The organism is Arthrobacter sp. FW306-06-A (assembly GCF_021870055.1).
Taxonomy (GTDB): Bacteria; Actinomycetota; Actinomycetes; order Actinomycetales; family Micrococcaceae; genus Arthrobacter.
This window is the reverse complement of record NZ_CP084552.1, coordinates 2,562,942-2,619,953: the sequence shown is the minus strand read 5'-3', so window position 1 is coordinate 2,619,953 and position 57,012 is coordinate 2,562,942. Positions and strand designations below refer to the sequence as shown.

General features: G+C 66.4%; 50 protein-coding genes, 5 tRNA genes and 1 riboswitch (2 of these 56 running past the window's edge). Of the genes, 41 read left to right on the top strand and 14 right to left on the bottom strand.

The genetic code is table 11. The annotated features are described in order from the left end of the window. Positions 1–378: the 3' portion of a polyprenol phosphomannose-dependent alpha 1,6 mannosyltransferase MptB gene (gene mptB, locus LFT49_RS12085; protein WP_237428333.1), read on the top strand. 1,179 nt of this gene lie to the left of the window's left edge; the window shows 378 of its 1,557 coding nt (coding positions 1,180–1,557); its start codon lies beyond the left edge, outside the window; it ends in the stop codon at positions 376–378. A gap of 10 nt (positions 379–388) precedes the next feature. Here mptB and LFT49_RS12080 read toward each other — a convergent pair whose 3' ends face one another. Beyond that, a complete protein-coding gene (locus LFT49_RS12080) occupies positions 389–1,093 on the bottom strand; it encodes a DNA alkylation repair protein (RefSeq protein WP_237428332.1) in 705 nt (234 codons plus the stop codon). A gap of 79 nt (positions 1,094–1,172) precedes the next feature. On the opposite strand from LFT49_RS12080, the gene LFT49_RS12075 reads away from it, so the two are divergent. Beyond that, positions 1,173–2,075 carry an aldose 1-epimerase family protein gene (locus tag LFT49_RS12075; RefSeq protein ID WP_237428331.1) on the top strand — a complete coding sequence of 301 codons (903 nt, stop codon included), beginning with the start codon at positions 1,173–1,175 and terminating at the stop codon, positions 2,073–2,075. Here LFT49_RS12075 and LFT49_RS12070 read toward each other — a convergent pair. Both LFT49_RS12070 and LFT49_RS12065 read right to left on the bottom strand, forming a co-directional pair. Next, positions 2,072–2,842 carry an alpha/beta hydrolase gene (locus LFT49_RS12070; RefSeq protein WP_237428330.1) on the bottom strand — a complete coding sequence of 257 codons (771 nt, stop codon included), beginning with the start codon at positions 2,840–2,842 and terminating at the stop codon, positions 2,072–2,074. The genes LFT49_RS12075 and LFT49_RS12070 overlap by 4 nt on opposite strands. Next, positions 2,839–3,918, bottom strand: a complete 1,080-nt coding sequence (locus LFT49_RS12065) for a LacI family DNA-binding transcriptional regulator (protein WP_237428329.1) — start codon at positions 3,916–3,918, stop codon at positions 2,839–2,841. The genes LFT49_RS12070 and LFT49_RS12065 overlap by 4 nt, the downstream gene beginning before the upstream one ends. A gap of 168 nt (positions 3,919–4,086) precedes the next feature. Here LFT49_RS12065 and LFT49_RS12060 point away from each other — a divergent pair, with 168 nt between their 5' ends. Genes LFT49_RS12060 through LFT49_RS12050 form a run of 3 tightly spaced genes read left to right on the top strand, consistent with a single transcriptional unit; the run spans position 4,087 to position 7,306 of the window. After that, the gene (locus tag LFT49_RS12060; RefSeq protein WP_237428328.1) at positions 4,087–5,256 is read left to right on the top strand and encodes a Gfo/Idh/MocA family protein; all 1,170 of its coding nucleotides are present in this window, start codon (positions 4,087–4,089) and stop codon (positions 5,254–5,256) included. Next, positions 5,256–6,470, top strand: coding sequence for a dihydrodipicolinate synthase family protein (locus LFT49_RS12055; RefSeq protein WP_237428327.1), 1,215 nt, complete (start codon positions 5,256–5,258; stop codon positions 6,468–6,470). Before LFT49_RS12060 ends, LFT49_RS12055 begins: the two co-directional genes overlap by 1 nt. Next, the gene (locus tag LFT49_RS12050) at positions 6,467–7,306 is read left to right on the top strand and encodes a sugar phosphate isomerase/epimerase family protein (protein WP_237428326.1); all 840 of its coding nucleotides are present in this window, start codon (positions 6,467–6,469) and stop codon (positions 7,304–7,306) included. Before LFT49_RS12055 ends, LFT49_RS12050 begins: the two co-directional genes overlap by 4 nt. A gap of 138 nt (positions 7,307–7,444) precedes the next feature. On the opposite strand, the gene xylB is transcribed toward LFT49_RS12050, so the two are convergent. Then, on the bottom strand, positions 7,445–8,869 hold the full coding sequence (xylB, locus tag LFT49_RS12045) for a xylulokinase (RefSeq protein WP_236798617.1): 1,425 nt from the start codon (positions 8,867–8,869) through the stop codon (positions 7,445–7,447). A 116-nt stretch (positions 8,870–8,985) separates the two neighbouring features. Continuing rightward, positions 8,986–10,173 (bottom strand): xylose isomerase, encoded by a 1,188-nt coding sequence (gene xylA / locus LFT49_RS12040; RefSeq protein ID WP_236798616.1) that lies wholly within the window; start codon positions 10,171–10,173, stop codon positions 8,986–8,988. 147 nt (positions 10,174–10,320) lie between these two features. On the opposite strand from xylA, the gene LFT49_RS12035 reads away from it, so the two are divergent. After that, positions 10,321–11,547, top strand: a complete 1,227-nt coding sequence (locus tag LFT49_RS12035; protein ID WP_236798615.1) for an ROK family protein — start codon at positions 10,321–10,323, stop codon at positions 11,545–11,547. A 49-nt stretch (positions 11,548–11,596) separates the two neighbouring features. Here LFT49_RS12035 and LFT49_RS12030 read toward each other — a convergent pair. Beyond that, a tRNA-Arg gene (locus LFT49_RS12030) sits at positions 11,597–11,669 on the bottom strand. Between the two features lie 207 nt (positions 11,670–11,876). Between LFT49_RS12030 and LFT49_RS12025 the strand changes: the two genes are divergently transcribed. The 3 genes from LFT49_RS12025 to ettA all read left to right on the top strand — a co-directional run bounded on the left by LFT49_RS12025 (position 11,877) and on the right by ettA (position 14,970). Next, positions 11,877–12,431 (top strand): single-stranded DNA-binding protein, encoded by a 555-nt coding sequence (locus tag LFT49_RS12025; protein WP_237428325.1) that lies wholly within the window; start codon positions 11,877–11,879, stop codon positions 12,429–12,431. A 207-nt stretch (positions 12,432–12,638) separates the two neighbouring features. Next, positions 12,639–13,226: a DUF6993 domain-containing protein gene (locus tag LFT49_RS12020; protein ID WP_236798613.1), complete on the top strand. Its 588-nt coding sequence runs from the start codon at positions 12,639–12,641 to the stop codon at positions 13,224–13,226. A 61-nt stretch (positions 13,227–13,287) separates the two neighbouring features. After that, a complete protein-coding gene (ettA, locus tag LFT49_RS12015) occupies positions 13,288–14,970 on the top strand; it encodes an energy-dependent translational throttle protein EttA (protein WP_236798612.1) in 1,683 nt (560 codons plus the stop codon). Positions 14,971–15,059: 89 nt separating this feature from the next. Here the strand turns inward: ettA and LFT49_RS12010 are convergent, their stop codons facing one another. Next, the gene (locus tag LFT49_RS12010; RefSeq protein WP_237428324.1) at positions 15,060–15,980 is read right to left on the bottom strand and encodes an acyl-CoA thioesterase; all 921 of its coding nucleotides are present in this window, start codon (positions 15,978–15,980) and stop codon (positions 15,060–15,062) included. Positions 15,981–16,044: 64 nt separating this feature from the next. On the opposite strand from LFT49_RS12010, the gene LFT49_RS12005 reads away from it, so the two are divergent. Beyond that, complete coding sequence (locus LFT49_RS12005) at positions 16,045–16,707, top strand: hypothetical protein (protein ID WP_237428323.1); 663 nt, start codon at positions 16,045–16,047, stop codon at positions 16,705–16,707. A 44-nt stretch (positions 16,708–16,751) separates the two neighbouring features. Here the strand turns inward: LFT49_RS12005 and LFT49_RS12000 are convergent, their stop codons facing one another. Together LFT49_RS12000 and LFT49_RS11995 are read right to left on the bottom strand one after the other, a co-directional pair. Beyond that, positions 16,752–17,219 (bottom strand): globin, encoded by a 468-nt coding sequence (locus tag LFT49_RS12000; RefSeq protein ID WP_272912514.1) that lies wholly within the window; start codon positions 17,217–17,219, stop codon positions 16,752–16,754. Between the two features lies 1 nt (position 17,220). Further along, positions 17,221–17,904, bottom strand: coding sequence for a mechanosensitive ion channel family protein (locus LFT49_RS11995; RefSeq protein ID WP_237428321.1), 684 nt, complete (start codon positions 17,902–17,904; stop codon positions 17,221–17,223). A gap of 66 nt (positions 17,905–17,970) precedes the next feature. Between LFT49_RS11995 and LFT49_RS11990 the strand changes: the two genes are divergently transcribed. Further along, positions 17,971–18,969 carry an epimerase gene (locus LFT49_RS11990; protein ID WP_237428320.1) on the top strand — a complete coding sequence of 333 codons (999 nt, stop codon included), beginning with the start codon at positions 17,971–17,973 and terminating at the stop codon, positions 18,967–18,969. On the opposite strand, the gene LFT49_RS11985 is transcribed toward LFT49_RS11990, so the two are convergent. Beyond that, the gene (locus tag LFT49_RS11985; RefSeq protein ID WP_236798607.1) at positions 18,966–19,439 is read right to left on the bottom strand and encodes an OsmC family protein; all 474 of its coding nucleotides are present in this window, start codon (positions 19,437–19,439) and stop codon (positions 18,966–18,968) included. The two genes, LFT49_RS11990 and LFT49_RS11985, sit on opposite strands and share 4 nt — an antisense overlap. Next, complete coding sequence (gene pepN / locus LFT49_RS11980; protein ID WP_237428319.1) at positions 19,436–22,009, bottom strand: aminopeptidase N; 2,574 nt, start codon at positions 22,007–22,009, stop codon at positions 19,436–19,438. The genes LFT49_RS11985 and pepN overlap by 4 nt, the downstream gene beginning before the upstream one ends. Before the next feature lie 173 nt (positions 22,010–22,182). Between pepN and LFT49_RS11975 the strand changes: the two genes are divergently transcribed. From LFT49_RS11975 to LFT49_RS11965, 3 genes are all read left to right on the top strand, one after another. Then, positions 22,183–23,202, top strand: coding sequence for a hypothetical protein (locus LFT49_RS11975; RefSeq protein WP_237428318.1), 1,020 nt, complete (start codon positions 22,183–22,185; stop codon positions 23,200–23,202). Between the two features lie 86 nt (positions 23,203–23,288). Then, positions 23,289–23,783: a ribose-5-phosphate isomerase gene (locus tag LFT49_RS11970; RefSeq protein ID WP_236798604.1), complete on the top strand. Its 495-nt coding sequence runs from the start codon at positions 23,289–23,291 to the stop codon at positions 23,781–23,783. Next, positions 23,783–24,742 (top strand): Fpg/Nei family DNA glycosylase, encoded by a 960-nt coding sequence (locus tag LFT49_RS11965; protein ID WP_237428317.1) that lies wholly within the window; start codon positions 23,783–23,785, stop codon positions 24,740–24,742. The genes LFT49_RS11970 and LFT49_RS11965 overlap by 1 nt, the downstream gene beginning before the upstream one ends. 155 nt (positions 24,743–24,897) lie before the next feature. Here the strand turns inward: LFT49_RS11965 and LFT49_RS11960 are convergent. Beyond that, positions 24,898–24,971: transfer RNA gene (locus LFT49_RS11960), tRNA-Gly, on the bottom strand. A gap of 131 nt (positions 24,972–25,102) precedes the next feature. On the opposite strand from LFT49_RS11960, the gene LFT49_RS11955 reads away from it, so the two are divergent. The 6 genes from LFT49_RS11955 to LFT49_RS11930 all read left to right on the top strand — a co-directional run bounded on the left by LFT49_RS11955 (position 25,103) and on the right by LFT49_RS11930 (position 30,294). Continuing rightward, positions 25,103–25,177, top strand: a tRNA-Pro gene (locus tag LFT49_RS11955). A 79-nt stretch (positions 25,178–25,256) separates the two neighbouring features. Further along, a complete protein-coding gene (tig, locus tag LFT49_RS11950) occupies positions 25,257–26,657 on the top strand; it encodes a trigger factor (RefSeq protein WP_236819797.1) in 1,401 nt (466 codons plus the stop codon). A 233-nt stretch (positions 26,658–26,890) separates the two neighbouring features. Next, positions 26,891–27,514, top strand: coding sequence for an ATP-dependent Clp protease proteolytic subunit (locus LFT49_RS11945; protein ID WP_272910838.1), 624 nt, complete (start codon positions 26,891–26,893; stop codon positions 27,512–27,514). 37 nt (positions 27,515–27,551) lie between these two features. Beyond that, entirely contained in the window at positions 27,552–28,211 is a 660-nt protein-coding gene (locus LFT49_RS11940) for an ATP-dependent Clp protease proteolytic subunit (protein WP_138606612.1), read from the top strand. A gap of 173 nt (positions 28,212–28,384) precedes the next feature. Further along, positions 28,385–29,665 carry an ATP-dependent Clp protease ATP-binding subunit ClpX gene (clpX, locus tag LFT49_RS11935; RefSeq protein WP_236819783.1) on the top strand — a complete coding sequence of 427 codons (1,281 nt, stop codon included), beginning with the start codon at positions 28,385–28,387 and terminating at the stop codon, positions 29,663–29,665. 14 nt (positions 29,666–29,679) lie between these two features. Next, positions 29,680–30,294 (top strand): mycothiol-dependent nitroreductase Rv2466c family protein, encoded by a 615-nt coding sequence (locus LFT49_RS11930; protein WP_236798599.1) that lies wholly within the window; start codon positions 29,680–29,682, stop codon positions 30,292–30,294. A gap of 374 nt (positions 30,295–30,668) precedes the next feature. On the opposite strand, the gene valS is transcribed toward LFT49_RS11930, so the two are convergent. After that, entirely contained in the window at positions 30,669–33,290 is a 2,622-nt protein-coding gene (gene valS / locus LFT49_RS11925; protein ID WP_237428316.1) for a valine--tRNA ligase, read from the bottom strand. 72 nt (positions 33,291–33,362) lie between these two features. On the opposite strand from valS, the gene LFT49_RS11920 reads away from it, so the two are divergent. The 6 genes from LFT49_RS11920 to ndk all read left to right on the top strand — a co-directional run bounded on the left by LFT49_RS11920 (position 33,363) and on the right by ndk (position 40,501). Continuing rightward, positions 33,363–33,743, top strand: coding sequence for a DUF488 domain-containing protein (locus LFT49_RS11920; protein ID WP_442863707.1), 381 nt, complete (start codon positions 33,363–33,365; stop codon positions 33,741–33,743). Between the two features lie 18 nt (positions 33,744–33,761). Beyond that, positions 33,762–34,520: an SDR family oxidoreductase gene (locus LFT49_RS11915; RefSeq protein ID WP_236798596.1), complete on the top strand. Its 759-nt coding sequence runs from the start codon at positions 33,762–33,764 to the stop codon at positions 34,518–34,520. A gap of 366 nt (positions 34,521–34,886) precedes the next feature. Beyond that, a complete protein-coding gene (gene ileS / locus LFT49_RS11910; protein ID WP_237428314.1) occupies positions 34,887–38,204 on the top strand; it encodes an isoleucine--tRNA ligase in 3,318 nt (1,105 codons plus the stop codon). Between the two features lie 3 nt (positions 38,205–38,207). Beyond that, positions 38,208–39,566: a bifunctional folylpolyglutamate synthase/dihydrofolate synthase gene (locus LFT49_RS11905; protein WP_237428313.1), complete on the top strand. Its 1,359-nt coding sequence runs from the start codon at positions 38,208–38,210 to the stop codon at positions 39,564–39,566. A 2-nt stretch (positions 39,567–39,568) separates the two neighbouring features. Then, positions 39,569–40,033 (top strand): DUF4233 domain-containing protein, encoded by a 465-nt coding sequence (locus tag LFT49_RS11900; RefSeq protein ID WP_236802875.1) that lies wholly within the window; start codon positions 39,569–39,571, stop codon positions 40,031–40,033. Positions 40,034–40,084: 51 nt separating this feature from the next. Continuing rightward, complete coding sequence (gene ndk, locus LFT49_RS11895; protein ID WP_141941779.1) at positions 40,085–40,501, top strand: nucleoside-diphosphate kinase; 417 nt, start codon at positions 40,085–40,087, stop codon at positions 40,499–40,501. A 105-nt stretch (positions 40,502–40,606) separates the two neighbouring features. Here ndk and LFT49_RS11890 read toward each other — a convergent pair whose 3' ends face one another. After that, positions 40,607–41,275, bottom strand: coding sequence for a vitamin K epoxide reductase family protein (locus LFT49_RS11890; protein WP_236819756.1), 669 nt, complete (start codon positions 41,273–41,275; stop codon positions 40,607–40,609). A gap of 438 nt (positions 41,276–41,713) precedes the next feature. Here LFT49_RS11890 and LFT49_RS11885 point away from each other — a divergent pair, with 438 nt between their 5' ends. The 15 genes from LFT49_RS11885 to mctP all read left to right on the top strand — a co-directional run. Beyond that, positions 41,714–45,190 (top strand): Rne/Rng family ribonuclease, encoded by a 3,477-nt coding sequence (locus tag LFT49_RS11885; RefSeq protein WP_237428312.1) that lies wholly within the window; start codon positions 41,714–41,716, stop codon positions 45,188–45,190. A gap of 175 nt (positions 45,191–45,365) precedes the next feature. Further along, positions 45,366–45,463: riboswitch (TPP riboswitch) on the top strand. A gap of 7 nt (positions 45,464–45,470) precedes the next feature. Beyond that, positions 45,471–46,991, top strand: a complete 1,521-nt coding sequence (thiD, locus tag LFT49_RS11880; protein WP_237428311.1) for a bifunctional hydroxymethylpyrimidine kinase/phosphomethylpyrimidine kinase — start codon at positions 45,471–45,473, stop codon at positions 46,989–46,991. Positions 46,992–47,327: 336 nt separating this feature from the next. Further along, a complete protein-coding gene (gene rplU, locus LFT49_RS11875) occupies positions 47,328–47,636 on the top strand; it encodes a 50S ribosomal protein L21 (RefSeq protein WP_141946370.1) in 309 nt (102 codons plus the stop codon). Between the two features lie 63 nt (positions 47,637–47,699). Continuing rightward, the gene (gene rpmA, locus LFT49_RS11870; protein ID WP_009372867.1) at positions 47,700–47,963 is read left to right on the top strand and encodes a 50S ribosomal protein L27; all 264 of its coding nucleotides are present in this window, start codon (positions 47,700–47,702) and stop codon (positions 47,961–47,963) included. A gap of 116 nt (positions 47,964–48,079) precedes the next feature. Further along, complete coding sequence (gene obgE / locus LFT49_RS11865; protein WP_236798591.1) at positions 48,080–49,669, top strand: GTPase ObgE; 1,590 nt, start codon at positions 48,080–48,082, stop codon at positions 49,667–49,669. Further along, positions 49,659–50,810: a glutamate 5-kinase gene (proB, locus tag LFT49_RS11860; protein ID WP_237428310.1), complete on the top strand. Its 1,152-nt coding sequence runs from the start codon at positions 49,659–49,661 to the stop codon at positions 50,808–50,810. The genes obgE and proB overlap by 11 nt, the downstream gene beginning before the upstream one ends. A 26-nt stretch (positions 50,811–50,836) precedes the next feature. Then, positions 50,837–52,201 carry a glutamate-5-semialdehyde dehydrogenase gene (locus LFT49_RS11855; protein ID WP_236819741.1) on the top strand — a complete coding sequence of 455 codons (1,365 nt, stop codon included), beginning with the start codon at positions 50,837–50,839 and terminating at the stop codon, positions 52,199–52,201. Between the two features lie 78 nt (positions 52,202–52,279). After that, positions 52,280–52,519: a hypothetical protein gene (locus tag LFT49_RS11850; protein ID WP_236819738.1), complete on the top strand. Its 240-nt coding sequence runs from the start codon at positions 52,280–52,282 to the stop codon at positions 52,517–52,519. 55 nt (positions 52,520–52,574) lie between these two features. Next, complete coding sequence (nadD, locus tag LFT49_RS11845; protein ID WP_235009459.1) at positions 52,575–53,189, top strand: nicotinate-nucleotide adenylyltransferase; 615 nt, start codon at positions 52,575–52,577, stop codon at positions 53,187–53,189. A 7-nt stretch (positions 53,190–53,196) separates the two neighbouring features. Next, a complete protein-coding gene (locus LFT49_RS11840) occupies positions 53,197–54,465 on the top strand; it encodes a hypothetical protein (protein WP_237428309.1) in 1,269 nt (422 codons plus the stop codon). 39 nt (positions 54,466–54,504) lie between these two features. Further along, entirely contained in the window at positions 54,505–54,906 is a 402-nt protein-coding gene (rsfS, locus tag LFT49_RS11835) for a ribosome silencing factor (RefSeq protein ID WP_142133637.1), read from the top strand. A 116-nt stretch (positions 54,907–55,022) separates the two neighbouring features. Next, positions 55,023–55,095, top strand: a tRNA-Ala gene (locus tag LFT49_RS11830). A 185-nt stretch (positions 55,096–55,280) separates the two neighbouring features. Next, a tRNA-Ala gene (locus LFT49_RS11825) sits at positions 55,281–55,353 on the top strand. Positions 55,354–55,551: 198 nt separating this feature from the next. Then, positions 55,552–55,917 (top strand): DUF3311 domain-containing protein, encoded by a 366-nt coding sequence (locus tag LFT49_RS11820; protein WP_237428308.1) that lies wholly within the window; start codon positions 55,552–55,554, stop codon positions 55,915–55,917. Further along, positions 55,914–57,012: the 5' portion of a monocarboxylate uptake permease MctP gene (mctP, locus tag LFT49_RS11815; RefSeq protein ID WP_236798585.1), read on the top strand. It continues 578 nt past the right edge of the window; the window shows 1,099 of its 1,677 coding nt (coding positions 1–1,099); the start codon lies at positions 55,914–55,916; the stop codon falls past the right edge of the window. Before LFT49_RS11820 ends, mctP begins: the two co-directional genes overlap by 4 nt.

Here is a 57,012-nt window from a genome sequence, read left to right as displayed (position 1 = left end):
TTCAAGGGGGATTACGACCGGCTGATGCGCCGCCTGACGCTTTCCCTTGCCGCCGTGGTCCTGCTGGCCCCCATCATCCAGTCCTGGTACGTCGTGTGGCTGATTCCGCTCTTTGCCGTGACGGGCATCCGCAACGACTGGCAGGTCAAGGCACTGTACTTTGTGGTGTCGTTCTTCATGATCTACGCCATTTCCGATCAGCTGGATGTCTTCCCGTACCTCCAGACCCAGGATCTGGGCTTCGCGCTGGCCCTGGCCCGCGTGGCTGCGGCGCTCACAGCCCTCCTGTTTGCGCTGTACCTGATCTTCTGGGACCCCGGCACCCGCCGGCTGTTCCGCAAGACGCGCGGGCCCGTCGTCGAACGCCCGGTGATCTAGCAGCCTCCGCTTACTGCTGTACGCCGGCCGTCAGCCGGCGCAGGGCTTCCTTCCGTGACAGCGGGCTCATTTCCGCGCTGTGCCGGATGACGAATCCCTCCACCCACTCCGGCGCCGTCTTGGCGTACTCGCGCAGCGCCCAGCCGATCGCCTTCCGGATGAAGAACTCCCGGTCTGAGAGGTTCGGCTCAATGACGGCGGCGAGCAGCTCTGGATCGGTGGCCTCTTTGGCCCTCAACTGTGAGGTGATGGCGGCCCTGCGGATCCACAGGTCCGGATCCCGGCTCCATTGGGTGAGCACCCTGGACATCTCGGCGGGGTGGGCCAGCAGCAGGGTGCAGATCCGGCCGGACACTCCGTCGGCGAAATCCCACCAGGCGCCTGTGCGGATGATTTCCTCGTAGACCGGCAGCATGGCCAGGTCCCCGGCCAGCATTCGGTGTGCCGTCAGGTCAATAGCGGCGTAGCGCTCCTCCCTGAAGGTGGAGCTGCGCCACAGCTCCAGGACTGTGGTGCGCAGCTGCCCGGCAGAGGCCGGTGGAAACTCCCGGGCAGCCCGTGCGGCGATGCGCCTCACGTCGGGAACCCGCACACCCAAACAGGGGAGTGAGGACTTCATGTACGCTTGGGCGCCTGCCGCCCGTTCCGGATCGGCGAGCTCCCGGAGCCCACCCCTGACGGCGGCAACGAGGTCCTGGTCAGCGGCCGTTTCCATGTGCGCCACTTTAGCCAGTATTGGCGGCCAGCGTACGGTACGCTGGTGAGCGCTAACACGTAGGAAGCAGAGGGAACCCATGCCCGGAACCGAAGTCCACCTGGCCCACGGAGCCTACTCCGCCGTCGTCACCGTCCGAGGAGGAGCGCTTCGCGAACTGCGCCATGGGGACAGGGACCTGGTGGTGGGCTTCGGGCCGGAAGGCGCCGTACCCGATTACAGGGGCGTCATCTGCGCGCCTTGGCCCAACCGGCTGGCGGACGGCACCTACACCTACGCCGGAAAGTCATATGCTGCGGCGGTCAACGAACCGGAACGCGGTTCCGCCCTTCACGGCCTGGCGATCCACCAGGCCTGGGAGGTTAAGGAATCGGCCGGCGACCGGGCCGTCCTGGGCTGCCACATCCCGTCCGGTCCCGATTACCCCGGCGACCTTGAGCTCACCGTCACGTACTCCCTGTCGGACGGAGGGCTCCGCGGCATGGTGCATGCGGTAAACACCGGGTCCGCTGCGGCGCCGTACGGCGTATGCCCCCACCCCTATCTGGTGGCCGGGCCCTCCCCGCTGGATGACTGGTCGCTGGAGCTTCCTGCCAGCTCCTATCTGGAGGTCACGCCCGACCGGCTGCTGCCCATAGGCTTGCGCCAGGTTGCCGGGGACGCCTTCGACTTCCGTTCGGTCCGGCGCCTGGGACAGGTCAAGATCGACCATGCCTTCACCGACATTGCGCGGGACGCTTCCGGCCTGGCGCGCGTGCGGGTGCACGACCCTTCGGGCACCGGCGTGGAGCTGGAATGGGGGACCGAGTGGCCCTGGGTCCAGGTGCACACCGGCGACAAGCCCATCGGCCCGGACCGGCTGGGGCTGGCCGTTGAACCCATGACCTGCCCGCCGGACGCCCTGCACTCAGGAACGGACCTGGTACACCTGCAGCCCGGCCAGTCCCATTCAGCTGCCTGGACCATCCGGGCCCTGCACTAGCGCCGGCCGGCCGGGGCGGCCCCCGCGCGGGCGTCCGCCCACCCGGCCCGTTCCAGCCACGCGGCGCACAACGAAGTCCACTGCTCCGGCCCTGGCTCGCCCGGGGCAAGTCCCAGTCCATGCCGTCCGTGCGGGAAGACATGGAGCTCGGCATGAACACCGGCAGCGAATAAGGCTCCGGCGTAGTTCAGGCTGTTGCTCACGGGCACGGCTTCGTCGTCGGCGGTGTGCCAGAGGAACGCCGGGGGAGTCCTGGGCGTGACGTTCAGTTCTGCCGACAGGGCCGCCAGGAGGTTCGACGGCGGTGGGTCGCCAAGGAGGTTCGCTACCGATCCCTGGTGCGTTTCATGGGTCAGCGACGCCACGGGGTAGCACAGCACCGAAAGGTCCGGCACCGCGGCGGGAAGGTCCAGTTCCGGATTCCCCGTGGCCGCGGCCGTGCTCAGGGTGGCGGCCAGATGTCCCCCGGCCGAAAAGCCCAGCACGCCCACGCGGTCTGGGTCCACAGCGAGGCCGTGCTGCCCGCTCCGGATGTGGAGCATGGCTTCCTTGGCGTCTTCCAGCGGCGCCGGATGCCGGTGCGGTGCCACGCGGTAGCGGAGTATGAAGGCGTGGATGCCAAGGGAAGCGAGCCACTCCGCCACTGGTTCGGCTTCATGATCCGCCTGCCGGGCATAACCTCCGCCGGGGAGGACCAGGATAGCCGGCCGGGGCCCCGGAGCTTCCGCATGTGCGGGAACGGAGGTTAGCCCGCGGGTCGCCGTCACGCTGCCGCTTCCGTGCTGCGCCGCAGCGTGACCTCGCCGGTTACGTCACCGGGGAGGGCGTCGTCCGCGTCTTCGCCGTTGGGCTGCGGACCCGTGGCCCGGGTGGCAAAGCGTCCAATGTCTTCCAGCGGCAGGCGGACAGTGGAAAGGGCCGGCCGGAAGTCCCGGAGGGTTTCGATGTCATCGAAGCCGGCGATCGCAGCGTCCCGCGGGATACGCAGCCCCTCCGCGCGGAGGGCAGCCGCCGCCCCTATGGCCATTACATCGTTGACGGCGAAAATGCAGAGTTTCCCTGCCGCTGTCCCGCCGGACTGGGCGGCCTTGATCCGTCCGGCAAGTCGAAGCCCGGCCTCATATCCGCCGGACCGGTTGAATGCGGTCCTGAGCACTTCGGCCTGTCCCTGCCCTGCCCGCTCCAGTCCCTCCTGGAAGCCGCGCACGCGGTCATCGGAGGTCAGGAGGCCCTCGGGACCGGCGACAATGACGAAGCCGCCGTCCCAGCCTGCCGCAAGTTCGGTGGCCAGCTGGCCGGCGAGCTCCTGGTTGGGGACTTTGACCACGTGGTACCCCTCCTGGACGGTGGCACCCACCACGGGGTGTCCGACTACAGCCACCTGGCCGCCGTTCCGGCAGTACCGGTCAAGCTCCGCCGCCAGTTCGGCGTTGCCGTCCTGGTCCTCCTTTCGGCAGGAGCGGGATCCGGCGATGACGATCGAATCTGCGCGGCGGGCAGCGAAGGCGGCCACCGCCTCCTTCTCCTCGGCCGGGCCACCCCCGGTGGCAGCCAGCAGCACCATCTTGCGCTGTTCCCTCGCGGCTTCCTGCACTCCCCGTGTGATGGCGGCGAAGTAGGGGTCCGCGATGTCGTGGACAATCAAGCCAATCAGGCCCGAACTGGATTTCGCCAGCCCCTGGGCCTGCGCATTCGGAATGTAGCCGAGCGAGTCCGCCGCCTGCCGGACCCGCTCGGCGATGTCCTTGCCCGGCTTTCGGGCCGAGCCGTTCAGGACGCGTGAAGCCGTGGCGGGGGAGACGCCGGCAAGGCGTGCCACCTCGGTAAGGGTACTTGCAGCCACTGCATCTCCTGGTCGTCGGTCGGGGCTCAAAGGCTAAGCACATTATGGCAGTTCAAACTACTTCCGGAAAGCGCTTGCCAGCGGGAACCGCGCCGTGCATCATTGAAGCAGTGGGAACGCGCTTTCCCAGTCAGCTTCAGTACATCGCTCACTCACCGTGGAGGACACATGGGCTTCGAAACGAAAACGATCCGCATCGCCATGAACGGCTTCACCGGCCGGATGGGTTACCGCCAGCACCTGCTGCGCTCCATCCTGCCCATCCGTGACGCCGGCGGCTTCACCCTTGAGGACGGCACCCGGGTCCAGGTGGAACCCATCCTGGTGGGCCGCAACGAGGCCAAGATCCGCGAGCTGGCGAAAAAGCACAAGGTTGCAGAATGGACCACCGACCTGGACGCCGTGATCAACGACCCCACTGTCGATGTCGTTTTCGATGCCTCCATGACCAGCCTGCGCGCCGCCACCCTGAAGAAGGCAATGCTGGCCGGAAAGCACATCTTCACCGAAAAGCCCACTGCGGAAACGCTGGAAGAGGCCATCGAGTTGGCGCGGATCGGCAAGGAAGCCGGCGTCACCGCCGGCGTCGTCCATGACAAGCTCTACCTTCCCGGCCTGGTCAAGCTCCGCCGCCTGGTGGATGAGGGCTTCTTCGGCCGCATCCTCTCCATCCGTGGCGAGTTCGGCTACTGGGTCTTCGAAGGTGACATTCAGGCGGCCCAGCGTCCGTCCTGGAACTACCGAAAGGAAGACGGCGGCGGAATGACCACGGACATGTTCTGCCACTGGAACTATGTCCTGGAAGGCATCATCGGCCAGGTCAAGAGCGTCAACGCCAAAACCGCTACCCACATCCCCACCCGCTGGGACGAGGCCGGGAAGGAATACAAGGCCACCGCGGACGATGCCTCCTACGGCATTTTCGAGCTTGAGACCCCGGGCGGCGACGAGGTCATCGGCCAGATCAACTCCTCCTGGGCCGTGCGCGTCTACCGTGACGAACTGGTGGAATTCCAGGTGGACGGCACCCTCGGTTCGGCCGTGGCCGGCCTGAACAAGTGCGTCGCCCAGCAGCGCGCCCACACCCCCAAGCCGGTGTGGAACCCGGACCTGCCCGTCACCGAGTCTTTCCGCGACCAGTGGCAGGAAGTTCCCGCCAACGCCGAGCTGGACAACGGCTTCAAGCTGCAGTGGGAAGAGTTCCTGCGCGATGTGGTTGCCGGCCGCGAACATCGCTTCGGCCTGCTGTCCGCAGCCCGCGGCGTCCAGTTGGCCGAGCTTGGCCTGCGCTCCAGCGACGAACGCCGCACCATCGACATCCCGGAGATCACCCTCTAATGACTTCACTCATTCTTCCCTCCGAAGACGGCGGCACCAGGGAGTACCGCCTGCAGGGCGGCACTGCCTGGGCACGGCCCACTGCCCCCCTGACGGCACGCCGTGCCTACGCGGCCGCCCACGTCATTCCCGAGGTCCTCGCCGACAACACCCCGGGCGCCCCCGCGCGCCTCGACTGGGACGCCACCATGGCCTACCGGCACGAGTTGTGGTCCTACGGCCTGGGCGTTGCCGATGCCATGGACACAGCCCAGCGCGGCATGGGCCTGGACTGGGCTGCCACGCAGCAGCTCATCAAGCGCACAGGGGTGGAGGCCGCCGCAGTGGTGTCGTCCAACACCCCGGCCACCGCGGGCAAATCCGTCCGGGACCTCGTGTCCTGCGGGGCCGGCACCGACCAGCTGGACATCGACTCCCTGCCCGCCGGTGAGGCCGGGATCAAGGCAGTCCTGGAGGCCTTCCGTGAACAGATTGCCGTCATCACCGAGGCCGGACCCAAGGTCATCCTGATGGCGTCCCGGGCCCTGGCAAAGGTGGCAAGTGGCCCGGAGGACTACCTCAGCGTCTACTCCACGCTGCTGCAGGAAGTGGACCAGCCGGTCATCCTGCACTGGCTGGGCACCATGTTCGACCCCGCCCTCGCAGGATATTGGGGTTCTGACGACGTCGCTGCCGCCACCGAAACCTTCCTGGGCCTGATCCGGGACAACGCGGACAAGGTGGACGGCGTCAAGGTCTCGCTGCTCGACGCCAGCCACGAGGTTGGCCTGCGCGCAGCCCTGCCCGAAGGCGTCCGCCTCTACACCGGCGACGACTTCAACTACCCCGAACTGATTGACGGGGACGGAACCCACCACTCCGACGCCCTGCTCGGCATCTTTGCCGCCATCTACCCGGCCGCCTCGGTGGCCCTGCAGAACTACGAGACCGGAAACGCCGCCAAGGCACGCGAAATCCTGGACTCCACCCGCGACTTGGGCAAGCACATCTTCAGCGCCCCCACGTTCTACTACAAGACCGGCATCGCCTTCATGTCCTGGCTCAACGGCAAGCAGCCCGGCTTCCAGATGGTGGGCGGACTGCATTCCGGGCGCTCGGTGTGCCACCTGTCCAGGACCTTCGAACTGGCCGACCAGGCCGGCCTGCTGAAGGACCCGGCACTGGCAGCCTTCCGGATGTCGGACTACCTGCGGATCAACGGGGTGGGCGTATGAGCGACTTTTCGCGCCTCTCCATCAACAGCGCCTCCACCAAGAAGTGGACGCTCGCCCAGGTCGTCGAGGGCTGCGTCAAGGGCGGCATCCCGGCCATCGGCCCCTGGCGGGACCGCGTCGAGGAAGCCGGACTGGACAAAGCGGCACGCCTGATCAAGGACGCCGGCCTCCGCGTCTCGTCCCTGTGCCGTGGCGGGTTCCTTACCGCCGCCGACGCCCAGGGGCAGGCGGCAGCGCTCGCCGACAACCGCGCCGCCATCCTCGAGGCCGTGGCCCTGGACACCAGGGAGCTGTTCCTGGTGGTCGGTGGCCTGGCGCCGGGGGAGAAGGACGTCGTGGCGGCACGCCAACGCGTCGCCGACCGGCTCGCGGACCTGGTCCCATTCGCGGAAGAGAACGGCGTCCGCCTGGTGCTGGAGCCGCTGCATCCGATGTACGCCGCTGACCGGGCGCTCATCTCCACCTTGGGCCAAGCCTTGGACCTCGCGGCGCCGTTCGATGCCGCGACGGTAGGTGTCGCCGTCGACACCTTCCATGTGTGGTGGGACCCGGAACTTAAGGCGCAGATTGAGCGTGCCGGACGTGAGAACCGGATCGCCTCCTACCAGGTGTGTGACTTCAACATGCCCATCGCCGCAGACCCGCTGCTGTCCCGCGGGTACATGGGCGACGGCGTGGTGGACTTTGCCACCATTGGCACCTGGGTGCGTGACGCCGGGTACACCGGCGACATTGAGGTGGAAATTTTCAATCAGGAGATCTGGGACACGGACGGCAACATTGTCCTGGCCACGGTCAAGGAGCGGTACGCGGAGCTTGTCCTCCCGTACGCCTGATCTGATACCAGACCGCGGGCTCCTGCTACGTCACGGCAGGAGCCTGCGCCCCACATGGAAGGACCCGGACCAGCGGTGGTTTCCCACCGCTGGCCCGGGTCCTTTTTCCTGCCCGTTCCCCGCTGCCCGCCCTTGCTGCTAGCCCTGGGCGTACAGCGAGGCGAACCTGCGGTACCTCGCCAGCACGCCGGCGTCGTCCGTTCCGTGTGGAAGGTCGACGGCGTCTGCCGCCCAAGCGGGGAACTGTCCGGTGAGTGCCGCGGCTGCCTGCCGTGCGGCGCCGTCGGCAACGTATTCACCCGGCTGGGGGACGGTGACGGCCGTTCCCAAAAGGCCTGCGGCGACTTCCTGCACGGCAACCGACTGGGCGCCCCCGCCCACCAGCAGGATCCGCTTTGGCTGCACGCCTTGCGCCTGCAGGGCCGCCAAACCGTCGGCCAGGGAGCAAACCACGCCTTCGACGGCGGCGCGCGCCAGGTTGGCGGGGGTGTAGTTGGCCCGGGTGATTCCATGAAGGGAACCTGTGGCGTCGGGCAGGTTGGGCGTCCGCTCCCCATCGAAGTAGGGGACCAGGGTGAGGCCTCCGGCGCCGGGCCCAGCGGACAGGGCAAGCCGGTTGAACTCCGGCAGGTCCACATCCAGCAGCGCGGCCGTGGCATCGAAGATGCGGGTGGCATTCAAGGTGCAGACGAGCGGCAGGTAGTGGCCGTCAGCGGCGGCGAACCCTGCCACCAGTCCCGAGGGGTCTGCCGCCGGCTTATCCGAAACCGCAAACACTGTGCCGGAGGTGCCCAGCGACACCACCACGTCGCCCAGCCCCGCCCCCGCGCCGAGGGCCGCGGCGGCGTTGTCCCCGGCGCCGGCAGCCAGGAGAGCGCCTGCCGTCGTCTTTCCCGCCGCTTCCAACGGCCCAAGGACCCTGGGGAGGACGGGCACGTGCCCAAGGGAGGCGGTGAGGACGTCAGGAAGGTATTTGCCCTCGGCCGTCGAGTAGTACCCGGTGCCTGAGGCGTCGGAGCGGTCGGTGGCCAGGGCGGCCAATCCCTCTTCTCCGCTGCCGGGGCCGTAGCCGGCGAGCCGCCAGGTGAGCCAGTCGTGCGGAAGGCAGACGGCGGCCACCTTTGCGGCGTTGTCCGGCTCGTGGGCTGCCAGCCAGCGCAGCTTGGTCACGGTCAGGGACGCCACCGGGACGGTACCGGTGGCGTTGGCCCAGTACTGCGCGCCGGCGGCGGGATCGCCGCCGCCGGCACTTTCGATAAGTTCCGCCGCTGCGCCTGCGCTGCGGGTGTCGTTCCAGAGCAGCGCCGGACGGACCACTGCACCGTCGCTGTCCAGGCAGACCATGCCGTGCTGCTGGCCGCCGATGGAGACGGCACTGACGTCGTCGAGTCCGCCGGCGTCGGCAATGGCTTTTTGCAGGGCCGTCCACCAGTGGTCGGGGTTGACCTCGGTGCCTTCGGGGTGGGCGGCGCGGCCCTGGCGGACCAGCGCTCCGGTGTCCGCGTCGCGGATGACTACCTTGCAGGACTGGGTGGAGCTGTCGACTCCGGCTACAAGCGGCATGGGGTTCTTTTCTTTGTGCAGGAATGTCTGAGTGCAGGAATGTCTCAGTGCAGGAATGGAAACGCTGCGGGGCCTGGAGGTTGTGTCTCCCAGGCCCCGCAGCGGGTATCGGGTGGCTAGTGGGCGCCCAGGAGGTGCTCGATGGCCAACTGGTTGAGCCGGACGAACGCGAAGGAGCGCTCGGCGGCCTTGTCGGCGTCGAAGTCCTCAAACGCTGCGGCGTCAGCGAGCAGGTCCGCGGTGCTCTCACCGGCGGCGAGGGTGCTTTCGCCGAGTTCGAAGACGCCGGAGGTCTTGAGGGCTTCCTGCACCTGCGGGTCTGCGCGGAAGGCCAGGGCCCGTTCCCTGAGCAGGAGGTACATTGCCATGTTGGCCTTGGCGGATTCCCACACGCCGTCGTAGCCGTCGGTGCGGGAGGGCTTGTAGTCGAAGTGGCGCGGGCCGTCGTACTTCGGGCCGCCGTTCGGGAAGCCGTTCTCCAGCAGGTCCACGGTGAAGAAGGCGCTGGTGAGGTCGCCGTGGCCGAAGACCAGGTCCTGGTCGTACTTGATCCCGCGCTGGCCGTTGAGGTCGATGTGGAAGAGCTTGCCGGCCCACAGTGCCTGGGCGATGCCGTGGGTGAAGTTCAGCCCCGCCATCTGCTCGTGTCCGGTCTCGGGGTTCAGGCCCACGATGTCGCCGTGTTCCAGCTGGGCGATGAAGGCCAGGCCGTGGCCCACGGTGGGCAGGAAGATGTCGCCGCGCGGTTCGTTCGGCTTGGGTTCGAGGGCGATGCGGAGGTTGTAGCCCTTCTCCTTGATGTAGCCTGCGGCGGTGTCCACGCCTTCCTTCATCCGGTCCAGGGCTGCGGCGAGGTCCTTGGATCCGTCGTATTCGCTGCCTTCGCGGCCGCCCCACATGACGAATGTTTCGGCGCCGAGTTCGGCGGCGAGGTCGATGTTGCGCAGCACCTTGGACAGGGCAAAGCGCCGGATGGAACGGTCGTTGGAGGTGAAGCCGCCGTCCTTGAAAACGGGGTGGCTGAACAGGTTGGTGGTAACCATCGGAACCTTCAGCCCGGTCTCGGAAAGGGCTGCTCTGAAGTTCTTCAGGATCAGCTCCCGCTCGGAAGCGGAGGCACCAAACGGGACGAGGTCATTGTCATGGAAGGTGATGCCGTACGCGCCAAGTTCGGCCAGGCGGTGAACGGCTTCGACGGGGTCCAGCGCCGAGCGGGTGGCGACGCCGAACGGGTCGGCGCCGGTCCAGCCGACCGTCCAGAGGCCAAAAGTGAACTTGTCGGCGGGGGTGGGGGAAAGAGTCATGACGCGTCCTTGCGATCGAGCGCTCCGCGGGATTGCGAAGCATTAGTTCATTGCCTGAACTATATGAGCCGACGTAGGGTGGGGTCAAGAGGTCCAGCTTGCGACAGCCGGAAAAATTAACGGAGCCATAGATCGAGGAGCTTTGTGATGGTGATGCCGGTGCCTGCAGTGGCGGGACCGGGAGGCGCAGCCCCCGGCAGTGTGGGGGACGTCCGGCGCAGCAACCTTGCCCTGGTCCTGGGTGCGATCGCGGAATTCCCACGCGGCACCTGCCCCAGCCGCGCACAGATCGCGGGCGCCACCGGGCTGACCAAAGCGTCGGTGTCCAGCCTGGTGCTGGACCTCCTGGACGTCGGCATCATCCGGGAAGTAGGCCTGAACCCGCAGGGGCGCGGCCGGCCGGGCGTCGGACTGGAGCTTAACCCGGGCCGCGCTGTCATGGGGATGGAAATTAACGTGGACTACATCTCTGCGGCCGTGGTTGACCTGGCCGGCAGTGTCCTGATCCGGGAGGTGAAGGAGCGGGACAACCGCAACAGCCCGGACGCCCCGGTACTGGCGGCGCTTACAGTCCTGGCCGCCCGGGTACGGAGCGCGGCGGGGGAGCAGGGCGTCGAGGTCCTCGGCGGAGGGCTGGCCGTTCCGGGCCTTGTTGACCCTGCTGCGGCGCGGGTGCTCACCGCCCCTAACCTTGGCTGGGTCGATGTGCACCTTGACCTTGATGCGTTGCTGCCCGAAACGCCCCTGGGCGTGGCGCTCTTCAATGAGGCCAACGCAGCTGCCCTGGCAGAACTGCGGTACCGGCCGGACGGTGCCTCCGACTTCCTGTTCGTTTCCGGTGAAGTGGGCGTCGGTGGCGGGATCGTCATCGGGTCCGAGCTGTTCTCGGGCCCGGAAGGCCATGCCGGCGAAGTCGGACACATCGTGGTGGACCCGGACGGCAGTCACTGTTCCTGTGGGGGGACCGGTTGCCTGGAAACCGTCGCCGGCCAGGACGCCATTTTCGCTGCAGCCGGCCTGGCTCCGGACGCTGCGTCACGGTCCGCCAGCATGTCCGCGCTCCTGCAGGCGCTGGAGGCCGGAGACCCCAACGCGGTGTCCGCCGTCAAACAGGCGGGCCGCTGCCTGGGCATAGCGCTCGCGTCAACGGCCCGGGTGGTCAATATCCAGTCGGCCGTCCTGGGCGGACATTTCGCGGTCCTTGAGCCCTGGCTGCGCGGTCCGTTGCTCGACAGCGTGCAGAAGTACGCGCCGGGCAAGTACGCGCCGGAGCAGGTCACTGTCTCCGCCGTGGGCGAGTCGGGAGCCCTGCTGGGTGCGGCCGGCAGCGTCATCCGCTCCCTGGTGGAGGCGCCGCACCGGCTGCACGCTTAACCGGAATGCACAATGCCCCGGTCCGAAGACCGGGGCATTGCCCTCAAAGTGCCCCAGGAGGGAATCGAACCCCCGACCGGCGGATTAGAAGGCCGCTGCTCTATCCCCTGAGCTACTGAGGCATCGGCTTCCGGCCTGCAAGCCGGCGCCTCAAAAAGTTTACATTGCCCGGGGCGCCGGGAGCGGCATTCTGCCGCCACCCCTCCTCCACACCTTCCTTGTCGGCGCTCGTTGTCCACATAGGAAAATCCATGCCTGCCGTCCGGTGTTGTCCGGCGCGATGCTGGTCATGCCTGCTAAAGGCGCCACCATCCAGACAGGACGTAGACATGAGCGAAACGATCATCACCATCCGGGGCTTCGTGGCCACGGAGATTACGAGTTCCACCACGCCAGGCGGAGTGGCAACGGCCTCCTTCCGGCTCGGCTCCACCGCCCGTCGTTTTGACCGGGCATCCAGGACCTGGGGTGACGGACACACCAACTGGTTCACGGTCCAGGGCTACCGCAACCTTGCCGGAACCCTTGGCTGCAGCATCACGAAGGGACAACCGGTCATCGTCGTGGGCAAGCTGAAGATCCACACTTGGGAGAAGGACGGCCGGGTGTATCACTCCACCATCATCGATGCTGAGGCCGTGGGGCACGATCTCACCTTTGGATCGGCAAACTTCATTCGTACCGCTTCCAGGCCGGCGCTCTCCCTGGTGGAGCAGCCGCCGGTTCCTGACGACGCCGCCGGAATGGACCAGGTTCCGGATGACCTGGAGGACCACGAGGACGAACACCCCGAAGACCACGGCCAGCCCGCCGTCGTCATCGAGGACAGTGATGGTGCCCTCGCCTCGCTGGACCTGGAAACGGGGGAACTCGCGGAAGTCTAGGAATCACGTATCAGGTATCAGTGTCCCCGTTCATTCGCGCGCGGACGGACGGCGGCACCCCCCGGCCGCCCTCCGTCCGCCCGCCACATGCCTGATGCCGGGCGCCTATTGCCGGCGATGCTTCCGCACGATGTGTCTCCCGCACGACCACGCCCGGTGCCGTTCACTCACCCCGGCCCGTGCCTGCGTCCATGGCAGAATGACTCCATGCGTCCCACCCCTTACCAACGGCCGAATAAACGCGCCGGTGCAGCGCTGGCATGCGCCGTCCTGGCGTTTGCCCTGTCAGGGTGTGTTGCCGGCCCTTCCGCAAGTCAACCGGTACTTGGATCCAGTGAAGGGCAGGGGTCGTTGCCGGCGACGGCAGCCGCCGGTGCAACGCAGGAGCCGGCCCAGGCCGCTGGCTCGGCCCCGGGCAGCAGCCGTCCCGGCGGAGAGCCGCTGGCCAGCACATCCGGCGGGGTCCCAGGCACATCCGCTGCGGCCTCCGCGGCTGCGGCTGAAGCGGCCACCGACAAGGTGAAGCGCACCGTTACGGACACCCTGACCAAATTGGCAAGCGGAACTCCAAAGCCTGCGACGGGCCAGGTCAGCGAAGCCCTCACCGGTGCCGGCATAGCGCCCGCCGTTCTCCAGGTCTCGCAAAGCCGGACGCCCACCGGACTGGAAGCAGATGCCATCGAGGCGGCTGTCCTGCAGGGGAGGGATTGCGTCATCGGACAGGTGCGCGAAGGAGCCGTAACCGTCACGGTCCTTCCGGTCCTGGCCAGCGGTAAATGTTTCGTCGGATCCTGATCGCGTCAGCCTGCCGGCCGCAAATGTGAGATCTGCCCGCCAACCCACTAGATTTGAGACCATGGCGGAATTTATCTACACAATGACCAAGGCCCGCAAGGCCGTTGGCGAGAAACTCATCCTTGATGACGTAAGCATGTCCTTCTTCCCGGGCGCCAAGATTGGTGTTGTGGGCCCCAACGGTGCCGGTAAGTCCACCATCCTCAAGATCATGGCCGGGCTGGACACGCCCTCCAACGGTGAGGCCAGGCTCAGCCCCGGCTACAGCGTGGGTATCCTGCTCCAGGAACCGCCCCTTAACGAGGAAAAGACCGTCCTGGGCAACGTCCAGGAAGGCGTTGGCGAGATCTACGGAAAGATCCAGCGCTTCAACGAGATCTCGGAGGAAATGGCCAGCCCCGACGCTGACTACGACACCCTCCTTGAAGAGATGGGCAAGCTGCAGGAAGCCATCGACGCCGCCGACGCCTGGGATCTCGACTCCCAGCTGGAACAGGCCATGGACGCGCTGCGCTGCCCGCCGGCCGATGCCGATGTCACCAACCTTTCCGGTGGTGAACGCCGCCGCGTGGCGCTGTGCAAGCTGCTCCTGCAGAAGCCGGACCTGCTGCTCCTCGATGAGCCCACCAACCACCTGGACGCCGAGAGCGTACTGTGGCTCGAACAGCACCTCTCCAGCTACCCCGGCGCCGTCCTTGCCGTGACCCACGACCGCTACTTCCTCGACCACGTGGCTGAATGGATTGCCGAAGTGGACCGCGGCCACCTGTACCCCTATGAGGGCAACTACTCCACCTACCTGGAGAAGAAGCGCGCCCGCCTGGAAATCCAGGGCAAGAAGGACGCCAAGCAGGCCAAGCGCCTCGCCGAGGAACTCGATTGGGTGCGCTCCAACGCCAAGGGCCGCCAGACCAAGTCGAAGGCCCGCCTGGCCCGCTACGAGGAAATGGCCGCAGAGGCAGACCGCACCCGCAAGCTTGATTTCGAAGAGATCCAGATCCCGCCGGGACCCCGCCTGGGTGGCCTGGTGCTGGAGGCCAAGAACCTCCAGAAGGGCTTTGAGGACCGGGTCCTGATTGACGGGCTGTCCTTCACCCTGCCCCGCAATGGCATCGTGGGCGTCATCGGCCCCAACGGCGTGGGCAAGACCACCCTGTTCAAGACCATCGTCGGCCTGGAACCGCTCGACGGCGGCGACCTGAAGATCGGTGACTCGGTCAAGATCTCCTACGCGGACCAGAGCCGCGGCGGCATCGACCCCAACAAGACGCTGTGGGAGGTCGTGTCCGACGGACTCGACTTCATCCAGGTGGGCAACGTCGAAATGCCGTCCCGCGCCTACGTGGCCGCATTCGGCTTCAAGGGCCCGGACCAGCAGAAGAAGGCAGGCGTCCTCTCCGGCGGTGAGCGGAACCGGCTGAACCTCGCGCTCACCCTGAAGCAGGGCGGCAACCTGCTGCTGCTTGACGAGCCCACCAACGACCTTGACGTCGAAACCCTCAGCAGCCTGGAAAACGCGCTGCTCGAGTTCCCGGGCTGCGCCGTGGTGGTCTCGCACGACCGTTGGTTCCTGGACCGGGTGGCCACCCACATCCTGGCCTATGAAGGCGACGACGAAAACCCCTCCAAGTGGTACTGGTTCGAGGGCAACTTCGAATCCTACGAGGAGAACAAGGTCCAGCGGCTGGGTCCCGACGCCGCCAAGCCGCACCGTGTCACCCACCGGCGCCTCACCCGCGACTAGCAGGGCAAAGGAAGAAGGCCGGCATCCGAGGTGAGCTTTTCACGTCGGATGCAGGCCTTCTTCATGCGCGGCCCGTCGTCCCGGCAGGATTAGGCGTCTTCCGGGAGGTTGGGAACCCGAACCATGCCCTCCTGCGCCACCGAGGCAATGTGGTGGCCCTCACGGTTGAAGATCTTGCCCGTGGCCAGGCCCCGGGCGCCATGGGCGCTGGGGGACTCCTGGACGTAGAGAAGCCATTCATCAACCCGTGCCGGGCGGTGCCACCACATGGCGTGGTCCAGGCTTGCGACGTTCATGCCCGGGGTGGTCCAGTTCAGGCCGTGGCGTCGAAGAATCGACTCGAGGAGCGTGTAGTCGCTGGCATAGGCGAGGGCGGCACGGTGCAGGTTGGAGTCGTCCGGCATCGGGCCGAAGGTCTTCATCCAGACGGCGTTGCGGGCCTCGCGCGGGCCGGTTGCGGAGACATACAGCGGCGGGTCCACGTGCCGGATGTCGAAGGGGCGCTCGTACGCCCAATGCCGGGCCACGGGGTGGTCGAACTTCCCCAGCAGGTCAGCTGTGCTGGGCAGCGACTCGGGGTCCGGGATTCCGGCCGGCATGACGGAGGAGTGGTCGATGCCTGCATCGTCACCCTGGAAGGAGGCAATCATTGACAGGATGGGCACCCCGTCCTGATAGGCGTGGACGCGCCTGGCGGAAAAGGACCGGCCATCGCGCAACCGCTGCACCCCGAAGGTGATGGGCTTGTTGGCGTCGCCCGGCCTCAGGAAGTAGCCGTGCATGGAGTGGACGAACCGCTCCGGATCCACCGTCCTGGTGGCCGCGACCAGTGACTGCGCGAGCACCTGCCCGCCGAAAACCCTATGGTGGGGCTGCTGCTGGGAAGGGCCCAGGAAAATATCCTCATCCGTCCGTGCGCCCTCAAGCTCACCAAGGTCCAGCAGTTCGATCAGCGATGAGGTTGGGTCTCCGCTTGGCGGCGCCAGCAGTCCGGCTTCGGCTTCAGTCATGGTCCGACTCTAGACGGCGCCCCGGGAACCACTCAACCGGAGTGCAGCCGGTAGTGTCTTAGGTGTGTCTGAACTTCTCACTTCGTCCTTCCGTTTCGCCGATCCCCGGGATCTGGCCGACCTCAGGACGTTCGCCACCCGTGCTAAAGCCATAGACGACGGCGGAGCGATGCGCCTGCAGGCCGCCGGCCCAGTCCTTGCCGCCTACGTTTGCGTCCTGCGGCCCAGGCTCCTGGGCGAATCGACGCCCACCATCCTGGGCCTGCGCACCATGGCCCTGGCGGAACCGTCGGGGACCGATGTCACCGTTGCGTTGTCATCGGTCCTGGACCGGCTGGCACGGGCGGGGGATCAGGACGTCGAATTCCCGGTTCCGCCCACCACTGTCAGCGAATCATGGACGGGGGTGGGCGCACCGCGGGGCGGGTGGGAGCTGCTGGGGTCCGTCAGCGACGCCCGCCTTCGGGCTGCGGCGGAGGCGGGCATCGCCGAAGTGGCAGGCATTGTGCCGGACAAGCCGGGCGCCCTCATCGTCAACAACGCACGGGCTGCAGTGTGGGGGCGGGAGCTGGACGACGCCGGCCTGCCCGCCGGTGCAGCCTTCGCGGCCTTCGCGCTGGGGTTCCTGGGTGACGGGGACCAGAAGCTGTACCGGGCCGGCCGCTGGTTCCGGCTGACCGGGCCCCGCGGCCACGTCCTGGCGCGGACCGGCAGCGGCCTGCTCTAAGGCCAGGCTGCCGCAGCCGCGTTGGGGCGGCGGGAAAATCGGGCTTAAGCTCCGGAGGGGCTGTTCACCATGGACAAGGCGGCCCGCTCCATGTAGTCCCACAGTGTGCCTTCGTAGAGCGGCGGCAGTTCCAGCGCATCGACCGCGGTCCGCATGTGGAACAGCCACCGGTCCTTCGCTTCGGGCGTGACCTTGAACGGCATGTGGCGCATCCGCAAGCGCGGGTGGCCGCGTTCCTCGCCGTATGTGGTGGGCCCGCCCCAGTACTGCTCCAGGAACATCAGGAACCGGCGCTTCGCCGGGGCCAGGTCCTCTTCCGGATACATCGGCCGCAGCACCGGATCGGTGGCCACGCCGCCGTAGAAGACGTCGATGAGCTTTACGAAGGTGTCGTGGCCGCCCACGGCATCATAGAAGCTGTCGGTGTACTCGGGCTTGCTGAAGGGATCGTTCTGCATCAACTGGGGCCGCTGCCCTGGGATAGGGCGGCGTGGCTCAATGGGAAGCGACATGCTAGTCCCCGGCTTTCTGGTCTGTCTTCTTGGTCTCAATGTGCGCCGAGCCCTGGTCGGTGGTCCCGTCGTCGGATTCGTGCAGTGGGACGTAGCGCCCCTGCGACCGGTTGCCCACGCGCAGGATCTCACCGTTGCGCAGGTACCAGATGGCGCCGTCGTCGGAGCGGACACGGGTGATCCGCAGGCCCATGGACTCCACCACGCCCACCACTTCGCTGGTTTCGATCACGTCGCCGATCCCGTACTGGTCTTCAATGGTAATGAAGATTCCGGCCAGGAAGTCCCGGATCAGCTGCTGGGCGCCGAAGCCGATGGCCACACCCAGGATGCCCACGCTGGTCAGCAGCGGGGCGATATTGATGTCCAGGTTCTGCAGCACGTACATGCCGGTGATAATGACCACCAGCACGCCCACCACGCTGTTCAGGAGCGAACCGATCGTCTCCGCGCGCTGGACCCGCCGTTCGTGGTCCAGGGCGCGGAAAGCCGGGGCCACCCATTTGAAGGTTGGCTTCTTGAAGAAGTTGCTTCCCGCCGCGACGCGCTTGGTGATGCGCGAGATGACGAAGGTCGCCACCAGCCAGACGGCCACGCCAACGCCGAGGCTGATCACGATGCCCGGGATGCTCACGCCGCTTGGCTGGTTGGTGGCAGGGGGAAGAAGGGACAACATGCTGACCATTGGTGGAAGTAGCTCCTTGGGATATTGCTCTGTTCTCTTTCAACCCTAGCGCCGTAGCGTGGAGCAATGCGCATCCTCATCCTCGGCGGAACAGCCTTCCTCTCCAAGGAGATTGCCACGCAGGCGGTTGCTGCCGGGCATGACGTCACCTGCCTGGCGCGCGGAACAACGGGCGCGGCACCACCCGGCACAGCGTGGATCAGGGCCGACCGGTCAACAGGCCAGGCCGCGTATGGGGAACTGGCCGGCGTCTGGGATGCCGTGATCGAGGTGGCACGGGATCCTAAACCGGCGCGGGAAGCCCTGGCGGCCCTGGCAGGCCGGGCCGGGCACTGGACCTTCGTGTCCAGCTGTTCGGCCTATGCGGACAACTCCGTCCCCGGTGCGGCGGAGGACGCATCGCTGCTGCCGCCCCTGCCCGCCGGGACGCCTTCCACCCCGGACAATTACGGCGAATCCAAGGTGGCCATCGAGGAAGCCACGGTGCTGGCCACGAACGGCAAGGCCCACGTCTGCCGCGCAGGCCTTATCAGCGGCCCCGGCGACCCCACCGACCGTTACGGGTACTGGCCGGGCCGCTTTGCCCGTGACTCCGGACCAGCGCTTGTCCCGGACATCGGCGGCCACCCCACGCAGGTCATCGACGTCCGGGACCTGGCGGCCTGGATCCTGCTGGCCGCAGAACGCGGGATACCGGGTCCTTTGAACGCCATGGGGGACCAGGTCCCCTTCGCGGACCTCGTGAGCGCCTGCCGCGCGGCGTCCGCCACGGACACCGCCGCCGTTACTGCTTCCGCGGACTGGCTGGTGGAACAGGGGGTCAACTACTGGTCCGGGCCGGAGTCCCTTCCCCTCTGGCTGCCACCCCACCACGAGGGCTTCATGGCCCGCAGCAACCGGGCAGCCAAAGCCGCCGGCATGGCGCTGAGGCCATGGCAGGAAACCCTGGTGGATACCCTGGGTGACGAACGCGCCCGCGGGCTGGACCGGCCCCGGAAGGCCGGCCTGTCTCCCGCCACGGAACAACGGCTTGTGAACCTGCTCCACAGCGGCCCCGGACGTTAGCCTGCCACAGTCTCCGGCTGGTGCTCCACCGGAAAGTTCACACTGCGGGCGATGAAGCAGACCTGGTTGGCCTCATGGTGCAGCGACGCCGCCAGTTCGGCCTGCGCGGCGTCTGCCACCGTCACCTGCGGATGCAGGACAACCCGCTCGAACTGGCCGCTGCCGTCCCGGTTCAGCCGCATCAGCCCGGTTGCCTCGTCCCGGTAGTCCGTGACCACCACACCGTGCTTTACGGCCACGTGCAGGTAGGACAGCATGTGGCACTGGGCCAGCGCGGCCAGGAGCAGTTGCTCCGGGTTGTACCGTTCCCGGTCCCCATGGAACGTGGGATCCGCCGAGCCCTTCAGGGGCGGCAGGCCCGGAATGAGCACATCGTGGTCGCGCGAGTAGCTCCGGTAGGACGAAGTGCCGTCCCCACGGTTGCCGGTCCACTGGACTGTCAGGGAGTAGCGGTGTTCATCGAGGCTCACTGCAGGCTGCCGTCCGCCACCACGTCGGCGGCGCGTGCACGCAGGGCGCGGGCAACGCCGTCGCGGTTTTCCAGCATCATGCGGCGCAGCGCGGCGCTTTCAGCCGGCAGCGACGCCAGGAAGCCGTCGGTCCGGTCGATGGTGGCCTGGGTGGTCAGCAGCGCCGGGTAGAGTCCGACGACGATCTGCTGGGCCAGTGCGTGGGTGCGGGTTGCCACGATGCCCGGCACAGCCGCGAAATACTTTTCGGAGTACGGCTCCAGCAGCGAGCGGTCCAGCATCCGCATGAAGCCGGTCACCGCCGATCCCTGCAGCGCGTTGGACAGTTCGCCCTTGACCACGATGGACTCCCAGGCCGCGGCCTTCGCCTCCGGGGTGGGGATGGCAGCCTTGGCCAGGGCGGCCGCATTCTGTCCGCTGGAGGTGTTGTCCCGCTGCAGTTCCGCGTCGATGCCGTCCTGCCCCATCCGGCCACCCGCCACCAGCGAGGCCACCAGTTCCCACCGGAGGTCCTGGTCCAGGCTCAGTCCCGCCAAAGCCACCGACCCATCCAGCAGGCCGGCCACCCGGTCCAACTGGGACCCGCTGCGCGCCAGGAGGGCAAAGGCCTTGATGAACTGCAGCTGTCCGTCGGAGCCCGCCGGAACCTCCGCAGCCAGGTCCCACAGCCGGTCCGCCGCCGCCACTGTGGTGGCCTCGCGGTGCTCTTCCGCCACATAGAAGTTCAGGGTGGTGGCCAGCTGGCGGAGCTGGACCAGGATCACGGACGAGTCGGTCTCTGCGGCCACGTTGGCCAGGATCAGTTCCACGTACTTCCGGGCCGGCGTCTCGCCGTCCCGGGCAGCGTCCCACGCCGAGTTCCAGACCAGGGTCCGGGGCAGGCTTCCGGCGAAGTCCTTGAGGTGGGCGGTGGCGGTGGCCAGCGATTTGGGATCCAGCCGCACCTTGGCATAAGCGAGGTCGTCGTCGTTGATGAGGATCAGGTCCGGCTGGGCAAGGCCGGCCAGCGCCGGCACTTCAGTACGTTCGCCGTCGACATCCAGCTCCTCGCGGTGCACCCGCTCCAGCTTGCCGGCGCCGTTCAGGTTGTAGAACCCTACGGCCAGGCGGTGGGGGCGGAGCGTGGGCCACTCGGGCACCGCGGACTGCAGGACCGCGAAGGAGCGCAGATTCCCGTCCGGGTCCACATCCAGCTCGGGGGCCAGGGTGTTGACGCCTGCGGTCTCCAGCCACTGCCGGCCCCAGTCATCCAGGTCGCGGCCGCTGGCCTTTTCCAATTCCACCAGCAGGTCCTGGAGTTCGGTGTTGTGCCAGGAGTGCTTGGCGAAGTACTCACGGACACCGGCCATGAACTGTTCGGGCCCCACCCAGGCCACCAGCTGCCGGAGCACCGAGGCACCCTTGGCGTAGGTGATGCCGTCGAAGTTGACCTCAACGTCCTGCAGGTCGTTGATTTCAGCGAAGATCGGGTGCGTGGTGGGGAGCTGGTCCTGCCGGTAGGCCCACGACTTCTCCACCGACGCGAACGTGGTCCAGGCGCTGGTGAAGGACGTGGCTTCCACCGCCGCCAGGTGGGACATGTACTCGGCGAAGGACTCGTTGAGCCACAGGTCGTTCCACCAGCGCATGGTCACCAGGTCGCCGAACCACATGTGGGCCAGTTCGTGCAGCACTGTGATGGCGCGCCGCTCGATCTGGGCGCCGGTGACCTTGCTGCGGAAAACGTAGCCTTCCAGGATGGTCACGGCGCCGGCATTCTCCATGGCGCCGGCATTGAACTCCGGAACGAACAGCTGGTCGTACTTCTCGAACGGGTACGGGCAGCCGAACTGGGCCTCGAAGAACCCGAAGCCCTGGCGGGTGAGTTCGAAGATGTTGTCCGCATCCAGGTACTGCATCAGTGATTTCCGGGCAAAGACGCCGAGCGGGATCACGCGGCCGTCGGAGCTGGTGACCTCACTGCGGACGGACTGGTAGGGGCCGGCAATCAGGGCCGTGACGTAGGAGGACAGCCGGGGCGTCGGGGCGAACGTCCACACGGACCTTGCCGAGCCGTCCTCGGCCGGCGCGGCTTCCGCCGGAGAAGGCGTGGGGGAGTTGGAGATGACGTCCCAGTGCGACGGCGCCGCGACCGTGAAGGCGAAGGTTGCCTTCAGATCCGGCTGCTCGAAGACGGCGAACATGCGGCGGGAGTCGGGAACCTCGAACTGCGTGTACAGGTAGACCTCGTTGTCCACCGGGTCCACGAACCGGTGCAAACCTTCCCCGGTGTTCATGTACGGCATATCGGCCACAACGGTCAGTTCGTTCTGCTCCGCCAGGTCCGGCAGCTGGATCCGTACGCCGTCTGAGACGGTGGCCGGATCAAGGCTGCGGCCGTTCAAGGTCACGCCGTGCACTGCGTGGGTAATGGCGTCGATGAAACTGGATGACCCCGGCGCCGCCGTGAATTTCACGGTGGTGGTGCTGCCAAAGACCTCGCCGCCACGGGTCAGGTCGAGGCTGACATCGTAGGACTCGACGGTGATCAGATCGGCGCGCTCACGGGCTTCGGCGCGGGTCAGGTTCATGCCTGGCAAAGGAGGTCCTCCAGAGAAGTTTCGGCTGCCGGCCGGTGGTCCCGGTTCCGGCACTGTGATGCATTCTTCCATCCCTGCAGGCCTTGGCAAGTTGCGCAGGTCACAGCGTGCTCCCCGCAGGGTCCGGCGATTGGCGGGGCGGCCCCAGGGGTAGCGTTAAATACATGGGAAAGCTGCTGGATTCGGTGGATACCAAGGCAATGCGTTTCGCTGTCGGGTTCCCCGTCGTGCTGGCCGCCGCCTTCGTCTACTGCGCGTTCCTGCTGCGTCCGGACCTTCCGGATCCACTCGCCATCCAGTGGACGGACGACGGCGGTGCCGCCTTTGCGCCGTTCGGCGCCTACGTAGGGGTTGGTGCGGCGGGAATCGTCGTGGCAGGCTGGCTGGTCCTGCTGCAGGCAGTACCCCTTGGCCGGCCGGTCATGATGCGCCGGATCATGATGGGGGCAGGGCTTTTCCTCAGCCTCTTCATGACCTCCGCCCTTGCCGCAGGGCTGATTGGCCAAACCGGGCTGGCCGACGCCCGGCAGTCGCACGTGGACATGACGGTCCTCGCCCTCGGCAGCGGTGCCGCAGTCTCGCTCGGCGTGGCCATGGGCATGGTGTACAAGGCTGACCGGCAATGGTCTCCCGATGATGACCGCGCACTGCAGATAGCCATCGCCAGGGAACTGGATCCAGACCTTGCCCGGGACAGCATCAGGCTCTGGGTGCATGCCAGGAGTTCGGTCTTCGTGATGATCGCCATCGCTTCCCTGTTCCCGGCAGCCCTGATTGCGGTGGTGGTGCCGTGGCTGGGGATCCTCCTGGTGGTCCTGGCCGTCATCGGCGCCGCGTTCCTCTTCGCCCGCGTCCGGGCAGACCGCCGAGGGCTGAAGGTCATGCTGGCCGGGCTCGTCCCGGTCATGGACGTGCCGGCCGGCGCCATTGCGGATGCCAGCGCCGCGGACGTCAAGGCCGCCGATTACGGCGGGTGGGGCTACCGGCACCACGGCGGAACCGCGGCCATGCTGGTCAGCAGCGGGCCCGCCGTCGTCGTCAGCAAGACCGACGGCCAGCGCGTCGCCGTCAGCGGCGGCAGCCAGGCCTCGGCCGCGCGGCTGGCCGAAGTCCTCACCCGGGTGGCCGCCCGGGCCCGGCGCGGCGGAAGCACGCCACCCGCCACCGGACGCCCCGGGACCTGACCCGCGGCAGTCCGAGTATCCTTATCGGTGTCGTTCCGGCCTCCACCGGCGGCCTGCCAGCCCCACGAAATGAACGGACTTAGCACGTGACCACAACCCCTGCCTTCCCGCGGGTCCACATTGCCACCGACCACGCAGGCATGGAGCTCAGCGCCCACCTGGTGTCCCACCTGACCGGGAAGGGGTACGAGGTGGTGGACCACGGGCCCAAGGTCTACGACGCCCAGGACGACTACCCGTCCTTCTGCATCAACGCGGCCCTTGCCGTAGTAGCGGACCGGGAGGCCGGCATCCACGCCCTGGGCATCGTGCTGGGCGGCTCCGGCAACGGCGAACAGATCGCCGCCAACAAGGTCAGGGGCATCCGCGCCGCCCTCGCCTGGAACCTCTCCACTGCAACCCTGGCCCGCGAGCACAACGATGCCAACGTGGTGGCCCTGGGCGGCCGCCAGCACACGGTGGAAGAAGCCACCGAACTGGTCGAGGCATTCCTGGCCGAACCGTTCAGCAACGATGAACGCCACATCCGCAGGATCGAAAAGATCGCAGTGTTCGAGGCAACCGGCGAGGTCATCGAGTAGTGCCTGAAGGCCATTCCGTCCGCAGGCTCGCCCGGCAGTTCGGTGATGTCTTCACCGGCCAGGCCCTGGCCGTGTCCAGTCCGCAGGGCAGGTTCAGCGGGGGAGCGGCGCTGCTGGACGGCCGCACCATGGTCGCCGCCGAGGCACACGGCAAGCACCTGTTCCTGCATTTCGACAACTCGCTGGTGCTGCACGTCCACCTGGGACTGTACGGCGCCTGGAGCTTCGGCGGCGACAGCACCTTCACCGGTGCCTCCAGCATCGGCGCCCCCAGGCGGGTGGGGGAGCAGGAGGCCTTCGGGGACCCGGACGACGACGGCAGCGCACCTTACGCCGGGCCGCCGGCACCCGTCGGGGCCGTGCGCGTCAGGCTCGCCGGAAGGCACGGCTGGGCGGACCTTCGCGGTGCCACTACCTGTGAAACCATCACCGCAGCGGATGCGGATGCGGTGCTGGCACGGCTGGGGCCCGACCCGCTGCGGAACCTGCGCGGTGACGCCGGCCGGTTCGCCGCGAAGCTTCGATCCAGGAAGACCCCGCTCGCAGCCCTGCTCATGGACCAGAAGGTGATTGCCGGCGTCGGGAACGTCTACCGGGCGGAAGTCCTGTTCCGCCGCCGCCTGGACCCGTGGCTCCCCGGAAGCGTGGTGCCGGACGGCGACGCCCGGAAGCTCTGGCGGGACATCGTCGCCGTCATGACCGACGGGGTGGCGGACGGGCGGATCATCACCACCCCGCCCAAGTACTGGACGCTCGATGGCACCACTGCAGCCAAGGCAGCCGCGGCAGGCGTGCCCGTGCCAGCCAAGAGCGCCGGCTTCCCGCACGGTGACGACGTCCATTTCGTCTACAAGCGGCAGGGCCTGCCGTGCCGGGTGTGCCGCACTGTCGTGCTGATTGCCGAGCTGGCCGGACGGAACCTCTACTGGTGCCCGTTCTGCCAGCAGCCGCAGGAGTAGGCCAGCCTGCCTGGGCCGCGCCTTCGCGGGGCACTTTGGCACGGACACGCCGCCCGCCGTCGGGAATTACTGCTGATGCGCCGTCAAAATGCCCCATGACGGTTCGCGACACGGCTTAAAACGAAAAGGGACCCCTCTGCAGGGGTCCCTTTTCATGGAGGGGACGACGGGAATCGAACCCGCGTAATCAGTTTGGAAGACTGAGGCTTTACCATTAAGCTACGTCCCCGAAGGAAGATCCGTTTTTCGCGGAAACTCCGGGCTGGCTGTTCAAGCCGGATACAACTAAACCTAATCCATGGCCTACGTGTCAAATGTGCAATCCCGACGCGTATCACCGTAGACTTGCCTGTGCACTTACGGGGTGTAGCTCAGCTTGGCTAGAGCGCCTGCTTTGGGAGCAGGAAGTCGCAGGTTCAAATCCTGTCACCCCGACTCTGCGGCCAGGACCAGTCGGCCTGGACATCCAATGCGTTTGCAGAAACCCATCCCACAACCCAGGAGTACTTAGACCGTGAAGAGCGCTGTCGAGAACCTCACCCCCACGCGGGTCAAGCTCAATGTTGAGGTCCCCTTTGAGGAACTGAAGCCCAGCATCGACTCGGCCTACAAGACTGTTGCCTCGCAGATCCAGGTCCCCGGGTTCCGCAAGGGCAAGGTTCCCGCCAAGCTTATCGACCAGCGCGTCGGCCGCGGCTACGTCCTGGAGACCGCGATTAACGAGGGCCTTAACGGCTGGTACCAGGCTGCCGTGCAGGAGTCCGGCATCCGTCCCCTGAGCCGTCCCGAGGTGGAGATCACCGAGGTGCCCGATCCCTCAGCAACCGACGGCGGCCTGAAGTTCGCCGCCGAGGTTGACGTCCGCCCCGAAATCGAACTCCCGGACTACTCCGGCATCGAGGTCCAGGTTGCGGCTGCCGAATCCTCCGAAGCCGACGTGGACAAGGCCCTCGACGAACTTCGCGGCCGCTTCGGCACCCTAAAGTCCGTCGACCGCCCCGCTGCTGACGGCGACTTCCTCACCATCGACATCACCGCCACCATCGACGGCGAAGAGGTCGACTCCGCTGCCGGCCTGTCCTACCAGGTTGGCGCCGGCACCATGCTCGAGGGCATGGACGAGGCCGTTACCGGCCTGAGCGCCGATGAGGACGCCATCTTTGACACCACGCTGGTGGGCGGCGACCACGCCGGCGAAGCAGCCCAGGTCAAGGTAGTGGTCAAGGCCGTCAAGGAACGCGAACTGCCCGAGGCGAACGATGACTTCGCCCAGCTGGCTTCCGAGTTCGACACCCTCGCCGAGCTGCGCGAAGACCTCGCCAAGCAGGCTGCTGACTCCAAGATCGTGGAGCAGGGCGTTGAGGCCCGCGACAAGGTCCTGGACAAGCTGGTGGAGCTCGTTGAGGTTCCCGTTCCGGATTCCGTCGTCGAAGAGCAGCTCGAAGCGCACTTCCAGGAGGGCAACGGCCACGGAGACGGCGAGCACGACACCGAGGAGCACCGCGAAGAGGTCCGCGCCAACACGGCCCGCGCCTTCCAGAACGAAATCATCCTCGACGCCATCGCGGAGAAGGAAGAAGTCAACGTCAGCCAGAACGAGCTGATCGACTACATCGTCACCACCGCCAGCCAGTACGGCATGGACCCCAACCAGTTCGCCCAGATCATCGATCAGAGCGGCCAGGTGCCCATGATGGTCTCCGAGGTTCGCCGCCGCAAGGCGCTGGCCGTCGTCCTCGGCCAGGCCACGGTGACCGACACCGAGGGCAAGGCAGTGGACCTGAGCGACTTCGTCCGCCCCGGCGGCGAGGAAGTTCCCGCAGCCGATGCAGCCGACGCTGACGCCATCGAAGCTGACGCCGCTGAGACCGAGGCTGTCGAAGCTGAGGACGCCACCGCAGAGGCCAAGGCCTAGTCCTCACCGGACCCGCAGCACGGCCCCTGGATCGTTCCGATCCGGGGGCCGTTCGCGTTGGAGCTGTAACAACACACTGCGGATTCGACGATCGTGCGCCGTCAGCGAACAGCCGTCGGTGCGCGAACAAAACACCGGGGAAACCGGTTAGTGTCCAAGTAGTGATTTTCAGTGATGTCACCGTCACCAGTGAGAGGTAAGTAAACATGTCACAGCACTCAGAGGCCCCCCGGATGGCGACCGTCGATCCTGCAGCCCAGGACAACTACATTTACAACCGCCTTCTCAAGGAGCGGATCATCTGGCTGGGCTCGGAGGTGCGTGACGACAACGCCAACGCGATCTGCTCGCAGCTGCTCCTGCTCTCGGCCGAGAACCCGGAAAAGGACATCTACCTCTACATCAACTCGCCCGGCGGCTCCGTCACGGCAGGCATGGCCATTTACGACACGATGCAGTTCATCCCCAACGACGTCGTCACCGTCGCCACCGGCCTGGCCGCGTCCATGGGCCAGTTCCTGCTCTCCTCGGGCACCAAGGGCAAGCGCTACGCCACCCCCAACGCCCGCGTCCTGATGCACCAGCCCTCCGGTGGCATCGGCGGCACGGCTTCGGACATCAAGATCCAGGCCGAGCTCATCCTGCACATGAAGAAGGTCATGGCGGAACTGACCGCTGAGCAGACCGGCCAGACCGTTGAAACCATCCTCAAGGACAACGACCGCGACAAGTGGTTCACCGCCACCGAGGCCCTCGAGTACGGCTTCTTCGACAAGATCGCCGCGCACGCCGGCTCCGTGTCAGGCGGCGGCGGAACCTCGAACGGTTCCTCCGGCGAATCCGCCTCCCAGAGCTAACCGGCATCCAGAACCCTTTCGATCAGGAGCAAAAACAATGAACTACAACTTCGGGTGGTCAGCCGGCAATCTTCCGTCCAGCCGCTACGTACTGCCGCAGTTCGAGGAACGCACCCCCTATGGCTTCAAGCGCCAGGACCCGTACACCAAACTCTTCGAGGACCGCATCATCTTCCTCGGCGTGCAGGTGGACGATGCTTCCGCTGACGACATCATGGCGCAGCTGCTGGTCCTGGAGTCCACGGACCCGGACCGCGACATCACCCTCTACATCAACTCCCCGGGCGGTTCGTTCACGGCCATGACGGCCATCTACGACACCATGCAGTACATCCGCCCGGAGATCCAGACTGTCTGCCTGGGCCAGGCCGCCAGCGCCGCTGCAGTCCTGCTCGCGGCCGGCACCCCCGGCAAGCGGCTTGCCCTGCCCAACGCCCGCGTCCTGATCCACCAGCCCGCGCTGTCCGGCGGCCAGGGCGGGCAGGCATCCGACCTGGAGATCCAGGCAGCCGAGGTCATGCGCATGCGCTCCTGGCTTGAGGACACCTTGGCACAGCACTCCGGCCGTACGTCGGAGCAGGTCAACAATGACATCGAACGCGACAAGATCCTCACCGCCGACGAGGCCCAGGCATACGGCCTCATCGACCAGGTGCTTGATTCCCGCAAGATCAAGCCCCAGGCGATCACCAGGTAGCAGTACGGAAAGCCGGTGCGGCCAGTTCATTTGGCCGCACCGGCCTTTTCTTTCCACCCTTGGGGCCGAATGTGACCTAGAGTGGATGGTGTCACAAACCGGTCCTCGCTGGCCCGGAAGATTTCAGCAATGGTGCAGGGCTGCCTGGCAGCAGGATACTAAGGGGTTCACATATGGCTCGGATTGGCGAGAGCACGGATCTGCTGAAGTGCTCTTTCTGTGGAAAGAGCCAGAAGCAGGTGCGCAAGCTCATTGCCGGGCCCGGTGTCTACATCTGCGATGAATGCATCGAGTTGTGCAACGAAATCATCGAAGAGGAGCTGGCTGAGGTCGCCGATCTGGGCAGCTTCGAATTGCCCAAGCCGCGTGAAATCTTCGACTTCCTCCAGGAATACGTCATCGGCCAGGAGCCTGCCAAGCGCTCCCTCGCCGTCGCGGTCTACAACCACTACAAGCGGATCCAGGCAGGCCATGCGCCAAAGTCCGGGAGCCTGGGGGAGGGCGGCCACCACGACGACGTCGAAATCGCCAAGTCCAACATCCTCCTCATCGGCCCCACGGGCTGTGGCAAGACCTACCTCGCCCAGACCCTTGCGCGGCGGCTCAACGTTCCTTTCGCCGTGGCGGACGCCACCGCACTGACTGAGGCCGGCTATGTGGGTGAGGACGTGGAGAACATCCTCCTCAAACTCATCCAGGCCGCGGACTACGACGTCAAGAAGGCCGAACAGGGCATCATCTACATCGATGAGATCGACAAGATCTCGCGCAAGAGCGAGAACCCCTCCATCACCCGTGACGTCTCCGGTGAGGGTGTGCAGCAGGCGCTCCTGAAGATCCTGGAGGGCACAGTGGCCTCCGTTCCGCCGCAGGGTGGACGGAAGCACCCGCACCAGGAATTCATCCAGATCGACACCACCAACGTCCTGTTCATCGTGGCCGGCGCCTTCGCAGGCCTGGAGGAGATCATCGGGTCCCGTTCCGGCCGCAAGGGCATTGGTTTTGGTGCCCCGCTCAACGAGGCCAGCAAGAAGGTGGACTCCTACGGCGAGGTCATGCCGGAGGACCTGCTGAAATTCGGACTGATCCCCGAATTCATCGGCAGGCTCCCGGTGATCACCACCGTGTCCAACCTGGACCGGGACGCCCTGATCCAGATTCTTTCCACCCCCAAGAACGCCTTGGTGAAGCAGTACCAGAAGATGTTCCAGATCGACGGCGTGGAACTGGTCTTTGATGACACCGCCCTGGACGCGATCGCGGACCAGGCCCTGGAGCGCGGCACCGGTGCCCGCGGCCTCCGGGCCATCCTCGAAGAGGTCCTGCTTCCCGTAATGTTCGATCTTCCCAGCCGCGAGGACGTTGCCAGCGTGGTAATCACTGAAGACGTGGTCCTGCGGGGAGCCGAGCCCACCATGATTCCGCACGTGGCCAAGCGCCGTAAATCTGCCTGACCGAGAGGACCTTCATGACTTCACCTGCCAAGAACAAGGCCGATTTCTGGTTTGACCCCCTGTGCCCGTTTGCCTGGGTCACCTCCCGGTGGATTGGCGAGGTCGAAACCGTCCGCGACATCGAGACCGAGTGGCACGTGATGAGCCTGGCCGTCCTGAATGAGGGACGGGACCTGGACCCCGGTTACCGCGAGTCCATGGACAACGCCTGGGGCATGGTCCGCGTGATCATCGCCGCCAGGGAAGAACACGGGCCGCAGTTCATCAAACCGCTCTATGACGCCATGGGCACCCTGATCCACAACCAGGGTGAAAAGGACCGGACGGCGGTCATTTCCAAGGCCCTTGCCGACTGCGGTCTCCCGGCTTCCCTTGCTGACGCAGCCAACACCGACGCTTACGACCAGCTGCTCCGGGCCAGCCACGAGGAAGGCATTTCGCTGGTGGGCCAGGACGTCGGCACCCCCGTGGTCGCCTTCAATGGAACCGCATTCTTTGGCCCTGTCCTGACCCGCATACCCCGGGGCGAGGAAGCCGGCAGGATCTGGGACGCCACTACCACGATCGCCGCCTACCCTCACTTCTTTGAGCTGAAGCGCAGCCGCACGGAAAGCCCCGAATTCCACTGACGCCCAGGACTGCCTGACCAGCTTCGGGCCGCCGAACCGGGACGCCAAGGGCCCCGGGAAAACTACCAATATGTAGTTTTCCCGGGGCCCTTGCACGTGGACCGGGGCGGGAGAACAATTGTCCTTACCACTTCGAAAGAAGGGGACGCAGGAACCAAAGATTCAGTGATATGTAGTTTGACGCAGCCATCGGCAAAGTTGAATGCAGCTACCAGTGACGGTGTAGTAAGACCTGAAGATCAGCGGATCCTGCCAGACCATCAGAGCACGTCACCGGATGGTCGAAACAGTCGAAGCCCCACCAACGGCAACACGCTGATGGGGCTTCCCCTGTGTCTGGAACCCGGGGTGTCCGGGACCAGGCGTGCCCGGGATCAGGCCTTGGCGGGCTCGTCGCTCGGAGCGAGGGCAACATCGGTCACGGCGAGGTCACCCTCTCCCACCACCAGGGTGATTTCCCGGGCGTTGGACGCCGCCTTCAAATCAGCCAGCCCGGCTTGCAGCTGTGCCGTCAGCACCTCCGGGGCAGTGATCGTGGCGGACAGCACTTCGGTGCGCTGCTTTACCTTTGCCTCGGACTTGGCCTTGCGGACACCGCTGAGGGCCACGCCCACCGTCGCCAACATGGTGGTGTCCCCACCGGGGATCTCCAGCGCTGCCGGCCACGCGGCCCGGTGGACGGACCCGTTGCGCCACCAGCTCCACACTTCCTCCGTTGCGAAGGGCAGGAACGGTGCGAACAGCCGCAGCAGGGTGTCCAGGGTGGTGGCCAGGGCGGCAAGCACGGATGCCTGCTCCGCTTCGCCCGCAGCCCCGTACGCGCGGTCCTTAATCAGCTCCACATAGTCGTCCGTGAACTGCCAGAAGAATGACTCCGTGAGCTGCAGGGCGCGGGCGTAGTCGTAGTTGTCGAACGCCTTGGTGGACTGGGCCACGACGTCGGCCAGCTGGGCCAGCAGTGCGCGGTCCAAGGGATTGGTCAGGACACCGAGGTCGCCCGACAGCACAGAGTTCTCCGTGGCGCCGAGGTTCAGCACGAACTTGGAGGCATTCAGCAGCTTGATGGCCAGGCGGCGCCCGATCTTCATCTGGGCGATCTCGTAGGCGGTGTCGGCGCCGAGCCGCGCCGAGGCAGCCCAGTAGCGGACTGCGTCGGAGCCGTACTCGTTCAGGACATCAGTGGGGACCACCACGTTGCCTTTGGACTTGGACATCTTTTTGCGGTCCGGGTCCAGGATCCAGCCGGAAATGGCCGCGTGCTTCCAGGGCGCGCACTTCTGGAGTGCATCACCGCGGACCACGGAGGAGAACAGCCAGGTGCGGATGATGTCGTGGCCCTGGGGGCGGAGATCGAAGGGGAAGACCTTGGCAAACAGGTCCTCGTCCCGGCTCCACCCGCCCACGATCTGCGGGGTCAGGGAGGACGTGGCCCACGTGTCCAGGACATCCGCGTCACCCGTGAAGCCGTTGGGCTGGTCGCGCTGTGCCTCGTCGAAGCCGGGGGCGACGTCGGCCGCGGGGTCCACGGGCAGCAGGTCGTCGGAGGGCAGGATGGGGTTGTCGTAGTCCGGGTTGCCCTGTGCATCGAGCGGGTACCACACCGGAATGGGGACGCCAAAGAAGCGCTGGCGGGAAACCAGCCAGTCACCGTTCAGGCCGGCGATCCAGTTTTCGTAGCGGGAGCGCATGAACGACGGGTGGAAGTCGATCTCCTTGCCCCGGCCGATAAGCCGTTCGCGGCGTTCTTCGTCGCGCCCGCCGTTGCGGATGTACCACTGCCGGGACGTGACCACTTCCAGGGGCTTGTCGCCCTTCTCGAAGAAATTCACCGGGTGGGTGATCTTCTTCGGTTCCCCGTCCAGGAGGTCCGCTTCCTTGAGTAGTTCCACCACGGCTTCCTTGGCGGAGAAGGCAGTCTTGCCGGCGATCGCCGCGTACGCCTGCTTGCCGGCCTCGCTGGTGATCCAGTCCGGGGTCTCGCCGATGATACGGCCGTCGCGGCCCATGATGGCGCGCGTGGGAAGCTGCAGTTCCCGCCACCAGGTGACGTCTGTGAGGTCACCGAAGGTGCACACCATGGCGATGCCGGAACCCTTGTCCGCCTTGGCCAGCGGGTGGGCCTTGACTTCGAGCTCGACGCCGAAGAGGGGGGACTTCACCGTCTTGCCGAACAGCGGCTGGTACCGCTCGTCGTCGGGGTTTGCCACCAGCGCGGCACAGGCAGCCAGCAGCTCCGGGCGGGTGGTTTCGATGAAGACCTTGTCCCCGTCTTCGGTAAAGAAGGGGTAGCGGTAGTAGGCGCCGGGAACCTCGCGGTCCTCCAGCTCGGCCTGCGCGACGGCCGTCCGGAAGGTGACATCCCACAGCGTGGGCGCTTCGGCCATGTAGGCGTCGCCGGCGGCCAGGTTGGCCAGGAAGGCGCGCTGGGACACTGCCCGGGAGGTGTCATCGATGGTGCGGTAGGTCAGGTCCCAGTCCACGGACAGGCCCAGGGTCTGGAACAGGTTCTCGAAGACTTTCTCGTCCTCGACAGCCAGTTCCTCGCACAGTTCGATGAAGTTCTGGCGCGACACAACGTCGAAATCGCGCTGGTTCTTGGCAGGCTGTGCCGGAGGCCGGTAGTCCGCGTTGTAGGGGATGGCGGGATCGCAGCGGACGCCGTAGTAGTTCTGCACGCGGCGTTCCGTCGGCAGTCCGTTGTCGTCCCAGCCCATGGGGTAGAAGACGTTCTTGCCGGTCATGCGCATGTAGCGGGCCTGGACGTCCGTCTGGGTGAAGGAGAACATGTGCCCCACATGCAGGGATCCCGACGCGGTGGGCGGGGGAGTGTCGATCGAGTAGACCTGCTCCCGGGTGGTGTCGGGGTTGAACTTGTAGGTTCCCTCGGCCAGCCAGCGCTGGGTGAGCGCGGTTTCGAGGCCTTCGAGGGCCGGCTTGTCCGGGACGTTGATGGGGGCGGTGGTGGGCGTGTCTGTACCCTGCGTGTCTTCAGCCATTGGGCAATTCTTTCATGCCGGCTTCCATCCCACCCAACCCGCACCACCCGGCGGGGCACGGGCGGGGGTAGCATGCGCCGTATGGGCGATATTCAGGGCACGTTTCGAGTAAAGCGCATCTACGAGCAGCCGGCGATCGACGATGGCTTCCGGGTGCTGGTGGACCGGCTCTGGCCCCGTGGGGTGCCCAAGGAAAGTGCCGCCGTCGACCTCTGGCTCAAGGACGTTGCGCCCTCCAAGGAACTGCGCAAGGAGTTCAACCACCGCCCGGAGCGGTTCGCCGATTTCAGCGCACGCTACCGGCTGGAACTGGACTCCAATCCGGCAGTGGAGACCCTGCTGGTGCTGGCCGCCCGCCACTCCCGCGTCACCCTCCTCTACGCTGCCCGCAATACAGAGGAAAACGATGCCAGGGTCCTGCTTGATTACCTCCTGGGACGGCCACCCGGCTGATCCCGCTAGGGTGGTGCCATGACTGAGGACTTGCAGAAAAAGGCAGCACTGGTAACCGGAGCGAGCAGCGGAATCGGGGAGGCAGCAGTGCGTGCGCTGCGCGCCGACGGGTGGACGGTCTTCGCCGTGGCACGCCGCGCAGAGCGCCTGGCGGCCCTGGAAAGCGAAACAGGCGCCATCGCAATTCCCGCGGACATTGCAGAGGACGACGACGTGTCCCGGCTGCTCGCGCGGGTCACCGAGGCGGGCGGCATCGACACACTGATCAACATCGCCGGCGGCGCCCGCGGCGCCGACAAGGTGGCCGACGCCAGCACGGCGGACTGGGAGTGGATGTACCGCGTCAACGTCCTGGGCACCATGAAGCTCACCCGGGCCTTCCTGCCGATGCTGCGGGCCACCGGGGAAGGAACGGTGCTGAACCTGACTTCCACCGCCGGTCTGGATGCATACGAGGGCGGCGGTGGCTACAACGCCGCCAAGTTCGGCCAGCACGCCCTCACCAACGCCCTCCGGCTTGAGGAAGCAGAGCACAACCTCCGGGTCATCGAGGTGGCGCCGGGACTGGTGCAGACCGAGGAGTTCGCCCTGAACCGCCTGGGGGACCCGCAGGCCGCCGGCAAGGTGTACCAGGGCGTGGAGAAGCCCTTGACGGCGGAGGATGTGGCCGACGTCGTCCGGTACGCGGTGACGGTCCCGCACCACGTCAACCTGGACCAGATCGTCATCCGGCCGGTGGCGCAGGCCGCCAACTACAAGCTCATCCGGAAGGGCTGAGCGGGCAGGAAGGGCTTCGGGCGGGAAGGCCTGTCCCGCCCCGGCCCTCTGAATGGCACTGGAGCTGCGGCGATAGTAGACTTTTCAATGGTTATGACCCGGCAATCACCGGTGAGCTTCCGGAAGAACCCGCGGCCGCTGCCTCCAAGGCACATCGCGTCAGTAGAACCGGACGGGTAAGCCCGTCACAGCAGTAATGAGAGGCCGGAGCGGCAGGTGTTCCTCACGGAACACGCAGCGCCGGTAAGTGAGGTGGTACCGCGGTGGGCGTGACGTCTTCGGGACGGCACGGCAGCCGTCCTCGCATCCTGAACGGAACGTCCGGCCCTGCCGGGGGTTCACCACGCTCAACCCAGGATGTCGAACATGACGTTTTACCCCAAGGCCTCAGCCTCCAGCACTTCCCCCAACGGCAGCGCCGGCGTATCCGCCTCCGTGAAGTTTCCGGAGATCGAAGAGCGCATCCTGAAGTACTGGGACCAGGACGGCACCTTCCAGGCCAGCATCGACCAGCGCAGCGCCGACGTTCCCGGCGGCGAGCCGGGCAGCAACGAGTTCGTGTTCTACGACGGGCCGCCCTTCGCCAACGGCCTGCCCCACTACGGCCACCTCCTGACCGGCTACGCCAAGGACCTGGTGGGCCGCTACCAGACCCAGCGCGGCAAGCGCGTCGAACGCCGGTTCGGCTGGGACACCCACGGCCTGCCCGCCGAGCTTGAAGCCATGAAGCAGCTGGGCATGACGGACAAGACGCAGATCGAAGCCATGGGCATCGACAAGTTCAACGATGCCTGCCGTGCGTCCGTGATGAAGTACGCCGACGAATGGCGCAGCTACGTCACCCGCCAGGCCCGCTGGGTGGACTTCGACAACGACTACAAGACACTCAACGTCGAGTACATGGAATCAGTCCTCTGGGCCTTCAAACAGCTCCACGACAAGGGCCTGACCTACAACGGCTACCGCGTCCTTCCGTACTGCTGGAAGGACGAAACACCGCTGTCCAACCATGAGCTGCGCATGGATGACGATGTCTACAAGAACCGGCAGGACCAGACCGTCACCGTCACGTTCCCCATCCTTGCGGGGGAGTCGGAGCTTTCCAAGGAGCTTGCCGGCGTGCAGGCCCTCGCCTGGACCACCACCCCCTGGACACTGCCCACCAACGCCGCGCTCGCCGTCGGGCCTTCCATCACCTACGCCGTGCTGCCCGCCGGGCCCAACGGCATCAAGGCCGCCTCTGCCGACGCCCCCGTCAATGGCAGCTTCCTGCTCGCAGCCGACCTGCTGGGCAGCTACGCCAAGGACCTGGGCTACGACAGCTTCGAAGCTGCGGAAGCCGCAGTCGTGTCCACCCACACCGGCGCCGAACTGGAAGGCCTGGAGTACCAGCGGCTCTGGGACGACTTCGCCGACAACGAGAAGTACGGCATGGAGGACGCCTGGCGCTTCGTGGTGGCCGACTACGTGACCACCACCGACGGTACCGGCATCGTCCACCAGGCGCCCGCCTACGGCGAAGACGACCAGAAGGTGTGCGAGGAGGCAGGCATCCCCGTGGTGCTCTCCGTGGACGAGGGCGCCAAGTTCCTGCCGCTGTTCAAGCACGGCGACCTGCACGACATCGTCGGCCTGCAGGTCTTCGAGGCCAACAAGCCCATCACCCAGGTGCTCCGCGCCCAGGGCCGCCTGGTCCGCCAGGCCAGCTACGAGCACAGCTACCCGCACTGCTGGCGCTGCCGGAACCCGCTGATCTACCGCGCCGTGTCCTCCTGGTACGTGGAGGTCACCAAGTTCAAGGACCGGATGTCCGAACTGAACCAGGAGATCAACTGGATCCCCGACAACGTCAAGGACGGCCAGTTCGGCAAGTGGTTGGAAAACGCCCGCGACTGGTCCATCAGCCGCAACCGGTTCTGGGGCAGCCCCATCCCCGTGTGGCAGTCCACGGACCCCGAGTACCCGCGCACCGACGTCTACGGCTCCCTTGCGGAGATCGAGGCGGACTTCGGCCGGCTGCCCCTGAACAAGGACGGCCAGGTGGACCTGCACCGCCCGTTCATCGATGAACTCACGCGGCCCAACCCGGACGACCCCCGCACCCCCGAAGAGGGCCAGTCCGTGATGCGCCGCGTGGAGGACGTCCTGGACGTCTGGTTCGACTCCGGCTCCATGCCGTACGGCCAGGTGCACTACCCGTTCGAGAACGAAGCCTGGTTCAACACGCACAACCCGGCTGACTTCATTGTGGAGTACATCGGCCAGACCCGCGGCTGGTTCTACATGCTGCACATCCTGTCCACGGCGCTGTTCGACCGTCCCGCCTTCCGGAACGTCATCAGCCACGGCATTGTGCTGGGCTCCGACGGCCAGAAGATGTCCAAGAGCCTGCGCAACTACCCCGACGTTTCCGAGGTCCTGGACCGCGACGGCTCGGACGCCATGCGCTGGTTCCTCATGTCCAGCCCCATCCTCCGCGGCGGCAACCTGATCGTCACCGAGCAGGGCATCCGCGACGGCGTCCGCCAGGTCATCCTGCCGCTGTGGAACGTGTACAGCTTCTTCACCCTGTACACGAACGCCGCGAACGGCGGTGCCGGCTATGACGCGAACCTGCGCTACGAGGGCTACCGGGACACCCTGGACCAGTACCTGTTGGCCAACACCGGCGACCTGGTGCGCAGCATGACCGCGCAGCTGGACACGTACGACATCTCCGGTGCCTGCGACTCGCTGCGCAGCTACCTGGACATGCTGACCAATTGGTACGTCCGCCGCAGCCGGCAGCGGTTCTTCGACGAGGACCAGGACGCCTTCGATGCGCTGTTCACCGCCCTGGAGACCGTTACCCGGGCCGCGGCATCGCTGCTGCCGCTGGTCTCGGAAGAGATCTGGCGCGGCCTGACCGGCGGCCGGTCCGTGCACCTTGCCGACTGGCCGGATGCGGACCTCTTCCCGGCGAACCCGTCACTGGTGGAAGCCATGGACCGGGTCCAGCAGATCTGCTCCACCGGCTCCTCGCTCCGCAAGGCAGCCAACCTTCGGGTCCGGCTGCCGCTGCAGGAACTCACCGTGGTGGCACCCGGCGCAGACGCCCTGGAAGGCTTTGCCGCCGTCGTCGCCGATGAACTCAACCTCCGGTCCGTCCGCCTGCTGGACGCCGCCACGGCCTCCCCGGAGGAGTTCGGCATCCAGCAGAAGCTGGTGGTTAACGCCCGCGCCGCAGGCCCGCGCCTGGGCAAGAACGTCCAGGTGGCCATCAAGGGCTCCAAGTCCGGCGACTGGTCGGTGGACGAAAGCGGTGTTGTCACCGCGGGCGGCCTTCAGTTGGAGCCCCAGGAGTACACGCTGGAGACGGTGGTGGCGGAGTCCGACGGCGGTTCGGCAGCTGTCGCCGTGCTGCCCGGCGGCGGGTTCGTGGTGCTGAACACGGAAGTTACCCCGGAGCTTGAAGCCGAAGGCCTGGCCCGCGACATGGTCCGCGCCATCCAGCAGGCCCGGAAGGATGCAGGGCTCAACGTGAGCGACCGGATCCGGACCACCGTCAAAGCAGGGCAGAACGTGGTGGATGCCTTGTTGGCCAACGCCGAATTGGTCAAGGGCGAGACCCTGACCGTGGATCTGGCGGCTGAACCGGCTGACCTTTCCGAACCCGCCGTCGTGGTTGAAAAAGTGGAGGCCTAGGACATGTCCGACGAATTTTCCGTGGAAAGCGTCTACGCCGAACTGTTGGGGCGGGCGCCCGAGAACAAAATGGAGCCCCGGTTGGCGCCGCTGTTCCGTGCCATGGACGTGCTCGGCGAGCCCAACAAGGCGTACCCGATCATCCACGTGACCGGCACCAACGGCAAGACGTCCACGGCCCGCATGATCGAGTCCGTGCTCCGCGCCCAGGGCCTGAGCACCGGCCGCTACACCAGCCCGCACCTGTCCAAGGTCACCGAACGGATCAGCATCGACGGCCACCCGGTATCCGACGAAACGTTCGTCCGGATCTGGGACGAAATCCGGCCCTACCTGGAGATTGTGGACTCCGAGCTCGAAGCCGAGGGCCAGCCGCGGCTGACCTACTTCGAATGCCTCACCATCCTGGGCTTCGCCATCTTCGCCGACCAGCCCGTCAACGTGGCCATCATCGAAGTGGGCCTGGGCGGCATCACGGACGCCACCAACGTGGGCGACGGCCAGGTGTCGGTGGTCACCCCCATCTCGCTGGACCACACGGACCTGCTGGGGGACACGACGGCGGACATCGCCTACGAAAAGGCCGGCATCATCAAGCCCGGCGGCTTCCTCATCAGTGCAGCCCAGCCGGTTGACGCCGCCCAGGTGCTGCTGGAGAAGGCCAGGGAGGTGGGCGTACCGTTCCGCTTCGAGGGCGTGGAGTTCGGCGTCGAGTCACGGACAGTGGCCGTCGGCGGGCAGATGGTCACCATCCAGGGCATCGCCGGCCGCTACCCGGACCTGCTGGTGCCGCTGCACGGCGCGCATCAAGCACAGAACGCTGCCGTGGCGGTCGCCGCCCTGGAGGCGTTCTTCGGCGGTGAGAAGGAACTGCCCTTCGACGTCCTGCAGGAAGGCTTCGCCGCCGTCACCTCGCCCGGCCGGCTCGAGGTGGTGCGCACTGCGCCAACCATCATCGTTGACGCTGCCCACAACCCCGACGGCATCAAGGCCTCCGCAGTGGCGCTCCAGGAAGCATTCACCTTCACCCGGCTGGTGCCGGTAGTGGGCGTACTGAAGGAAAAGGACGCCGAGGAGATCCTGCGCGAACTCAAGGAATCCTTGGGAGGCGTGGCGGAGGAATACTGCTTCACCCAGTCCAACTCGCCGCGTGCCGTCCCCGCCGCCGAACTGGCGGAGCTCGCGATCGACCTGGGCTTCGGCGAGGACAACGTGCACATCGCCGAGAAACTGGACGACGCACTGGAGTGGGCAGTGGAACGCGCCGAAGCCAACGAGGACCTCTCCGGCGCCGTGCTGGTCACCGGGTCCATCACGCTGGTGGCCGAAGCACGGATCCTGCTTGGAAAAACGGAGGCGTGACCATGGCCAGACTGACCAAAGCGCAGCGCGAGTGGCGCCCCGGCATGCCGAAGAAGCGGCGCTCCACCAAGGTCATGTTCGCCTCCACGGTGTTGCTCCTCGAAGCCTTCGTGATGTTTTTCGCCACCCTGGTGGTGTTCGGCCTCCGCCGCGGTGAGTTCCCGCCGGCGCTGATCCTGGGCGTTGGCATTGCCCTCAGCGTGGTGATGATCGGCGCCTGTGCAGTCCTCAACAGGCCCTGGGGCATCGGGCTGGGATGGATCCTGCAGCTCGTCCTGATCCTCACGGGCATATTCGAGCCGGCCATGTTCCTGGTGGGCGCCCTCTTTGCGGTTGCCTGGTGGTACGGCATCCGCACCGGCATCCGGCTGGACCGCGAAGCTGCACAGCGCGCCCGCGAGCAGGCGGAATGGGAAGCGGCCCATCCCGACCAGGCCTCCGGTCCGGCCCAGCCACAGTCCCCGTAGGCCTGTCCCCGTAGACTTATCCCCAAATCCCACCAACGCATTGGAGCAGTTGTGACTACAGAGCGCACCCTCGTCCTGATCAAGCCCGACGGCGTCGCCCGTAACCTGACCGGCGCCATCCTGGCCCGCATCGAAGCCAAGGGCTACAGCCTGGTTGAGCTGAAGAAGGTTGACGCCACCCGTGAACTGCTGGAGCAGCACTACGAGGAGCACGTGGGCAAGCCGTTCTACGAGCCGCTGGTGGAGTTCATGCTCAGCGGACCCGTGGTGGCTGCCATCTTCGAAGGCCACCGCGTCATTGAAGGCTTCCGCTCGCTGGCCGGCACCACGGACCCCACGACGGCGGCGCCGGGCACCATCCGCGGCGACTTCGGCCGGGACTGGGGCTTGAAGGTGCAGCAGAACCTGGTGCACGGCTCCGACTCCACCGATTCCGCTGAGCGCGAGATCAAGATCTGGTTCCAGTAACCGCTCGCCCGCCCCAGGGGCTGATGACCGCGAACTGACAGATAAGGCCAATGTTCTTCATGAACATTGGCCTTATCTGTCACCTGGCGGGGGAGCGGAGCGGACTTAGAAGCCCGAGGTCCCCACAAAGACCTGGATGAACGCGAAGAAGATGGTGGCGATGACGGCCACGTACAGCAGCGCAGTGATGATCCAGCCGGAATCACCGAGGATGCGGGCTGCGCCTGAAGGCATGGGGATGACGCCAGCGGTGATGTTCCTGATGGTGGTCCACACAAAGAGCGGGATCATGGCCGCCCAGACGATCATGCAGAACGGGCACAGGATGTGGATGGAGTACAGGGCCTGGGACCACAGCCACACCACGAACGCGAAGCCGAGCGTGACGCCTGCCTGCAGTCCCAGCCAGTACCAGCGGGCAAAAGTGGCTCCCGAAAGCAGGGCCATGCCCACGGTGGTGGTGATCGCGAAAGCCACGATGCCGATAAACATGTTGGGGAAACCGAAGACGGAACTTTGCCACGTCTGCATTACCTGCCCGCACGAGATCCAGGGATTCACGTCGCACACCGTGGTGTGGCTGGGGTCCTTGAGCACTTCGAGCTTTTCCAGCACCAGGGTTCCGGAGGCAAGCCAGCCAACGACGCCGGTGATGACCAGCAGCCAGCCGAAAGGCCGCTTCCGGGCCATCGGCGGAACGGTAGCGGCCGGCGTAGCTTGTTGATCGGCGCTCCGATCCTCTTCACGGGCGCTGACTGGGGAGATGCTGGGCATGGGTTTGGCGTCCTTTTCGTCCGGTGCTCCTGTGCCTGATTGTAACGCCGGCAGCTGGTGCCACTACACAGTAACGGGAACAGCCGCCCCTGCCTCCGCGGCGATCCAGCTTGGGTATGAGAGAATAAACGTGGCTGGAAGCCGATCCACATTCGGACTCCGGTCCGGTGGTTTGTTCCCAAGACCGCCAATGATGAGCAGGGCAGGCTTCGGATTCTTCCGGCACACCCGCAACTCCATTGGGCGGCACCTGGTTGTGGCACGCAGAACAACGGGTTTTCAGAACATCCACCGGCTCCTACGGGCTGCCGCACCCCAACGACGGTGCGAACCTGGGAGTATCCACTTGACTTCTGTCAACGCCTGCGGGTTTTGACAATATGTGCCCCAATGGGTGCCGGATGTGGCGGTACGTCAGGGGCAGGAGTGTTGCCACATATGGACAATGATCAGGAACTGGCCGTTAACGTAGAAGCCGCGGCGGATGCTGCGGCACCGAAGAGGGCCCCACGCGCCCGGCGCAAAGCAGCTCCCAAGGCGATGGACGACGTGACGGAAGCCGTCGCCACGGCTCCGGAAGCAGCGGTTTCCCCCCACGTCGACGCAACACAGGCTGATGACGCGGAAAAGGCGCCCAAGGCTCCGGCCCGACGCACCCGCGCCCGGAAGAAGGTGGAGGCTGCGGAACCGCTGCCCACCTTCGCGGAGGAAGCCGGCCCCGCTGACGAGCGTGTCGCCGCCGACGGTGCCGGCGTTGACGCCTCCGCCGGGGCGTCGGCTGCCGTTGCTGCCGGCCCCGTTGTTGATGCTGCCGCCGCTGGCAGTCCCGCCGCCGCACCTGTTGCCGAACCAGCGGCAGACGTCGAAAGCAAACCGGTCCGCCGCCGTCGGGTAGCCACCCGCAAGGTTGCTTCCCCCGCCAGCGCCGAACCGGCACCTGCCGCAGCCGAAGCCGTGGTTGCGGGATCAGCAGCACCTGAAGCCGCAGTACAGGAAGCAGTGCAGGAGCCCGCCGCCGCGCAGGCGCCGGTGCAGGAGTCCGCGCCGACCGCGGAAACTGCCAAGCAGGCGCAGGAACCTGTCGCCGCCCAGGAGCCCGCGCCGGCCGCGGAAGCCGCCAAACCGGCGCAGGAAACCCCGGCTGCGTCCAGCGGCGGAGAACCTGAAGCCGCCGCAAGCCCCTTCGCTTCCCTGTTCCTGGAACCCGCTTCGCCCACCTCCGTGCTCTTCCAGGCACCGGACCTCAGCACTGTGGTCCGTCCCGCAGCGCCCGTCGCCGAGGAGCCTGAGGAGGAAGAAACCGAAGACACGGACGATTCCTCCAGCCGCCGCCGGCGCCGCAGCCGTGGCCGCAGGGGCCGCAGCCGGATCGGCGACAGGGCTGAAGAGGACAACGAGGACGGCAGCGTTGACGCCGACGCCCAGGACGAAGCCGACGAGGACACGGCCGGGACGGTGGAGGACGGCGTGACCTCCCGCCGTCGCCGTCGCCGCCGCCGTGGGGACCAGGACCTTGAGCTTACGGGTGGCGGGGACGACGATCCCCCCAACACGGTCACGCGCGTGCGCGCCCCGCGCGCTGTGACCGAGGCGCCCGCCAGCAACCGCGTCACCAGCGTCAAGGGTTCCACCCGCCTGGAGGCCAAGAAACAGCGCCGCCGTGAATCCCGCGACACGGGCCGCCGCCGCACGGTCATCACCGAAGCCGAGTTCCTGGCCCGCCGGGAGTCCGTTGACCGGCAGATGATCGTTCGCCAGCGCGACGACAGAATCCAGATCGCGGTCCTCGAAGACGGCGTGCTGGCCGAGCACTTCGTATCCAAGACCCAGCAGGACTCGTTGATCGGCAACGTGTACCTGGGCAAGGTCCAGAACGTCCTGCCGTCCATGGAAGCGGCGTTCGTGGACATCGGGCGCGGCCGCAACGCGGTCCTGTACGCCGGCGAGGTCAACTGGGAAGCGGTGAACCTCGAGGGCAAGCAGCGCCGCATCGAAAACGCGCTGAAGTCCGGCGATACCGTCCTGGTCCAGGTCACCAAGGACCCCGTGGGCCACAAGGGTGCCCGCCTCACCAGCCAGATCTCGCTGCCCGGACGCTACCTGGTGTACGTACCCGGCGGGTCCATGACCGGCATCTCCCGCAAGCTGCCCGACGTCGAACGGAACCGCCTCAAGCGCATCCTCAAAGACCGCCTGCCCGAGCACGCCGGCGTCATTGTCCGCACTGCCGCCGAGGGCGCTTCCGAGGAAGAGCTCACGCACGACATCAACAGGCTGCGGGCCCAGTGGGAAGGCATCGAAAGCCAGTCGGCCTCCACCAAGATCCTGGCCCCCGAACTGCTCTACGGCGAACCGGACCTGACCATCAAGGTGGTCCGCGACGTCTTCAACGAGGACTTCTCCAAGCTCATCATCTCGGGCGAGGAAGCCTGGGACACCATCGAGGCCTACGTAACCTACGTGGCCCCGGACCTGGTGGGCCGTCTCGAGAAGTGGACCAAGGACCAGGACATCTTCTCCGCTTGGCGCATCGACGAGCAGATCCACAAGGCCCTCGAACGGAAGGTCTTCCTTCCCTCGGGCGGCTCCCTGGTGATCGATCGCACCGAGGCCATGACCGTGGTGGACGTCAACACCGGCAAGTTCACCGGCAGCGGCGGCAACCTCGAGGAAACTGTCACCAAGAACAACCTCGAAGCTGCCGAGGAAGTGGTACGCCAGCTGCGGCTGCGCGACATCGGCGGCATTATCGTGATCGACTTCATCGACATGGTGCTCGAATCCAACCGCGACCTGGTGCTGCGCCGCCTGGTGGAATGCCTGGGCCGCGACCGGACCAAGCACCAGGTTGCCGAAGTGACCTCTCTCGGCCTGGTCCAGATGACCCGCAAGCGCATGGGCACCGGGCTCCTGGAAGTCTTCGGCGAGCAGTGCGAGGCCTGCGCCGGCCGCGGCGTGGTGACCCACGACGATCCCGTGGAGCACCGCCGGGCCAATGTCGTGGCCGCCGAGCACCACCACGTCCAGCGCAATGACAACCGGCCCGAAGCCCGGCCGGAAGCCCACCGCACCGAAAGCCAGCGGACCGACAACAACCAGCCGGGCGCACGTTCGGAACGAAAGCGGCGGCGCGGACGCAACGGCCAGCAGCCCGAGGCCGCTCCGGCTCCTGCCGTCCAGGTCCACACCGTCCACCCGGACCCTACGGACGCTGAGCGGCATGCCAAGGCAGAAGCAACCCGCCTTGCCCTGGCCAACATCGCCGCTGCTGCCCACGCCGCCCACCTGCACGACGAAGAGGTGGCGGCAACCCGGCAGGTGCCCGCCGCCCCGCCTGCGCCGGCTCCGGCGGAGGAGAAACACGACGCCGACGCCCCCACGCGTCCGGCGGCTGTCCTGACATTCGGTGGCGAGGAAGTCCCGCTTCCGTTCGTGGAGCATGCGGAGGAGCAGCAGCCCAAGCCGGCTCTCACCTTGGACCGGCTCGCTGAAGCGTTCGCCCACCTGGGCCAGCCGGCGTCGTCCGTGGAGGACGCTCCGGCCAGGACCGCGGAGGTGCCGCAGGCAGCCGAACCGTCCGCACCGGCACCGGCCACGCCGGAATCAGGGGCTGAAGCCGGGGGAGCGGAAGCCCGCACCGCGGTGGAAGTTCCAGGCGAAAAGGACTATTCGGACCACACGCTGGAACAGTCCCGGCAGCGCCGTCCGCGGCGCCACCGGGGTGCCAGCCGTGCGCAGGGTGCCGCCAACGAGACCGCCGTCCAGCACCACGAAAACGTCCAGTCGACTGCCGGAGGCCATTCGCACGCGGCCAAGGCCCCGGAAATGGATAAGGCACAGGCCACCGCCGAACCGGGCAAGGCGGCAGCGGAACCGATTATCCTCGGCGTCGGCGTCCCGGCTTCGGAGCTGTAAGCCGGAAGCCCCGGACAGGCAACAAAGACACATTCAGGAGTCCCCGCTTTGTGGACGGTTCCCCGGTGAATGACACGGGGAACAGTCCCAGGGCGGGGACTCCTGCGTGCGGCACCCACCCCTTTGCGGCAGGTGCTGTCACCTTTCCTGGGAATACGCCCCAGCGGCTAGGCTGGAAACCGACACGGGGTGCCGCGCAAAAGGCCGGCTGAGATCCACACCCGTTGAACCTGTCCGGCTAGTACCGGCGAAGGGATGTCTCTTGTCTTCAACCCTTTCCATGCCCCTGCCAGCTGCATTCGATGCACCCATTGAGTTGCCGGCAGGCCGTGACGTTCCACGCGTCCTCTCCATCGCGGGCTCGGACCCGTCAGGCGGAGCGGGCATCCAGGCAGACCTTAAGAGCATCGCCGCGCATGGCGGCTATGGCATGGCCGCCATCACCGCCCTCACAGCCCAGAACACCCAGGGCGTGCAGGCCGTGCACGTTCCTCCGGCCGCTTTCCTGGCCCAGCAGCTGGATGCCGTCAGCGACGACATCAACATCGACGCCGTCAAGATCGGCATGCTGGGTGACAGGGAAGTGATCCGCACTGTGCGCGGCTGGCTCGAAAAGGTGCGTCCCGACGTCGTGGTTCTCGATCCGGTGATGGTTGCCACCAGCGGCGACCGGCTGCTGAAGGAATCGGCGGAAGCGGCACTTCGGGAACTGCTGCCCCTTGCCCACCTCATCACCCCCAACCTGCCCGAGCTTGCCATGCTGATGGGCGCTGCCCCTGCGGAGAGCTGGGATGAGGCGCTGGCCCAGGGCAGGCGCCTGGCCGATGCCACCGGGGCCACAATCCTGGTCAAGGGCGGGCACCTGGCGGGGGAGCGCTGTCCGGACGCTCTGGTCAACACCGCGGGCCTGCTCGGGGAGGAGATAGTGGAAGTCCCGGGACCCCGTATTGCCACCCGCAACAGCCACGGCACGGGATGCTCCCTTTCCTCCGCAATGGCAACCGTGCAGGCACGCCTGGGCGACTGGGAAGCAACACTGCGGACCGTCAAGCCCTGGCTGGCCGGCGCCCTCGAGAACTCGGGCCAGCTGTCAGTGGGCCGGGGGAACGGGCCAGTGCACCACTTCCACCATCTGCGGCCGGCACTGCAGGAAGGCGGCTTCGCGGCCCGGCTATGGACGGAAGCCCAACAGGACCTCGACGACATCTACGCGCTTGACTTCATCCGCGGCCTGGCCGCGGGAGACCTGGCCGAGAAGGACTTCGCCTACTACCTGGCCCAGGACGCCCTTTACCTCAACGGGTACTCCCGCGTTCTGGCCCGCACCAGCGCCCTGGCCCCCTCGGAGGCCGAACAATTGTTCTGGGCAGGATCGGCCCAGAATTGCCTCGAAGTGGAAACGGAACTCCACCGCTCCTGGCTCAGCACACGGCCGGTCCAGGGCGGCCTGGGCCCCGTCACCAAGGCCTACGTTGACCACCTCACAGCAGCATCGGCGTCGGGCAGCTACGCAGTCCTGGCGGCAGCCGTCCTGCCCTGCTTCTGGCTCTACGCCGAGGTGGGCAGGAAGCTGCACTCCCAGTTCCTTTCCAGCTGTGAGCCTGAAGGGCACGCCTACGCGGCGTGGCTGCGCACCTACGCCGACGAGGGCTTCGCCGAAGCCACCCGCCGGGCCATCGCCATCGTGGATGGGGCGGGGCGGAAAGCGTCGGACCATGAAAGAGCAGCGATGGTCACCGCGTTCAAGCAGTCCTGCCGCTTGGAAGTGGAATTCTTCGACGCGCCGAGACTTCATTCCTGACCGCTGCCGGCAGCGCCGCCGCTATGATGGAGTGGCATGGTTGCGGTGCTGCCCGCCGGGTTTGTGGTTACTACCACAGCGGGGCCGCCGGAACCAGCCTCATTTGCGGCCGTGGACGGATTTAGCGTATTCTGGATCTTCGGTGCTTACGCCAACACTTGGGTTATGACCCTGGGGCATTCTGCTGTGTATAACAAGCGGACTGCTCCACCGGGACGGCTCACGGATTTCCCCGGGGAATCCACGGCGTTGAGGCACAGCGGGATCCCAGCCAATTTCCGAGCCGGGTGCCGCACGCAAATTTTGTAATAAACGTCGAGAGAAGTGAGTTCCCAAGTGGTGTACGCGATTGTCCGCGCAGGCGGCCGCCAAGAGAAGGTTTCCGTTGGAGACTTCGTTACCCTGAACCGCGTCGCCGGTGGAGCCGGCAGCACCATCGAGCTGCCCGCACTGCTCCTGGTTGACGGTGACAAAGTCACCTCCGCCGCCGCTGACCTGGCCAAGGTAACTGTTACGGCTGAAATCCTCCAGGACCTCCGTGGTCCTAAGATTGTCATCCAGAAGTACAAGAACAAGACCGGCTACAAGAAGCGCCAGGGTCACCGCCAGGAACTGACCAAGGTCAAGATCACCGGCATCAAGTAACCCACCGGTTACTGTTCAGGTTTTCCAACAGATTCCCCAGAATTTTAAAGGCAGGCATTTCAGATGGCACATAAAAAGGGCGCGAGCTCCACTCGCAACGGTCGCGATTCCAACGCTCAGTACCTCGGCGTCAAGCGCTTCGGCGGCCAGGTAGTTTCCGCAGGCGAGATCATCGTCCGCCAGCGTGGCACCCACTTCCACCCGGGCGCCGGCGTTGGCCGTGGCGGTGACGACACCCTGTTCGCACTGACCCCGGGCGCCGTTGAATTCGGCACCCGCCGCGGTCGTCGCGTGGTCAACATCGTTGCTGCTGCAGCTGCAGAGTAACAACAAGTTCTGAAGCGGTGGAGCGGGCCTGTGGGTCCGCTCCACTGTTCTTTTAACCGCATTACAATCGATGTGGCGTTCCGGACGCCAGGTAAACAGCATTTGAGGAGATCCACGTGGCCAGCTTTGTAGACCGGGTAGTCCTGCACGTATCCGGCGGATCGGGCGGCCACGGATGCGTCTCCGTCCACCGCGAGAAGTTCAAGCCCCTGGGTGGACCCGACGGCGGCAACGGCGGCAACGGCGGTGACGTGATCCTTCGCGTCGATCACCAGACCACAACACTCCTCGACTACCACCACGCACCCCACCGGCATGCCAGCAACGGCGGTCCCGGCATGGGTGACTGGCGCGGCGGTAAGAACGGCGAGACCCTGGTGCTTCCCGTGCCGGACGGTACCGTGGTCAAGACCAAGGACGGCACCCTGCTCGCCGACCTCGTAGGTGAAGGTGCCGAGTACGTGGCGGCCGCCGGAGGCGTGGGCGGGCTCGGCAACGCAGCACTCTCCTCCCAGAAGCGCCGCGCCCCTGGCTTCGCCCTGCTGGGCCTTGAGGGTGACTCCCGCGACATCGTGCTGGAGCTGAAGTCCATCGCGGACATTGCACTGGTGGGCTTCCCGTCCGCGGGCAAGTCCAGCCTCATCGCAGCGATGTCCGCCGCCCGCCCCAAGATCGCCGACTACCCGTTCACCACACTGGTTCCCAACCTCGGCGTGGTGCAGGCAGGCGATGTGCGTTTCACCATCGCCGATGTCCCCGGCCTCATCGAAGGCGCCAGTGAGGGACGCGGCCTGGGCCACAACTTCCTGCGCCACGTTGAGCGCTGCGCTGCCCTGGTGCACGTGCTGGACTGCGGCACCCTGGAATCGGACCGGGACCCGCTCTCCGACCTCGCCATCATCGAGGGGGAGCTGGAGAAGTACGCCGTCGACATGAGCTATGCCGGCCAGGACGGCGAAGTGGTTCCCCTGAACCACCGCCCCCGCCTGGTTGCGCTGAACAAGGTGGACCTGCCGGACGGCAAGGACATGGCAGAGTTTGTACGCCCGGAACTCGAATCGCGCGGCTACCGCGTCTTCGAAGTGTCCGCCACCAGCCACGAGGGACTGCGCCAGCTCGGCTTCGCCATGGCCGAGATCGTCCAGGCCGCCCGCGACGCCGTAGCCGCCGCCCCGCCCAAGGTCCAGCCCGCCGTGTTGCGGCCCCGCGCCGTGAATGAGGCAGGGTTCAAGATCCGTCGCGAGGAGAAGAACCTGGAGCCGCTGTTCCGCGTCCTGGGCGAAAAGCCCGAGCGGTGGGTCAAGCAGACCGACTTCACCAACGAGGAAGCCATTGGTTATCTCGCAGACCGCCTGGCCAAGCTCGGCGTGGAGACCGAGCTGTTCAAGCAGGGCGCCAAGCCGGGGGACACCGTGGTCATCGGCGGGGATGACGGCGTCGTCTTCGACTGGGAGCCCACCATGATGGCGGGTGCCGAACTCCTGGCCTCACCGCGCGGCACTGATCCGCGGTTCGCCGATATCGGTGACCGCCCCACCCGCACCCAGAAGCGCGAGGAGCAGCAGGAACGCCGGGATGCCAAGGCTGCCGCCCGCGCCGAGCTTGAGGCGGAGCGGAAAGCCGGGATCTGGACCGAATCCGTCAGCGGCCGCCGCGCCGCCCAGCCCCTCAAGGAAAGCGGACTGGAAGCGGACGATGACCTCTAAGAGCACCACGGCTGACCCTGCCCAGCGCACCGCGGACCGAAGTGCGCTGGCAGGTGCCCGGCGCATCGTGGTGAAGGTGGGGTCATCCTCGCTGACCAGCATCAAGGGCGGCATCTCGGAAGAGTCGCTCACGGCCCTGGCCGACGCGCTGGCGGCCAAGCGCAACGCCGGCGCCGAGATCATCCTGGTGTCCTCCGGCGCGATCGCCGCCGGACTGGCTCCGCTGGGGCTGGCAAAGCGGCCCCGCGACCTCGCCACCCAGCAAGCCGCCGCCAGCGTGGGCCAGGGACTGCTGATGGCCCGCTACACCCAGGCCTTCGGCGCCCACGGCGTGACCGTCAGCCAGGTCCTGCTCACGGCCGAGGACCTGATGCGCCGCAGCCAGCACACCAACGCCCTGCGCGCCATGGACCGGCTGCTGAACCTCGGGGTGGTCCCCGTGGTCAACGAAAACGACACTGTCGCCACCCACGAAATCCGCTTCGGCGACAACGACAGGCTCGCCGCCCTGGTGGCCCACCTGGTGCGCGCCGACGCACTCGTGCTGCTGTCCGACGTCGACTCCCTGTATGACGGTCCGCCCGCCCAGGGTGCCAAGCGCATCCCCCTGGTCACCGGCGCGCACGACCTTGAGGGCGTTTCCATCGGCAAGGCGGGTAGGGCCGGCGTGGGCACAGGCGGCATGATGACCAAGGTCGAAGCTGCCAGCATGGCGGCAGGCTCGGGCATCCACGCCCTGGTGACCTCCACGCCCAACGCCGCCGCGGCCCTGAACGGCGAGGACGTGGGCACCTGGTTCTCCGTCAACGGCTCCCGCAAACCGGTCCGCCTCCTGTGGTTGGCGCACGTCGCCTCCGTGCAGGGCCGCTTGATCCTGGACGACGGGGCTGTGCGCGCCGTGCGGCACCACCACACCTCCCTGCTGCCGGCGGGAATTTCCGCCATACACGGAGACTTTGAGCCGGGCGATGCCGTGGAACTCGCGGGTGCCGACGGCTCCGTTGTTGCCCGTGGTCTGGTCAACTACTCATCCCAGGAACTGCCCCACATGCTGGGACGGTCCACTCGGGAACTTGGCGAAGAACTGGGCAGTGGCTATGACCGCGAAGTTGTTCATGTTGATGACCTGGTGCTGTTGTGAGCTGCCGGCTCGCCTAAACTTGGAGCATGACTGAAGCCCTGATCCATACTGCTGAAAATTCCGGAACCACTGCTGCGCAGGCGCAGCCGGGTCCGTCGGCAGAGCAGGTATCAGCCGTGGACACTCTTTCCCCCGCGGAAGTGGAAGCGGCCGTCCACGCCATTGCCGACCGCTCCCGCCACGCAGCCCGCCGGATGTCCACCGCCAATCGCGCGTGGAAAGACCGCGGCCTTCGCGCCGTGGGAGCCGCGCTGCAGGAGAACGTCCAGGCGATCCTCGCCGCCAATGCCATGGATGTGCAGCGGGGCAAGGACAACGGCACCTCCAAGGCCCTCCTGGACCGGCTCACCCTCACCGAAACCCGTGTTGCCGGGTTGGTGGCGGCCCTGGAGAACCTGGCCAACCTTCCTGACCCCGTGGGTAACGTGGTCCGTGGCCAGACCCTCCCCAATGGCCTGCGCCTCCGCCAGGTCAATGTGCCCATGGGCGTTGTGGCGGCGATCTACGAGGCGCGTCCCAATGTCACCGTGGACATCGCGGGGCTGGCCCTCAAGAGCGGCAACGCAGTGATCCTGCGCGGCGGCAGTGCGGCGGAAGCCACCAACCAGGTCCTGGTACGCGTGCTTCGTGAAGCCCTTGAATCAGTCGGCCTGCCCGCCGATGCCGTGCAGACCGTGGACCAGTTCGGCCGCGCCGGCGCCAACGTCCTGATGAAGGCACGCGGCCGGGTGGACGTACTGATTCCCCGCGGCGGCCGCGACCTGATCCAGACCGTGGTCACCAACTCCGCCGTGCCGGTCATTGAGACAGGGGAAGGCAACGTCCACATCTTCATCGACGAGTCCGCCGACGAAAACATGGCCGTGGAAATCCTGCTCAACGCCAAGACCCAGCGGCCCAGCGTGTGCAACACCGTGGAGACGCTGCTAGTCCATTCGGGTTCAACCGTGCTGCCGGCCGTCGCCACCGCCCTCCGCAACGCCGGCGTCCGCCTCCACGTGGACGACCGCACCAAGGCGGCGCTGCCCGGCGTTGAGACCGAGCCGGCGACGGACGCGGACTGGGGCACCGAGTACATGGACCTGGACCTCGCAGTGGCCATGGTGGACAGCCTGGATGACGCCGTCCAGCACATCCGGACCTGGTCCACGGGACACACCGAGGCGATCCTCACCAACCACCTTGCCAACGCGGAACGGTTCATCGCGGAGGTGGATTCGGCGGCGGTGATCGTCAACGCTTCCACCCGGTTTACCGACGGCGGCGAACTGGGCCTTGGTGCCGAGGTGGGGATTTCAACCCAGAAGCTGCACGCCCGCGGCCCGATGGGCCTGACCGAACTCACCACCACGAAGTGGATTGTCCAGGGCGAAGGCCAGGTCCGCGCGTAGCAACGCGGTAACATAGACCAGAACCCGGAAAGCAGCGGTAGGTTCCGCTGCCCGTAATCCTTGAACATAGGGGAGAAAATGCTGCTCCAGCAGATTGCCACGTCCGTCGCCGCCGCCGGTGAATCAGGCCATGAGGAGCTTGCTCCGCTGTGGGCTGAGCCGTGGGTATTCGGCGTGTCCATGTTCGGCATCCTGGTGGTCCTGATGTTCATCACGCTCTCCTACACGAACCTGGGCAACCGGCACGCCGCCACCGAGGAACACGCGGATCCGCACCGGCAGCACCCCAACAAGCACGATCGCGGGCAGGGCCACTAAGATTTCCCACAATCTGCACCGCAATGGTGCCCGGGGGAGGCTGCGGCTGGGCGTGATGGGCGGGACGTTCGATCCCATCCACCACGGCCACCTCGTTGCGGCCAGCGAGGTCGCGGCGGAATTCGACCTTGACGAGGTTGTCTTCGTCCCCACCGGGCAACCATGGCAAAAGTCCCATAAACAGGTCAGCGAGCCCGAGCACCGTTATCTGATGACCGTGATTGCCACGGCATCCAATCCGCGGTTCACCGTCAGCCGCGTCGACGTGGACCGTCCTGGTCCCACCTACACCATCGACACCCTGCGCGACCTGCGGGCACAACGCCCGGACGCCGATCTGTTCTTCATCACCGGCGCGGACGCCCTGGCGCAGATCCTGTCGTGGAAGGACATCGACGAACTCTGGTCGCTGGCGCACTTCGTGGGAGTCACGCGGCCAGGACACGTCCTGGACGGCATGGGCCGTGAAGACGTCAGCCTCCTGGAGGTCCCGGCGATGGCCATTTCGTCAACCGATTGCCGTGCCCGCGTGGCGGCGAACAACCCGGTCTGGTACCTGGTCCCGGACGGGGTAGTGCAGTACATCGCCAAGTACGGCCTTTATTCCGACGCCCCCGCAAGCGCGGAGGAACAAACTTCCGAAGCACGCGAACCCGCCAGTACTGAATGAGTTCTCAATGAGTCAGGAACAGCCACCTATCCGCAGCCGCCGGGAACTCCGGAAGGCCAGGGAAGCCCAACAGGCCACCCCACCTTCCGCAGAAGAGCGCCCGCCTGCCGCCGACCGGCCGGCTGACCGCGCCCCGGCACCCGCAGCCCACCCCCAAACGGCCGCGGACCAGACGTCCACGCAGCGTTCGTCCCAGATCCGGGCGCGCGACCGAGCCACGCTTCGCGCCATCAAGGAACTTGAGGAAAAAGAAGGGCAGCTCTCTGCCGGAGGACCACCCACCCGGCGCCAGCTGCGTTTGCAGCAGCTCAAAGAGCAGGCACTGACGGCGGCCAATCCTGTTGTTCAGGCCGCCGCTCCAGCTCCCACTGCTCCGCCATCCCCCGACGCCGGAAAGGGCAGCGGAGCCGGAAGGAAGCGTGAGGGCCAGAAACCGGAGGGCCCCACGCAGGATTCCGGGAACGTTCCGGATGGCATGACTGTTGAACAGGCGCTGGAAGCGCGCGCACTCATCGCCGCGCAGGCCCGGAACCAGATCGCCAAAATGGAGCACATCGCCTCCATGGATCCCGAAGCCGTGGATCCGGAGATCCTTGCTGAGCAGATCGCCCTCGCCGAACGTGCCGCCGTGCTGAACCGCCGGGCCATGGCCCGGCAGAAGCTTGCCGAGCAGGCAGGCACCCCGGCCGTCCAGGCCAGGACCCCCGCTCCCGCGGACAAGCCAGCCCCGGAGACTGCGAACAAGCCCGCCCCGGACACTGCCGCCAAACCCGGCCCCTCCACCGCCAACAACCTGGCAATGGTGACCCCGCTCGAGTTCGTCCAGGTGCCCGGCGTCGAACGTCCGGTGATGAAGCCGCCGGCAACCTCCCATGTTCCGGTGACCACCCGGCCCGGTACGAAGGTTTCCCCGGGTCCAAAGGTGCCGCCAGGTGGGAAACGTAAGCCTGCGGCCCGGCCCAAGGCACCTGCGGCTGACACCGCCGCCGGCCGTTCCCAGGTCATAGCCCGGGCGGAGGCTGCCGCGAAGGCTGCAAGCCGTCCCAAACCGGTGGCGCAGCCGGTGGGCCAGCCGGCGAACCAGTCGGAGGACCTCTTCGAGGACCTTCCCCGTGTTCCCGCCAGCTCCGCTTATGGGCTCGATCCGCTGGATGCCGCCACGGCCGGCCTGGCCAGGGCGCAGCGGAACCGCATCCTCCAGTTTTGCATCCTCGCGTTCGGGATCCTGGCCCTCGTTGCCGGCATCATCCTGATCGTCAGCGGCATGTCCCGCTGACCCGGCCGGCACCAATACTTAACACAATCAAGGAGTCCCGTGACTGCAACAGAATCATCCATCGCCATTGCCCGTACGGCCGCCAAGGCCGCCGCGGACAAGATCGCCCAGGACATCGTCGCCATGGATGTGAGTGAACGCCTGGCCCTCGCCGACGTCTTCCTCATCGCGTCGGCGCCCAGCGAACGCCAGGTCAACGCCATCGTGGACGGCATCGAAGAGGAACTGGCCAAGCAGGACCTGCGTCCCGTGCGCCGCGAGGGCCGTTCCGGCGGTCGGTGGGTCCTGCTGGACTACGCCGACGTCGTCATCCACGTCCAGCACGAGGAGGACCGCGTGTTCTATGCCTTGGAGCGTCTGTGGAAGGACTGCCCCGTGGTGGACCTGCAGCTCGGCGACGACGCCTCGGCCAAGGCCGGCGCAGCAACCGAAAGCGAGTAGGCGCGGCGCCTGGGTGAATATTCCCGATTTGGAATTTTCGGAACTGCTGTTCTAAGATATTTGAGTCGCTTCGGGGGAGACCCCGAAACGAAGCTTGCTTGGAGCGGCAACAATCCGGGGCTGTGGCGCAGCTGGTAGCGCACCTGCATGGCATGCAGGGGGTCAGGGGTTCGAGTCCCCTCAGCTCCACCGGTAAGTCCGCCGGAACCTATGGTTCCGGCGGACTTTTTTGTGTTCCTGCCTCGGTGCGCCTTTGGGGTTTGGCGGCTTGGAGTGTGACTGGGCCTTAGGGCGGCCAATTGGCGTCCTGCGGAAAAGTGCATTACTCTGGTCAGGTTGCTCCGGGGAATTCGACCGGAAGGGACGAAAAGTAAGGGGCTGTGGCGCAGCTGGTAGCGCACCTGCATGGCATGCAGGGGGTCAGGGGTTCGAGTCCCCTCAGCTCCACCGATATAACAAAACAAAGGGAACCATCACTTGGTGATGGTTCCCTTTGTTGTTGCCACCGGCAACCGTTTGTGGACTAAAACTCTTCCGGCGCTGGTCAAAGCGCGGTACAACTGTGATTGAGGGCACATCGTCCCGCCTCCGGACTGCTTTCATCCAAGGCGGCGGCCGCGGGACGCGCTGACGAGGAGGTCACAGATGTCCCACGCAGGTGGTTCCGGCTACGTCCCGAACGGTGAAGCTTTTCCCGAAGGTCGCCTGACACGCGACACCGCCATCCGCGGGCCGGCCAGGCCCGCCCCCTATATCGGCGCCGGCGTCCTGCTGGCGGCCGCCATCCTGTTCCCCCTGATGCCCCAGCTCTACGCCTTTGATGCGCCGCGGCTTGGCGGCCTCCCGTTCTTCTACTGGTACCAGCTCTTGTGGGTGCCGATTTCGGCGATCTTGACCGGCAGCGCGTATTGGCTGGTCACCAAGGAGGACCGACGACGGCGGGCAGAGGCCCGTCCACCCCAGGAAGGGGCAGCCTCCGCCGGGAACAGTTTGGAAGGGGAGCGGCCATGAGCGGGCGGGAGATCAACTGGACGGCGCTTGTCATTGTCGTGCTGCTCTTTGTGGTCGTCGCGGTGATGGGCTTCCTGGCCGCGAGGTGGCGCCGCAGCGCCGAAGTGGAGGGGCTGCACAGCCTGGATGAATGGGGCCTGGGCGGCCGTGGGTTCGGTACCTGGATTACTTGGTTCCTGTTGGGCGGGGACCTGTACACCGCGTATACGTTCGTGGCGGTGCCGGCGGCAATGTGGGCCACAGGCGCGGTGAGCGGCTTTTTCGCGGTCCCCTACACCATCGTTCTGTATCCCATCATCTTCATCATCATGAGCCGGTTGTGGTCGGTGTCCCACCGCCACGGCTACGTCACCTCGGCAGACTTCGTGGGCGGACGGTACGGCAGCCGTTGGCTTTCGCTTGCCGTCGCGGTCACCGGCATCGTTGCCACCATGCCCTACATCGCTTTGCAGCTGGTTGGCATCAAGGCCGTGCTCACGGTTCTTGGCCTGGGCAGCTCCGGGAATGTGTTCTTGACCGACCTGCCGCTGATCCTGGCCTTCGTGGTCCTTGCCGCCTACACGTACACGTCGGGCCTGCGCGCACCGGCGATGATCGCCGTCGTCAAGGACCTGCTGATCTACCTTGCCGTGATCGTTGCGGTCATCTACCTGCCCATCAAGTTCGGCGGTTGGGACACGATCTTTGGTTCGGCCCAGTCAAAGCTGGGCACAATCAACCAGGCTACGGGCAAGCCGGCGGGCGTCTTCATTCCGGGAGCAGCCAACTACTCGGCCTACTGGTCACTTGCGCTGGGTTCGGCCATGGCGCTGTTCATGTATCCGCACTCGGTGACGGCGGTACTGGCCTCCAAGGCCCGCAACACCATCCGGCGCAACGCGGCCATCCTGCCGCTGTACTCGCTGATGCTTGGGTTCCTTGCCCTGCTCGGCTTCGTTGCCATCCAGGCGGGCACCAAGCCCATCGACCTGGACGGCTCGGTCAATCCGCAGCTGGTGGTCCCGCAACTCTTCCTTGACCACTTCCCGGCATGGTTTGCCGGCATCGCGCTGGCCGCCATCGCCATCGGCGCCCTGGTGCCGGCAGCGATCATGT

Excerpts from the sequence above, each read along its gene's own strand:
- rpmA (WP_009372867.1), top strand. The coding sequence starts at position 47,700 with ATGGCACATAAAAAGGGCGCGAGCTCCACTCGCAACGGTCGCGATTCC.
- LFT49_RS11975 (WP_237428318.1), top strand. The coding sequence starts at position 22,183 with ATGGGAAAGCTGCTGGATTCGGTGGATACCAAGGCAATGCGTTTCGCT.
- LFT49_RS11930 (WP_236798599.1), top strand. The coding sequence starts at position 29,680 with ATGACTTCACCTGCCAAGAACAAGGCCGATTTCTGGTTTGACCCCCTG.
- LFT49_RS11905 (WP_237428313.1), top strand. The coding sequence starts at position 38,208 with ATGTCCGACGAATTTTCCGTGGAAAGCGTCTACGCCGAACTGTTGGGG.
- LFT49_RS11820 (WP_237428308.1), top strand. The coding sequence starts at position 55,552 with ATGTCCCACGCAGGTGGTTCCGGCTACGTCCCGAACGGTGAAGCTTTT.
- LFT49_RS12060 (WP_237428328.1), top strand. The coding sequence starts at position 4,087 with ATGGGCTTCGAAACGAAAACGATCCGCATCGCCATGAACGGCTTCACC.
- LFT49_RS11990 (WP_237428320.1), top strand. The coding sequence starts at position 17,971 with ATGCGCATCCTCATCCTCGGCGGAACAGCCTTCCTCTCCAAGGAGATT.
- LFT49_RS12000 (WP_272912514.1), bottom strand. The coding sequence starts at position 17,219 with ATGTCGCTTCCCATTGAGCCACGCCGCCCTATCCCAGGGCAGCGGCCC.
- LFT49_RS12020 (WP_236798613.1), top strand. The coding sequence starts at position 12,639 with ATGCGTCCCACCCCTTACCAACGGCCGAATAAACGCGCCGGTGCAGCG.
- ileS (WP_237428314.1), top strand. The coding sequence starts at position 34,887 with ATGACGTTTTACCCCAAGGCCTCAGCCTCCAGCACTTCCCCCAACGGC.
- LFT49_RS11855 (WP_236819741.1), top strand. The coding sequence starts at position 50,837 with ATGACTGAAGCCCTGATCCATACTGCTGAAAATTCCGGAACCACTGCT.
- LFT49_RS11995 (WP_237428321.1), bottom strand. The coding sequence starts at position 17,904 with ATGGTCAGCATGTTGTCCCTTCTTCCCCCTGCCACCAACCAGCCAAGC.
- LFT49_RS11850 (WP_236819738.1), top strand. The coding sequence starts at position 52,280 with ATGCTGCTCCAGCAGATTGCCACGTCCGTCGCCGCCGCCGGTGAATCA.
- LFT49_RS11885 (WP_237428312.1), top strand. The coding sequence starts at position 41,714 with ATGGACAATGATCAGGAACTGGCCGTTAACGTAGAAGCCGCGGCGGAT.
- thiD (WP_237428311.1), top strand. The coding sequence starts at position 45,471 with ATGCCCCTGCCAGCTGCATTCGATGCACCCATTGAGTTGCCGGCAGGC.
- LFT49_RS12080 (WP_237428332.1), bottom strand. The coding sequence starts at position 1,093 with ATGGAAACGGCCGCTGACCAGGACCTCGTTGCCGCCGTCAGGGGTGGG.
- LFT49_RS11915 (WP_236798596.1), top strand. The coding sequence starts at position 33,762 with ATGACTGAGGACTTGCAGAAAAAGGCAGCACTGGTAACCGGAGCGAGC.
- LFT49_RS12050 (WP_237428326.1), top strand. The coding sequence starts at position 6,467 with ATGAGCGACTTTTCGCGCCTCTCCATCAACAGCGCCTCCACCAAGAAG.
- LFT49_RS11920 (WP_442863707.1), top strand. The coding sequence starts at position 33,363 with ATGCGCCGTATGGGCGATATTCAGGGCACGTTTCGAGTAAAGCGCATC.
- pepN (WP_237428319.1), bottom strand. The coding sequence starts at position 22,009 with ATGAACCTGACCCGCGCCGAAGCCCGTGAGCGCGCCGATCTGATCACC.
- LFT49_RS12075 (WP_237428331.1), top strand. The coding sequence starts at position 1,173 with ATGCCCGGAACCGAAGTCCACCTGGCCCACGGAGCCTACTCCGCCGTC.
- ettA (WP_236798612.1), top strand. The coding sequence starts at position 13,288 with ATGGCGGAATTTATCTACACAATGACCAAGGCCCGCAAGGCCGTTGGC.
- xylA (WP_236798616.1), bottom strand. The coding sequence starts at position 10,173 with ATGACTCTTTCCCCCACCCCCGCCGACAAGTTCACTTTTGGCCTCTGG.
- valS (WP_237428316.1), bottom strand. The coding sequence starts at position 33,290 with ATGGCTGAAGACACGCAGGGTACAGACACGCCCACCACCGCCCCCATC.
- LFT49_RS11900 (WP_236802875.1), top strand. The coding sequence starts at position 39,569 with ATGGCCAGACTGACCAAAGCGCAGCGCGAGTGGCGCCCCGGCATGCCG.
- LFT49_RS11945 (WP_272910838.1), top strand. The coding sequence starts at position 26,891 with ATGGCGACCGTCGATCCTGCAGCCCAGGACAACTACATTTACAACCGC.
- clpX (WP_236819783.1), top strand. The coding sequence starts at position 28,385 with ATGGCTCGGATTGGCGAGAGCACGGATCTGCTGAAGTGCTCTTTCTGT.
- LFT49_RS11890 (WP_236819756.1), bottom strand. The coding sequence starts at position 41,275 with ATGCCCAGCATCTCCCCAGTCAGCGCCCGTGAAGAGGATCGGAGCGCC.
- LFT49_RS12025 (WP_237428325.1), top strand. The coding sequence starts at position 11,877 with ATGAGCGAAACGATCATCACCATCCGGGGCTTCGTGGCCACGGAGATT.
- LFT49_RS12055 (WP_237428327.1), top strand. The coding sequence starts at position 5,256 with ATGACTTCACTCATTCTTCCCTCCGAAGACGGCGGCACCAGGGAGTAC.
- nadD (WP_235009459.1), top strand. The coding sequence starts at position 52,575 with ATGGGCGGGACGTTCGATCCCATCCACCACGGCCACCTCGTTGCGGCC.
- xylB (WP_236798617.1), bottom strand. The coding sequence starts at position 8,869 with ATGCCGCTTGTAGCCGGAGTCGACAGCTCCACCCAGTCCTGCAAGGTA.
- LFT49_RS11940 (WP_138606612.1), top strand. The coding sequence starts at position 27,552 with ATGAACTACAACTTCGGGTGGTCAGCCGGCAATCTTCCGTCCAGCCGC.
- LFT49_RS12010 (WP_237428324.1), bottom strand. The coding sequence starts at position 15,980 with ATGACTGAAGCCGAAGCCGGACTGCTGGCGCCGCCAAGCGGAGACCCA.
- proB (WP_237428310.1), top strand. The coding sequence starts at position 49,659 with ATGACCTCTAAGAGCACCACGGCTGACCCTGCCCAGCGCACCGCGGAC.
- LFT49_RS11840 (WP_237428309.1), top strand. The coding sequence starts at position 53,197 with ATGAGTCAGGAACAGCCACCTATCCGCAGCCGCCGGGAACTCCGGAAG.
- LFT49_RS12035 (WP_236798615.1), top strand. The coding sequence starts at position 10,321 with ATGGTGATGCCGGTGCCTGCAGTGGCGGGACCGGGAGGCGCAGCCCCC.